Genomic DNA, 54,818 nt, shown 5'->3' with positions numbered 1-54,818 from the left:
CCGGGGGCCAGGCCGATAATGCCCAGCCAGGCATTGGCATCACCAAAGGCGTTGACTGGCGCATTCCACCAATCAGGGAATTCGATCCTGAGCGCCTGGCGAAAATCGGCCAGCCGGGGACAATCCGGGCAATCATGCGGCGGTTCGGTATCGGGAAGTGGGCTTGGCGCAAACATCGTGCCGCGATAGGCCGTGGCCATGAAGATGCCAAGCGATGTGCCACGCTATGTAATCGCGCTGGGATCGAACCGGCCGGGCCGGCATGGGCGTCCGGGTGCTGAACTGGCGGCGGCGCTGGGGGCGATTGGCGGGGCGCGCGCTGCGTCGCGCGTTATGACCTCGGCACCGATTGGGCCGTCGATCCGCCGCTTTGCCAATCAGGTGGCGATTATCGAGAGCGATGAGCGGCCACTTGATCTGCTCGCCCGCTTAAAGGCGATTGAAGCCGCGTTCGGGCGTCGTCCAGGGCAGCGCTGGGGCAGCCGGGTGATCGATCTCGACATCCTCTTGTGGAGCAAGGGGGCTTGGGCGGATCGTCGGTTGACGGTGCCGCATGTCGCGTTCCGGGATCGCCGCTTCGTGCTCGATCCGCTGCGCATGATCGCGCCCGATTGGCGTGATCCGGTGACTGGCCTGACGATCCGCCAGTTACATTATCGGGCCTGCGCGGTTGACCGGATGGCCCGGCCCTCCTAACGGCACGGCACGCGCAAGTCCGGTGACGGTCGGGGCCCGTAGCTCAGTCGGTAGAGCAACGGACTTTTAATCTGTAGGTCTCGGGTTCGAATCCCGACGGGCCCACCAGCCGGATCATGCCATGCCGCCAGCAGAAACCGCCATTGACGAGGTCCGGCACCCGCCCTGGCTTTATTACGCCGCCGGGGCGCTGGCGCTGGCGATGCTGACGATCACGCTGTTCGGCGCGACGATTGCGCGGGGGCATCAGTTTGCGTTTGATCGTGCGATCATGCTGGCGATGCGCGAGCCGGAAAATAGGCGCGTACCCGAAGGGCCGGTCTGGCTGAAGCAGGTGATGGTCGATGTCACCGCGCTGGGCGGCAGCACGGTGTTGACGATGATCGTGATCGTCACCGCAGGTTACCTGGCGTTGCGGCGGCATTGGCTGACCTTCTGGCTGGTGCTGGGGGGGACGATCAGCGGGTCCTGGGCGGTTGGGCTGATCAAGACGATCGTCGCGCGCCCGCGCCCGGTGCTGATCGATCACCTGGTAGAGGTCTGGTCGGCCAGTTTCCCGAGCGGCCATGCCGCCAATAGCGCGATCATCTATCTAACCGTGACGCTGTTGCTGATGCAGATCGTCGAAAGCCGGACGGCGCGCTGGTATATGATCGCGGTCGCCGCTTTGCTGGTGACGATAATCGGGGTCAGCCGCGTCTATCTGGGCGTGCATTGGCCAAGCGATGTGCTGGCCGGGTGGAGTTTTGGGACGTTATGGGCGCTGGCCTGGTGGTCGCTGGGCGGGTGGTTGCGGCTAAGAAGGCTTGAGATGGGAAGGCTGGCAATCAGGCCCGCGTAATCAGCGCCTGGGCAGCCTTAAGGTGCGGCGCGTCGATCATCTTGCCATCAAGGCTGAGCGCGCCTGCCCCGGGGTTTGCGGCGAATAAATCGATAATCGCGCGGGCATGGGCGATTTCCGTGTCGCTGGGGGAAAAGGCAGCGTTGATCACCGCGACCTGGGCAGGGTGGATCGCCATCATGCCGGTAAAGCCATCGCGGCGACCGCGCGCTGCATAAGCGGCCAGCCCGTCGAGATCGCGAAAATCGGGATAGACCGTCTCGATTGCGGGCACGCCCGCAGCATGGGCACCGAACAGGGTGAGCGAGCGGGCGAGCTGATAAGGCGCGGTATAGCTGCCATCGGCCTCGCGCGAGGTGGATGCGCCGATCGCGGCGGGGAGGTCCTCAGCGCCCCAGGTCAGCCCGCAGAGCCGCTCGCTGACACCCCCATAGCTGCCCATGCCGAAAATCGCCGCCGGGGTTTCGGTGGCGATCGGCAGGATCAGCGTGTCGCCGGTCAGCCGCGCCGCCAGCGTGGCAAGCGACGCGCCGCCCTCTGCCTTGGGCAGCATGATGCCATCGGGGGCGGCGGGCAGGATTGCGGCGAGATCATCGTCGATCAGCCCCGAATCGAGCGGATTGACGCGCACGAACAACAACTGCCGGCGCGGTTCGGCCAGAAAGCCTGTGATCGCAGCGCGCGCGGCGGGCTTGGCCGACAGCGCGACTGCATCTTCAAGATCTAGGATCAGCGCATCGGCATCAAGCATCGCCGCCTTGGCCATCCGATCGGGCCGGTCGCCCGGCACAAACAGCAGGGAGCGAAGCCGGAGGGGGGCGGTTGGCGGGGTCGGAACAGGCATCATCGCACTCCAGGGCTTTTGTCCGCGGCTAGCATAGCCAAAGCGTTGCGAGAATGCGGCGAAAGCATTTGATACTTTATACCATCACATTATACGCGGCGCCATTGAGTCCAATTCCGGGGTAGAAAATGATTCGTACAACGATGCTGACTGGTGTTGCGCTAATGGCGCTGGTCCCCGTTCACGCCGTGGCGGCCCCAGCCGCTCGCGCCGGAGCGGCACCCGCGCCTGTCGCACCGCCCTTGGCCGCGGCGCCCATCGATGCGCAGGAAGCGTCGCGCGAAGATATCATCATCACTGCCCCGGTTCAGCGGCGCGAGGACGAAGTGTTGCAGGGGACATCGGTCCTGAAGGGGGACGCGTTGACGCGCAGTCTGCGCCCGACGATCGGCGAAACACTGGCGCAGTTGCCTGGCGTGTCAGCAACATCGTTCGGCCCCAATTCGTCCCGCCCGGTGCTGCGCGGTCTGCAGGGGGAGCGCATTCGCGTGCTGACCGATGGGATTGGATCGATCGATGTGTCGAACACCTCGGTCGATCATGCGGTAGCGATAAACCCGTTGCTGGCTGACCGAATCGAAGTCTTGCGCGGGCCGAGCGCGCTGCTGTTTGGGTCGTCGGCCCTTGGCGGTGTCGTCAACGTCATCGATTCGCGCATCCCGCGCGCCATTCCGGAAAATGGCTTCCGCCTGAGCGGCATCGGCACCTATGGCAGTGCTGCCGATGAGCGGACGGGCCAGCTCGCCGGTGATGTCGCGCTTGGCCGGTTGGTGTTGCATGCCGATGGGTCCTACACCGCCACCAGCGATCTGCGGATCGGCGGCTTTGCGCTGACCCCGGCTCGCCGCGCCGAGGCACTGGCATCGAGCCTTGTTCCACCCGATCCGGCCGATCCCGAACCGATCAATTTCGCCGCCAATGCCGCGATCCGCAACCGGTTGCCCAATACAGCGAGCGAAACATGGACGGCTGGCTTTGGTGCCTCTTATATCGGCGATACCGGCATGATCGGCATCTCCTATGGCCATTATGACAGCCTCTACGGCGTGCCTGTCCGCTATGCGACGCAGCTTGGCGAAGGGCAGGAAGCACCCCGGATCGATATCGTCCAGAACCGTGTCGATCTGCGGGCCGAGGTCGAGACGGGCGGCGAGATTCTGGAGCGGATCAAATTCCGCGCTGGCCACGCCACCTATCGCCATTTCGAACTGGAGCCCGATGGCGAGATTGCCACGCGCTTCTTCAATAACGGCCTCGAAGGAAGGCTTGAAATCATCCAGGCCAAGCGCGGGGTCTGGTCCGGTGCGTCGGGGGTTCAATTTTTCAACCGCCAGTTCAACGTTGACGGCGAAGAGGCCTTCCTGCCCCGCAGCGAGACCAATCAGACCGGCCTGTTCACGCTTCAGCAGCTCGATTTCGGTCGCTTCAAGGCCGAAGCGGGTGCGCGTTATGAGTTCACTGATCTCTCGGCACGTACCCCCGACGGCGATCTGCGTTTTTTCGACGGCAGGCGTGATTTTGGGGCGTTCTCGGGGTCAATTGGCGGGTCCTATGGCCTTACGGATAATGTCCGTGCCGGCCTGAACTTCTCTTACACCGAACGCGCGCCATCAGCCGAGGAATTGTTCGCCAATGGCGGGCACCCCGCCACCCAGGCCTATGAACTGGGCAATCCCACTTTCCGGCTCGAACGGTCAGTCGGCATCGAAGCCACGCTTCACGCGCATGGTGACGGATATAGTTTCGACCTTGCCGCCTATTACAATGATTTCAGTAACTTCATCTCCGAAAACCAGGTTGATCAGGCAGTATGCGAAGCTGCCGCATCCCCCAGTGGGCGCGACGTCGATTTGCCATGCTTCCAGTTCCTGCAGGGCGATGCGCGCTATTACGGTGTCGAGGCCAAGGGGTCGCTCACGCTCGGCCAGATCGCCGATTTCAAGATCAATGCCGATCTGCTCGGCGATTATGTGCGGGCTGATCTCGACAATCTGGGCCCTGCCCCGCGCATCCCGCCCGCACGCGTCCTGGGCGGGTTGGAGGCGCAATCCGATCGCATCAATGGCCGGGTTGAGGTTGAGCATGTCTTTGTGCAAAATCGCCTGGCAGGCTTCGAAACGCGGACCGTCGACTACACAATGGTCAATGCTTCGATCGCATTCAGCCCGTTCGGGCGTGACAGCGGCACGACGTTGCTGGTCAGCGCGAACAACCTGTTCGATGTCGATGCCCGCCGCCATGCGAGCTTCCTCAAGGATTTCGCGCCGCTCGCCGGGCGCGACATCCGGGTAACCGCGCGGTTTGGGTTTTAGGGTCACGCAGAGGCTGCATCTGTCAAACCCCCGTTCGGGCTGAGCGAAGTCGAAGCCCAGGGACTGCGCATGCCCTTCGACTTCGCTCAGGGCGAACGGCTGTGGTGATTTAGGATTGGCGCTGTGGTTCGGCCTGCTCCGCCAGCTTGCGCTCCCACGCCAGCGCGTGGCCGACGATCGTGTCGAGATCGTCGAGCTGCGGCCGCCAGGGCAGGGTGGCCAGGATCGCGCTGTTATCCGCCACCAGCGCATCGGGATCGCCCGCGCGCCTGCCCTGATAGCGGCGATCGATCGTCCGGTTGGTCACCCGATCAACCGCGTCGAGCACATCGTTGACTGAATAGCCCCGGCCATAGCCCGCGTTCATGATGTGGCTGTCGCCTGGCCGGGCGATTAAGAGATCGAGCGCATGGACATGGGCAGCGGCAAGATCGCTGACATGGATGTAATCACGCACGCCGGTGCCGTCGGGCGTCGCGAAGTCCGTCCCGAAAATGCCGACATGGTCACGCTTGCCGGTCGCTGCCTCGACCGCGACCTTGATGAGATGCGTCGCCCCCGCCGTCGATTGGCCCGACCGCCCGAGCGGATCGGCACCCGCCACGTTGAAGTACCGCAGCGCACAGAAGTTCATCGGATGGGCGGCGGCGACGTCCTTCAGCATCGCCTCGGTCATCAGCTTGGACATACCATAGGGGTTGATCGGCCGGGTCGGGCTGTCTTCGCTGACCGGCACCTGATCAGGAATGCCATAGGTCGCCGCCGTCGACGAGAAGATGAAATGCGAGACACCGCACGCAACCGCGCTTTCGATCAGCGCGCGGCTGGCGACGGTGTTGTTGCGATAATATTTGAGCGGATCGCTGACCGATTCAGGCACAACTACCGATCCAGCGAAATGCATCACCGCACAAACATCGTGCGCGCGCATCGCCGCGCGGACGGCGGCATCATCCTCGATATTGGCCTGGATCAGCGTCGCGCGCGGATCAACCGCCCAGGCGAAACCCGTGACGAGATTGTCGACCACGACGACCGGCCAGCCGGCATCAAGCAGCGCGAGCACCGCATGGCTGCCGATATAGCCAGCCCCACCGGTGACCAGAACCGAACCCTTTTGCATCGCCACCGCTCCCGATTTGTAACCTTTGCCCTAGCAACAGCGATTGTCTGAGGCGAGCCCGTGCCTATCTAGGCGGGATGTTATTGAGGAGCGCATAATGACGACCGAAGTCGCAACCTTTGCCGGTGGATGTTTCTGGTGCACCGAAGCGGTGTTCAACGATGTGATCGGCGTGGAAAAGGTTGAAAGCGGTTATATCGGCGGTTCGGTGCCCGACCCGACCTATCGCCAGGTGTGCGGTGGCGATACCGGCCATGCCGAAGCGATCCGGATCACCTTTGATGCCGATCAGCTCACCTATGGCGACTTGCTCGACATGTTTTTTGCAACGCATGATCCAACGACGCTCAATCGCCAGGGCAATGATGTCGGCACGCAATATCGCTCCGCCATCTTCCCGCATTCTGACGACCAGCGCGACGAAGCGATTGCCGCGATCAAGCGCGCGTCGGCTGATTGGCCCGCACCGATCGTCACCACGATCGAGCCGCTCAGCACCTGGTATATCGCTGAAGATTATCACCAGGAATATTGGGGCGGCGACGGCCAGCGTAACCCCTATTGCCTGGCCGTGATCCCGCCCAAGCTCAACAAGCTGCGCAAGAGCTTTGCCGCACGATCCAAGACCGCGCAGGCGGTTGCCTGATCTTTAGCGCGTTGCTGCCCGCGTCAACCGGTCGTTGATCGCCACGCCCAGTCCTTCATTCGGCACGGGCGCAATCGCGATGCGCGATTTGGCCGACGCATCGGCGCGGTGCAGCGCGGCGAACAATTGCGTGGCGGCTTCGATCAGGTCGCCGGCGGGGGACAGGCTGTCATCGCCGCCGACCGCATCGAAGCCGATCAGCCATTCGTCCTTGGCAGCGGAGACCGCATTGAGCCTGAGCGGCTTGGCGGGCGCGTAATGGCTGGCCAGCTGGCCGGGGGCGATGATGGTGTCACCCGCGCTGGCGAGCGGCTGGCCAAGCAGCGCCTCAATCGCAGCGGCCTCGATCGGTCCGGGCCGCAGCAGGCGCGGCGGATCGCTGACGAAGCGGCTGGGCAAAATAATCGTCGATTCCAGCCCCGCCGGAGTCGCGCCGTCATTGATGATCAACGCAATCCGTCCGCCCAGGCTGGCCAGCACATGCGCGGCGCGGGTCGGGCTGATCGCGCCGCTGGCATTGGCGGATGGCGCGGCGAGCGGCTTGCCGGTCGCGGTGAGCAACGCCTGCATCGCGCGGTGGGCCGGTACGCGGATCGCGACGGTGGTGAGCCCGGCGGTGACAAGCCCGGCAATCGGGCTATCGGGGCGTAGCGGCAGCACCAAGGTTAGCGGGCCGGGCCAGAAGGCAGCAGCCAGTGCGCGGGCGTCATCGCTCAGAATCGCCAGACCCTCAGCCGCAGCAAGATCAGACACATGGACAATCAGCGGGTTGAAACTTGGCCGTCCCTTGGCGGCATAAATGCGCGCAACGGCGGCCGAGTCGGTCGCATCAGCGGCGAGCCCATAGACCGTCTCGGTTGGCACGGCGACGGGCTCGCCCGCCAAAATCAGCCTTGCCGCCTCGGCAATCGTAGCACTGCCGTAAGGTAAGGTACGGGTCTCAATGGGGGTATTTGGCGCGTCCACCCAGTGGCGCTATAGCGCCGGAGACTTGAGAACAAGAGAGGTTGCCCTGTGTTTACCCCCGCCGTTACCGAACAACGTTTCGTGCTCGATCATATCGTCAAGTTCGACGAGCTTGCCGCCAGCGACCGCTTCGCTTCCGCATCGAGCGATGTGGTCGATGCCGTGCTGGAGGGCGTCGGGGCGCTGGCCGAGGGGGAATGGGCGCCGTTGAGCCGGGTCGGGGACACCAATGGCCCAAAATGGACGCCCGATGGGGTGAAGATGCCCGCCGGGTTTGCTGATGCCTATCAGGCCTATGTTGAGGGCGGCTGGGGCACGATTGGCGTCGCCGAAGCCTTTGGTGGGCAGGGCATGCCGTTCGTTATTCAGACGGCGGTGCTGGATACATTGGGCGGTGCCAATCTGGGCTTTGCGCTCGCGCCGACGCTCACCGTTGGCGCGATTGAGGCGCTGTCGCATCATGGCAGCCCTGAACAGCAGGCGCTGTATCTTCCCCATCTCGCGACGGGTGCCTGGACGGGCACGATGAATCTGACCGAGCCGCAGGCGGGTTCCGATGTCGGCGCGGTCCGTGCCAAGGCGGAGCCGCTGGGCGGTGGCAAATGGTCGATTAGCGGCACCAAAATCTATATTTCGTTCGGGGATCACGATATGGCCGAAAACATCGTCCATCTCGTTCTGGCGCGCACCCCTGATGCGCCGCCGGGGACCAAGGGGCTGTCGCTGTTTCTGGTGCCCAAATATCGACTCGATGCCGATGGCAAGCCGGGTGACTTCAACGATGTCCGCGTTGTGTCGATCGAGCACAAGCTGGGCCTGCATGCCTCGCCGACCTGCGTGCTCAGCTTTGGCGACAATGGCGATTGCGTGGGCGAGCTGATTGGCGCGGAACTGGGCGGGATGCGCGGGATGTTCACGATGATGAACAATGCGCGGTTGAATGTGGGGTTGCAGGGTGTGCAGGTGTCTGAACGTGCGACCCAGACGGCGGTCGCCTATGCCCGTGATCGCGTGCAATCGGCGCGCGCCGTGGCGGGGCGTGATCCGGTGGCGATCATCGAGCATCCTGATGTTCGCCGCATGTTGATGCGGATGAAGGCACAAACTCAGGCGGCTCGCGCCCTGGTTTATCTGGCCGCGAGCCAGGTTGATCGCGCGACGCTGGGGGAGGCGGGCGCGCAGGCGCGGCTTGATCTGCTCACCCCGCTGGCCAAGGCGCATGGCACCGATATTGGCTGTGAAGTCAGCTCGCTCGCCATCCAGGTGCATGGCGGGATGGGCTATATCGAAGAGACGGGCGTGGCGCAGGGGTTTCGCGATGCCCGCATCACGCCGATTTATGAAGGCACGAACGGGATTCAGGCGGCCGATCTGGTCGGGCGCAAGCTCAGTATGGACAATGGCGGTGTGCTGAATGCGCTGATCGCTGACATGCGCGCCGAGGCCGAGGATGCCGGGCTGCGCGGGTTGATCGACGCGTGCGAGGAAGTCGCGCGGCGTTTGCTGGGCGTTGATGTCGATGATCGGCTGGCGGCGAGCTATCCGTTTTTGACGATGCTTTCCACGGCTGTGTGCGGCTGGCTGATGGAGCGGCAGGGGCGCATTGCGCGAACCGCTGAAGGCGATCCAGCGTTTCTGAAGATGAAACGCGCTGTCGCCGATTTCTATGTGGCGCAGATCGTGCCCGAGGCGATGGGCCTGAAGGCAGCGGCGATGGCGCCGGCCGCGATCCTGTATGCGCTTGAACCGGCCGCCTTTGCGGCCTGACCATTGGCGCTGAAATGAAGAAAAACCCCGGTGACTTTCGCCACCGGGGTCATCTGCACTCCTTTGGAAGCAAGGAGGGCCGGGCGGCTCCGACACCCTTGAAGGGGGGCGGTGCCGGAGCCGATCCTTTGCTTAGCGGAGCAGCTGGAGCACGCCCTGCTGCGACTGGTTCGCCTGGCTGATCAGCGCAGTCGATGCCTGGCTGAGGATCTGTGCACGGGCCAGTTCGGTCGTTTCGGTCGAGAAATCGACGTCTTCGATGCGGCTGCGTGCGTCCGTCAGGTTAGCAACGCTGTTGGTCAGGTTGTTGATCACCGAGTTCAGGCGGCTTTGGCCTGCACCCAGCGTTGCCCGCGTCGTATTGGTTGCGGTCAATGCGGCGTCGATCGCGGTCAGCGCGGTGTTTGCGCCAGCAACGGTCGAAACGTCAGCCGCAATCGCGCCGGTCAGCGTGAGGCCACCAACGTTCAGCGTCACCGTGTCACCATTTGCCGAGCCGGTCTGGATGGCGACGGTTGCAGCGGCCGTCCCAATCAGGGCGACGCCGTTGAAGTTGGTGTCTGCCTGAAGGTCGGTCAGCTGGGCGGTAAGCTGCGTCACTTCGGCCTGCAGGTTGGTGCGATCGCCTGCCGAGTAGGTGCCCGAAGCCGACTGAACGGCAACTTCACGCAGACGCTGCAGAATGTTGGTCACTTCGCCGAGCGCGCCGTCAGCGGTCTGCGACAGTGCGATACCGTCGTTTGCGTTGCGGATTGCCTGGTTGGTGCCGCGGATCTGCGACGTGAACGAGGATGCAATGGCGAGGCCGGCGGCGTCGTCCTTTGCCGAGTTGATGCGCTTGCCGGTCGACAGGCGTTCAATGCTGTTGGTCAGCGCCGTGCTGGCGCGGTTGTTTGCGTTGCTGGCTTTCAGCGCGGCGACATTGGTTCCGATAACAGTCATGGTCGTATCTCCATTTGCCTGACGCTCTTTGTCGCCCCCCATCGGAAGAGCCGAGCCGTCAGCAAGGTAAACGACCGCTCGGCGTGGACATTAAGGGATTTCGAGAACCAATTCTGCACCCGCGCCAAATTATAGGCGCGCCCTTGCCGCTCTGCTGCCGATTCCGGCGGTCTTACGCCCCACCAAGGCGGAAAATAATTGCCGGGCGGCGGCCATGGTTAACTGTTGATTTACCAGAATTGCCGCATGTCATGTGCATCCAAGGGGGAATTTAATGCGTTCCATCTATCCATCGGCAGCAGTGCTTCGGCAGAAATATGCGCTGATCTCCTCGCTCCGCAGCCAGGGCTTTGCGATCGGCACTGACGATAGCAAGCCGCAGCCGGGCGATTTGTTCGTGATCGCAGAAGGTGAAGCGCCGCCCGCGCCCGCGCGGACGGTGATCATCGGCGATGCCGGCCGTTATGTGGTGCCGTCGCGCGACGGCCATCCGGCCCGCATCGCCTATCCGCCTGAAGATGCCGCCGTTGGCGACGGATTTGCCCGCGCGCTTGTCGCTGGCACTGACATGCCAACGGCCGCCGATCCTGAAAGCCTGGCACTCTATGCGCTGGCAGAACGCGTTGCGGCGGCGGACATTACGGTCCTGATCAATGGCCCGACCGGCACGGGCAAGGAAGTGCTCGCCCGCGCGATCCACAATGGATCGCAGCGCAAAGATGGCCCGTTTGTCGCCATCAACTGCGCGGCATTGCCCGAAACGATGTTGGAGGCATTGTTGTTCGGCCATCAGAAGGGCTCGTTTACCGGCGCGTCATCGGGTGGCGAGGGATTTTTCCGCGCGGCCAATGGCGGCACCTTGCTGCTTGACGAAATTGCCGAAATGCCGATCCAGCTACAGGCGAAGTTGCTCCGTGCCTTGCAGGAGCGCGAGGTGGTGCCGCTCGGCGCGTCAGTGCCAGAGCCGATTGACGTGCGCGTCATTGCTTGCGCCAACCGCGATTTGCAGATCGAGGTCGCCGAAGGGCGGTTCCGCGCCGATCTTTATTACCGGCTGAGCGTTTTTCCGCTTTCCACCAAGCCATTGGCCGAGCGCCGCCTTGATATTGCGGCGCTTACCGCGACGATGGTGCTGCGCCATGCGGTTGGCCGCGCAACGATTCCCTGGCCCGACGCCTCGGCAATCGATGTGCTCGTCCAGCATGACTGGCCGGGCAATGTCCGCGAGCTTGAAAATGTGATCCAGCGCGCCCTGCTCTTTGCGGCCGGCGATACGATCAGCGCTGCCCATATCCTGTTCGATCGCCCGGCTCAGGCGGCAATGCCCGCACCCGTGCGGGATGCGACGCCAGCGACCTTGGGCAACATCGTCCAGATGTCGGAATTTCAGGCCATTCGCGAAACGTTGATGGCGTGCGGCGGCAGCCGGATCGAAACCGCGCGGCGGCTGGGCATTTCGGAACGCACCTTGCGCTACCGGTTGGCCAAGGCCCGCGAACAAGGTGAGGACATCGCCCCAGCCTATGGCAACGGGTATAGCAAGGTGGCATCGGCATGAGCAGTATCGGTGGTGTCGGCGGCCCAATGGGGGTCGATCGGGTGCTCGCGTTGCGGGCGCAGATCCTTGAGAAAAATCAGGCGCTGCAACGCGCCACCGCCGGTGCGGCGACTCCGGTCGGCCAGCCAGCCAGTGAAACGACCAGCTTTGGGGCGACGCTCCAGGGGGTCCTGGATGGCGTCAACGGCGCGCAGAGCAAAGCGAGCACGCTCAGCAGTGCTTATGAGCGCGGTGAGAATGTCGACATCGCCAAGGTGATGTTGGCGCGCCAGGAAGCCTCGATCGGCTTTGAAGCGACGCTGCAGGTCAGGAACAAGCTTCTGTCCGCTTACAAGGACATCATGAGCATGCCGGTTTAATCGATGAGCAACCAACTCACCCCCGCCACGCCCGTTATGCCGGAGCGTTTTGCCAACCCGATCCGCCAGATCGGATCGATTTTGCAGCAGCCAGCCGTGCGGCGCAGCTTGCCGATGATCATGCTGGTTAGCCTGGTCGCGGCCGCAGCGCTTGCCTGGATGACGCTGGCGACACCGCAGCAGAAAACCTTGTTTTCTGGGCTGCCTGACAGCGACAAGGCGGCGGTGACAGCGGCGCTGCAACAGGCCAATATCACGGCCCGCATTGATGAAGGCAGTGGCGCGCTCACCGTTAACGAGGATGATTATTCGCGGGCCCGTATCTTGCTCGCCGGCCAGGGCCTGCCCAAGGCGGCGCCGGGCGGCTACCAGATTTTGGACAGTCTGCCGATGGGCGTGTCGCGCGCGGTTGAAGGCGAGCGGTTGCGCCAGGCGCGCGAGACCGAACTTGCTCGATCGATCCAGGAAATTGATTCGGTGGCGGAAGCGCGCGTGCATCTGGCCATGCCGGAGACAAGCGTGTTCGTGCGCGATAATGCCGCACCCTCCGCCTCGGTGATCCTGAAGCTCCAGCCCGGTCGCAGCCTTTCAGAAGCGCAGGTCAGCTCGATCATCAATCTGGTTGCCTCGTCCGTGCCCGGCATGAAGACCGATGCGGTTACCGTCGTCGATCAGATGGGCGCGCTGCTCACGCACGTGAAGGGTCAGGATTCAACCACGCTGGCCGGTGATGCGCGGATCGATTTTCAACGCCGGATTGAGGACAAATATCGCGCCCAATTGCTGCAATTGCTGACGCCGCTTTTTGGTCCGGGCAATTTCTCGGCCGAAATCCAGGCTGAAGTTGATCTCGACGAAACCCAGGCGACGCGCGAAAGCTATGACAAGCAGGGTGCGCTCCGCGCTGAACAGGGCAATTGGACTGGCGTCGGCGCTGCTGGCGCAGACCAGGCGCCAGGCGGCATTCCCGGTGCGCTGTCCAATTCCGCGACCCCGGCATCGACCGTCACCAACGCCAGCAAAACGCCTGCCGCAGCGGCAACCCCGGCGGCTGGTGCGACGCCAACGCCCCCACCCGCAACCGATAGCCCGGCGAAACAGGCGGAAAACTACGCCCGCGCTTATGATCTGGGCAAGGAAATCTCGGTCACCCGCGCCATGCCCGGCACGGTCAAGCGGCTGTCGGTCGCTGTGTTGCTGCGCGATCCCGAAGGGAGCAAGCCGCGCAGCCCGGTGGAGATTCAGCAGATAACGTCACTAGTTCGGGCGGCGGTGGGCTATGATGCCGCGCGCAATGATCAGGTCACCGTGATCGCTCGCAAATTTGCGCCATCAGTGACGCTTGATGAAAAGCCCGCCTGGTATGATGCCGCCTGGCTGCCCATCGTTGCCCGCAATGTAACGGCAATCCTGATCGCGGTGATGGTGCTGTTCCTGGGGATCCGCCCGCTTGCCAAGGCCGTATTGAAAAAGCGCGATGAGGCGCCAGCGCCGTCGCGCAACGCGGTTGGGGTGGCGCTATCGGGCGGGCACATGGCCGGCACGGCGGCACCGCAGATGCAGGATGGCGTTCCCATTCCGGTGAGCATCGAGATGATCGATAATGCGCGGAATTTTGACGATCGCATCGGCATTGTCCGCGGCTTTACCCGGGACAATCCCTCCCGCGCGGCGCTTGCCGTGCGCGACATGATCAAGGCGGATGCAAGCTGATGGAACAGCCGATCAAGAGCTACACCGGCGTCGAACGGGCAGCCGTGCTGATGATGCTGGTCGGCGACGACGAAGCCGCAGCGATCCTGCAAAAGCTGGATCCAGAAGAGGTGCGCCAGCTTGGCAAGGCGATGTTTGCGGTCGCCGATGTCAGCGAGATTGAGGTTGAAACCGTGCTCGACGATTTCGTCGGCAAGGCGCGTGCCCGCACCGGGGTTGGCTTTGATCCACGCCCGCGCATCGAATCGATGATGAACCGCGCGCTTGGCCAGGAAAAGGCAGACAGCGTGCTGGCCCGGATCACCCCGCCCGCCGATGCGTGCCAGATTGACCTGCTCGACTGGCTCGATGCGAGCGAGATCGCCGGGTTGATCGAAAAGGAACATCCGCAAATTGCAGCGGTGCTGATCGCCAATCTCGATCCCGCGGTCGGCGCGCAAGTGCTCGAATTGCTGCCCGATGGGGTGCAGCCCGATGTGCTTCACCGCATTGCCAGGCTGGGCCCGATCACGCCCGAGGCGGTCGAGACGCTGAAAACTATGCTGACGGGCCGGATCACCGCGAGCCAGCAATCAAATGGTGTGTTGCTTGGCGGCACCCGCGAGGCGGCGAAGATCATGTCGAGCGCGCGCAAGACGACCGAAGCGCGCGTGATGCCGAAGTTGTTCAAGATCGATCGCGAAACCGCCAAGGCGATCGAAGAGGCAATGTTCGTCTTCGACAATCTGCTCGAACTGGACGACAAGAATCTCGGCACTCTTATCCGCAATATCGATGGCGATATTCTGGTGCGCGCGCTCAAGGGGGTCGACGAATCGATGCGCGGCCGTTTCCTGGCCTGCATGTCGAGCCGTGCCGCAGACGGTATTCGCGACGAGCTGGAATCGCGCGGGCCGATGCGTCTGTCCGAAGTGCTCGAGGCGCAGAAATCGATGATTCAGATCGCGCGGACCCTGGCCAAGGAAGGCACGATCATGATGGGCGGAGGCGACGACGATTATGTCTAATTTTGCCGCCGGATTTTCGGCGCGTCACGATGCCGCTGCCCAGGCGTTGCACCGTGCCATTGATGATGAACCGCAGGGATTTGCCCCTGCGGATCTGAAGGCGCGGGCGGTTGGCCGGGGGCGCCCCAAATCCTTTGCACCGCAAGAATCGAGCCCCAAGAGCTTCAGTCCCGCCGATCCCGCGAATGACCCAACCCAGGGCTGGGACCCGCTTAATCCGCAGACCGAGCCGACCGGCTTTGTCGATCCGATTGAGACGGCCCGCGCGAACGGCTTTGCCGAGGGCGTGGCGCATGGTCGCGATCTGGAACGTCAAACCTATGAACGTGATGTGGCCTTGCTGCAGGCGCTGGCGCATGCGCTGAAGACCAGCGATCGGTTCGATCGCGACCAGCTTGCCCGTCAGTTGCGTGAATCGGTCTTGGTGCTGCTGACCAAATTGGTGGGCGAAGTGGGCATTTCCGCCGATCTGCTTGCCAGCCGCGTGGCCGCTGCCGCCGACATGCTCGCCGATAGTGCTGAATCAGCAACGCTGCGGGTTCATCCTGACGATAGCGCGTTGCTTGCCGACAAACTGCCCGCGACGATCACGCTGGTGGGCGATGCGGCCATTGATCGCGGCAGCTTCCTGCTCGAATCGGCATCGACCATTGTTGAGGATGGGCCGGAATTATGGCTCGAACAGCTTGCCCAAGCGATTGATCGCGTCGCTGTGCCTTCATGCTGAACCGTTTTACCGCCGATTATCTCGATGGTATCGCTGCCGCTGACTTCGCGCCGCGACCGCGCGTTTCGGGGCGGCTTGCTTCGTTTGACGGGTTGCTGATGGAGGCGACGGGCTTGTCGCTACCGGTCGGCACAATTTGTTCGATTGGCACGGGCAAGGGCCGGGTTGAAGGCGAAGTGATCGGTTTTCGCGGTGGCCGCACCTTGCTGATGAATCTCGGCGGGCCAGCACCATTGTTGCCGCAAGCCCCGGTTCGCCCGCTTGGTGCGCCGGGCGAAGCGGAGGTGGGGGCCGCTTTGCTTGGCCGCGTGGTCGATGGGGCGGGCAAGCCAATCGATGGGCTAGGCCCGATCCGAGGCGCGGGCCATTGGCCGATTGCCGGCAAACTGCAAAACCCGCTCGATCGCGGGCGCGTGCTGACGCCGATGGATGTCGGCGTCCGCGCGATCAATGGCTTGCTCACGATTGGGCAGGGCCAGCGGATCGGCATCATGGCGGGGTCGGGCGTCGGGAAATCAGTGCTGCTCGGCATGATCGTGCGCGCCGCTGCCGCTGATGTGATCGTGATCGGCCTGATCGGTGAACGCAGCCGTGAGGTCGCTGATTTTCTGGAGACCAAGGTGGCGGGCGAGGCGCGGCAACGCGCGGTGATTGTCGCGGTGCCGGCCAATCATTCGCCGGTGCTGCGCATTCGCGGTGCGCTGCGGGCGACGGCGATTGCCGAAGCGTTTCGCGCCGAGGGCAAGAATGTGCTGCTGATCATGGATTCGCTGACGCGTGTCGCGCATGCCGGGCGCGAGATTGGCCTGGCGCTTGGCGAACCCGCCAGCGCCCGCGGCTATCCGCCTTCTGCCATCGCGATGCTGCCCAATTTGATCGAGCGGGCCGGTACCTGCGTTTCGTCGGGCGGGTCGATCACGGCAATCTACACCGTGCTTGCCGACGGCGATGACGGCAATGATCCGGTCGTCGACAGTGCGCGGTCGATCCTGGACGGGCATATCGTGCTGTCGCGTCAGCTCGCCGAACGCGGCATCTATCCCGCGATCGATATTGGCCCCTCGGTCAGCCGGGTGATGACCGATATCACCACCAAACCGCACCAGCGCGCCGCCCGCGTGCTGCGCGGGCATCTGGCCACCTATGAGGAAAACCGCGACCTTGTGCTGATGGGCGCCTATCGCGCCGGCGCCGATCCTGCGATTGATCAGGCCATCGCCAGCCATGGCGCGATCACGGAATATATCCGCCAGGGTTCAGATGACGTCGTCTCGCTGGATGATGCCGTGGCCGAGCTGACCGGCGTCTTTGGTGATGGCTAAGCGCGGGGTTTCGCTCGATCGGATCCTGCGGGTGCGGACGCTGCAATTGGGGCTGGTCCGCGCGGCGGAGGAGCAGGCGCGGGAAAAGGTCGCCAGCGAGGATGCGTTGCGCCACCGCATCGCTCAGCTCGCCCAGAACGTGGCGCCTGAACAAAGCGCAGCCGAAGCCTTTTCGTTCATCGCCGCTGCCCATTTTCGGGACCGCCTTCATCAGTCCGCTGTTGCCGCCGAATCGCGACTCCAGGCCGCAACGCGCAGCCTGGAACGCGCCAATGAGGCGACTCGGGAAGCCCGACGCGATCAATCAGCGATCGAAAAGCTGATCGCGCGTGATGATCAGGCCGCCGTGATCAAGGCGATGCGCGCGCTCGAAGAAGCGCCAGCGATCCGCAAAAATCGGCACGATCCTTGCTAATCACCTGATGGGCGATTGCGCCCATTGGGTTTTTGCATGTTCGAACTGTCACCATCGCCTGCCATTGCCAGCCCGTTCTTGCCGATAGCGGCCCCGTCTTCGGGCGCATCGGGCGATTTCGCGCAGGCGCTGGCGGCATTGGTCACTCAGCACGATACCGATCCGCCTGTCATCCCGGTATCTGGATCGACGCCGGTTGCGCCCCCGCTGCCGACGGTGTTGCAGACGGGGTTGCCGATTGGGCGGCAAACACTTGCCGACATCGGCAAGACGCTGCCTGCGTCGCCGCTGGTTGCCGGTCCGCCATCGCCGGGCGTCCTTACGCCGCTGGTCGCGACTGCCGACCTGGCATTGACCGTTGCCGGTGATGATGCAGTGCCGCTGGCGGATGGCGATCTCCCGGCGCCACCAGCGCGCTCCGCCTCCCAGCCCAAAGCGGCCCGCTTCACCGCCCGTTCGGAGACGCTGCCGATCGATCAGCAGATCGTAAAACCGGCATCTGCATTGGGCGAAACTTCCCGCGCCAAGCGCAGCGCTGGCGATTCGGCGACCGATGCTCAAGACAATCGGGGCGAGCCCGCGTCCTCGCCGGTGGTTTCATCGATCACGCCTGATCGCGAAGCGACGATCGCGACTGTGGCGCTTCGTGGCTCGCCAGGCCGGTCGCTAGTTCTCGGCGGCATTCCGAGTGCTAAGCGCGATGAAGCCGATCAGGCTAATGATGCGCCGGTCAGTGAGCGCGCGGCCGCGTCGTTATTGGTGTTTTCCCTGCCGTCGCCAAACCCGCTCCCCGTGACTGCTGCTTCGGCGATCACGCCCGAACGCGAATCGACGATCCTGCCTGCAGCGTCCAGCGCCACGCCTGCCCGGTCGTCAGTCGCCGGCGGCATTCCAGTCGCTCGGCGCAATGCAGCCGATCCGGTGACCGATGCACAAGCCGACCAGAGCATAGCCACCCCATTGCCATTCTTCGCCGCGCCCTCGCCAACGCCACTGCCGGTGCCCGTTGCTTCGGCGCCCACGCCTGATTCCGAATCGACGATCCTGGCCACTGCGCCTGGTGCTTCGCTCGCCCGGCCGCCTGTGACGGTTGCGCGGCTGAACATTTCGGCTGAACCGTTGCCATTCGTGTCGCAAGGGGCAGGGAGCAGCCAAGCGCCATCGTTTGAGCTCCTCACCGCCCCGGCGCTGCCTTCCAGCGTGACCTCCAATGGTCAGCGCGCGTCGGCCTTGATCCCGGTCAGCCAGCCAATTTCACTCCAGCCCGATATTAAGCCGGAGCCAACAGCGCGGCTGATCCCACATTCGCCGCTGCCGACCCCCTTGATTGGATCGATAGTGCCAGCGGCGCGCGCTTTTGCGGCGGGAATCGCGGCAAGCGCAGTCCGCCCGTTGCGCGTAAAAAGCGATGATGGTGCTCCGGCCTCGTTGGGTGCACCGGCCCCTACTGCCGTGTTTCCGTCAGCGCCGGCAGAACAGACCGATACGCAAAGCGCGCCGATCGATATGCGCCGCGAGGATTGGGCGCGGGCGCTGATCGATCGTATTGATGCCAGCCAGGATGTCGCCAATGCCCGCGATACGCGGATCCGGCTGGTGCCCGATGCGCTCGGCAAGATTGATGTCGCGCTGCACCGGCAGGGCGATACGCTGCATGTCCATTTCACCGCCGATGTCCCGGCAACCCGCGCTTTGCTGGTTGAAGCGCAGCCTAGCCTGGCCGCGCTTGCCGATGCGCGCGGGCTGCGGCTGGGCGATGCCAGCGTCGATGGCAGCGCGCTGGCAACCAGCCAGGGCCAGAATCAGGGCCAGTCATTGGGCCAGGGCGCGGATCAGCGCCGCGCTCAGCCCGCGCCCGCAGCGCCGCCAAGCGCCACCCGAAACAATAGCGCCGATGCGTTGGCGGCTTCCGATCACCGTATTGCTTAGACCGAAGGGGAAACATCATGGCCAAATCTGAAGACAAGGACGTCGACGCTGCACCCAAGAAAAAGGGTGGCGCAAAAAAGTGGATCATCATCCTGGTGCTGCTGCTGGTTGTCATCGGTGGTGGGGTAGGCGGCGGCCTTTATGCGATGCAAGCCGGGTTGATCGGCGGTGGCGGCGAATCGCATGCGGCAGAACACGTCAACATGCCGCGCCTCGTCCCCAAAAGTGAACAAGTCCGTGGCGGCAATAAGGAAGATGGTCATGGCGGCGGCGGCGACAGCGGCGGCCATGAACCGATGGGCAAGGGCGGCGATAAATATGCCTCAACCTATTATGCGATGGAAAAGGAGTTCACCTCGAACCTGCGCGAAAGCGTCCATTTCATGCAAGTCGGCATCGCGGTTTCGACGCCTTATGACGAGCGGATCATCGAAAATCTGAAGACGCACGAGATCGCTGTCCGCTCGGCCATCCTGCTCGCGTTGGGCGATGCGACCGAGGAACAGGTGTTCGCCGTTGAAGGCAAACGTCAGCTCCAAATCCATCTCGTCCACGCCATTAACAAAGTTTTGAAGCAAAAAGAGGGATTCGGCGGCGTTGGTAACGTCTACTTTACCAATTTCGTTGTTCAGTGAGGCATGGTTAACGAGCCTTCAGAAACGGTGGCAGGCGAGCGGCGCGAGCAGGGGCGGTCGCGCCCCGCTGCGTCGCATGCTGCCGTGCTGGGGGTGGCCAACCTCAATCCCTTTGGCGATCTGCACACGCTGCAGCATTTGTCTGCGCTGTTTGCCCGGTCGCTGCGGGGGGTGTTTGAACCCTTGTTGCGCCGCGAAGCGCGCATCTGGGCAGAGCCGCTGGTCGTCCAGCGCTTTGCCGATTACCGCGCCGAGCGTCCTGATGGCCTGACCGCCTGGTTGCCAATGGCGATGAGCCCATCGCCGGGCACCGCATTGATCCTGTTCGATGGCAAGTTCGTGCTTGAATTGCTCGATCAGTTTTTCGGCGGTTCGGGCGAAGCGCCGCATGCGTTGCCAGCGGAATTTTCGCCCGCTGCCGAAGCGATGGTCGGTCGCCTCGGCACAATCCTGGCCGGGCCGCTCAAAAATGCCTGGGAACCCCTGGCGCGGATTGAATTTCGCCCGGGCCATATGGAAACCAGCCCGGCGCTGCTTGCCGATTTCGATTCTGACGATGCCGTGGTTATCACGCGTTTCGGCATCGCTGCGGGCACCGCCAAACCGACCTTTATCGACATTGTCTATCCGGTCACCGCGCTGAAGCCCCATGCACCGTCGTTGACCGGCAAGGTGCATGCCCGGGCCGCCGCGCCCGATCCGGCCTGGCGCAACGGCCTGACGCGTGCGGTCATGGGGGTAAAATTCCCCGTCCGCTCCGTGTTGGCCGAACCGATGATTTCGCTCGTCAAGTTGATGGAGCTGAAAGCCGGCGACGTCATTCCAATCAGCTTTGGCAACGATGTGCCGGTGATGGTCGGCGGCGACCGGCTCGGCACGGGCACGGTTGGCACGTCTAACGGCAAGGCGGCGATCCGCCTGACGATGATCGAACGCATAGATGAAGAGGATTATCGATGAACGACATGACTGGGGGATTCCCCGTCGATGGGGCAGTGGCGGCCAATTTCAGGCTGCTTCAGGACGTCGATGTCAAGCTGACCGTCGAGATTGGATCAACCTCGCTCACCTTGCGCGAATTGCTGGCGCTGGGGGAGGCGAGCGTGATCGAACTGGATCGCGCAGCGAATGAATTGCTCGACGTGTTCGTCAACGGCACGCTGATCGGGCGTGGCGAAGTCGTTACCGTCGGGGATCGCTTCGGCGTGCGGATGACCGAACTGGTTTCCCCCGAAAAGCGGGCCAGCCGGTAATGATGTGGGAATATATCCTCAAGATCGCGGTGCTGCTGCCCCTGGTCTGCGGCCTGATGATTGGCTGCCTCTATCTGTGGCGCAGGCTTGAACAACGGCTGCCCGGCCAACAGGCCGATCGGATGCTGAGCGTCAAGGAAACGATGATGATCTCGCCCGGGCTGAAGCTCGCCGTGCTGGAATTTGAGGGTCGCAAATTGCTCGTCTCGGTTGGCCGGGGTGGCGTCAACCTGATCGATCGGGGCGGACAAGATCGGATTGGGCAATGAGCGCGCCGGTTGTGCGCCGCCTTGGCGCAGGTCGCCAGAGCTTGTTCAAGACCGCGCCTGCGCCAGCCGCACGCGGCTGGGCAGGCCGGATTGCGCTCATCCTGCTGGCGCTGGTGTTTTGCCTGATCATTGCTGTGCCCGCCTTTGCGCAAGCGGCGCCGGCTGCCCCGGTCGCACCATCGGTGCCCGGTGCAGGCGACGCGATCGATCGCGCGCTGGGCGACCTTGGCGGGGGCAATGCGCCATTGTCGCTGTCGCTCCAGGTCCTCATCATCATGGGCCTGTTGTCGGTTTTGCCCGGCATTTTGCTGATGATGACCAGCTTCACACGGATCATCATCGTCCTGTCGATCCTGCGCCAGTCGCTTGGCCTGCAACAGACACCGCCCAATCAGGTGCTGGTTGGCCTGTCGCTGTTCCTGAGCTTTTTCATCATGGCGCCAGTGCTGAACGACATGAATGCCAATGCGATCCAGCCCTATGCTGCGGGCAAGATCGGCGCGACGGAGATGATCTCCACCGCTGGCAAGCCGCTCCACGCCTTCATGCTGAAGCAAACGCGGATGAAGGACATCACGATGTTCGCGCAGATCGCCAAGAGCGGTCCTTATGCCAAGCCGGCCGATGTGCCCTATTCGGTGCTGCTGCCGTCCTATGTCACCAGTGAGCTGAAAACCGCCTTCCAGATCGGGTTTCTGATCTTCCTGCCCTTCATTGTGATCGATCTGATCGTCGCCTCGGTGCTGATGTCACTGGGGATGATGATGGTCTCACCGACGATTATTTCTTTACCCTTCAAGCTGTTGTTGTTCGTGCTGGTCGATGGCTGGGCGCTGACAATGGGGTCGCTTGCCAATAGTTTTGTGAGGTAGCGCGGCTGTGGACACGCAATATTTCCTGACCGTTGCCAACCAGGCGCTGTGGGTACTGGCGCTCGCTTCCGCCCCGATCCTGATCCCGGCGTTGTTGTCGGGCCTGATCCTTGGCATGGTCCAAGCGGCCACCTCGATCAACGAACAGACGTTGACCTTTGTGCCAAAGCTAGTCGTGGTCGCGGTGTCGCTGGTGATCTTCGGCAGCCTGATCCTGGGCTTGCTCAGCGATTTCACGATTTCGATCTTCGAGCGCATTCCCGATCTGGTGAAATAATCATGGGCACGCGCAAGCACGCCGTCACGACAAAGCCGCGACGTCGGTCGGGGCTATGGCCCCGCCGACCGGGCTTGCCCATGTGGCGCGCGACACGCGCGCGCTCATCGGTCGCGCCATGCTAGGCTTTGGCCTCTCGATTGAGCCTCAGCTCTGGACGCTGCTGTTCGTGATGATCCGCGTCAGCGCCACCTTTATCGCAGCGCCGGTGTTCGGGGCGGTTGGCGTGCCGTTGCAGGTGCGGATCGCCCTGGCCGGGGCGATCGGGGTACTGGTGCTCGCCGCACATCCGATTGCCGCACCGGCGCAAGTCTTTGCCGCTGCCACATTTCTAGCGGTGGCAGCAGAGGCGCTGGTCGGGTTGGCAATCGGCTTTGTCCTTCAAATCGCCTTTGCCGCGCCGCTGGTGGCGGGCGAATTGATCGGCACGTCGATGGGGATCGGCTTTGCGTCGGCGATCGATCCGCAAAATGGCCGGTCGAGCACTGCGCTTGGCCAGTTCATGATGACGTTGCTCACCTTGCTGTTCCTGTCGGTCAACGGCCATCTGATGCTGGTGGAGATGGTGGTGCGCAGTTATGCCGTGTTGCCGCCCGGTGCGCCGTGGATTGCGGTCGAACGGCTGCGCGATATCGCGATTTTCGGTGGCTATGCCTTTTCGGCTGGCTTTCTGCTGGCGCTGCCGGTCGGCTTTTTGTTGCTGTGCCTCAACCTCGTGGTCGGCATGCTCTCGCGCTCGGCCCCGGCGCTCAACTTGTTTGCCGTTGGCCTGCCGATGAGCCTTGCGGTCGGCGTTGTTGCGCTCGCCATCGCCTTTCCGGCGATGGGCGATTACATGATCGTCATCATCCAGGAAGGCCTTGCCGCCGCTGAGCATCTGGTGCTTGGCTGATGGCAGACGAATTTGGCGAAAAGACAGAAGGCCCAACACCCAAGCGCAAGCAAAAGGCGTTTGATGACGGCCAAGTCCTGCGATCGCGCGAATTTGCGACCGCACTGGTGGTGTTGGCCGGTTGTGGCTGGTTGGCACTGTTCGGTCCGGCGCTGATGGCGGCGTGCAAGGGGCTGATGATCGCCAGCTTCTCGTTCGGGTCGGGCGACATTGATGATTTTCAACCGATGCGGTCGCTGGCGATTGCCGGCTGGCAGATTGCGCCGCCGATGATCGCGATGTTTGCGATTGCCGTTCTCGCCGCGATCTTCAGCCAGGTCGGGCTCGGCGCGCTGACCTTTAACGGCAAGCTGATGGCGCCCAAGGCCAGCCGGATCAATCCTGCCTCTGGCCTGAAGCGGATTTTTGGGCCGCAGGGCTGGGTGGAGCTTGGCAAGTCGTTGCTTAAGGTGATCCTGCTCGGATCGATCGGCTATTATATGCTGATTCATGTCGCCACCCAGTCGATCGGGCTGGCGACCTCAGACTTGCAGAACAGCGTTGCGTCGCTGGGATCGATGCTGATCGGCACCTTGTTTGCGATGGCTGCCGGGTTAGTTGTGATCGCGGGCATCGATGTGCCGATCCAGATTATCCAGCTGTTGCGCAAATTGCGGATGAGCAAGCAGGAGATCAAGGACGAGCACAAGGAAAGCGAAGGCAATCCTGAAAACAAACAGGCACAGCGCCAGCGCCGCCATGATCTCGCCAAGCGCAATATGCGCAAAGCGGTCAGCGAAGCGCATGTCATCCTCACCAACCCGACCCATTTCGCGGTGGCGCTGCGTTATGACCGCGGGCGGGATCAGGTGCCGGTGGTGGTTGCCAAGGGGCGTGGCGTCACCGCGCAGGCGATCCGCGAACTGGCGCAGGAATCGCGGATCACGACGCTTGAATATCCAATGCTTGCCCGCGCCATTTATTACACCAGCCGCGAAGGGCAGGAGGTTCGCGACGATCTCTATTTGGCCATCGCAACGGTGCTCGCCTTTGTCTTTGGCCTCAACGCGAAAGCCGGTGGCACCCCGCCGCCAATCACCGTGCCGGAAACCGCGCGGTTCGACGAAAACGGCGTGAAAATCACGGGCAGCCCCTAAAGATTTGCACGAACCGGTCGCTTTATGGGGTGGGGCAATAGGAACGCATCATGGTCGATTCGGTCGTCAATACGCTGGGCGCAGGCTCCGGAATCGACATCACCTCGCTGGTCAATCAGCTGGTTGATGCGCAATTCTCAGCCAAAACCAGAGCGATCAATACCCAGAACCAGAAAGTTTCGGCCCAGATTTCTGGTGTGTCGCAGCTCAAAAGCAGCATCACCGATTTCGCTGCCGGCCTGAAATCGCTCGCGACAGGCGGCTTGCTGACCACAGCGCCGACCACCTCAAACCCCGCAATCGTCAAGGCGACCGCGTTGCCCGCCGCCAAGCTGACGGGCCTTGCCACCACGATTGAAGTGCAACAGCTCGCCCAGGCGCAATCCGTCGCTAGCGCCGCCGCTGCCAGCCGCAGCGCCGCCAATGGCACGGGCACCTTGACGTTGACCTTTGGCAGCGGATCAGTTGGCGGCGGCAGCTTCGTCGCCGGCAGTGCGACGCCGATCGATATCGCCATCACCGCTGGCAATGACAGCCTTGATCAGATTGCCGCGACAATCAACGCCGCCAATGCCGGGGTTACCGCCAGCGTCATTACCGATTCATCGGGGGCACGGCTTGCGCTCAAGAGCAAAACCGGCGCTGATCAGGCCTTTACGCTGACGGCAACCGAGGATGTCGGTAATCCTGGCCTTGCCGCGCTTGAAATTGTTCAGGGCAAGGCGGGCGCCATATTCGGGACGGTGGCGCAGGATGCGATCGTGGCGGTCGATGGGATTCCCGTTACCCGCAACAGCAATTCAATCAGCGATCTGGTCGATGGCGTGAAGCTTGATCTGGTCGCCGCTGCCCCCGGCACCCGGGTGGCGCTGGGCAGCACGGCACCGACCGATCAACTGCGGACATCGGTCAATGATCTGGTGGCCGCGTTCAACAGCTTGCAGAATGTCGTTAAGTCGCAGACCAATGCCACCACCGGCCCCCTCGCCAATGATCCGACCGCGCGCGCTTTGCAGCAGTCGCTGCGTCGCTTCACGCTCACCGAGCTTGCCACGCCGACCGCGGTGGGTGCCCCCAGTTCGCTCGCTGAAATCGGCGTGTCGACCAATCGGGACGGCACGCTCAGCGTCAATGCCGATCAGCTCACCGCCGCACTCACCAATTTTCCCGACGCAGTCGAGGCCTTGTTTTTCAACGGTTCGGGCGCGACCGGTGGCGGGATCGCCGCAGCGTTTCAGGCCATCGCCGATGCAGCGACCAACACCAGCTTTGGGTTGGGCGCGAACGAAAGCCGCTACAGCAAACAGCAAACCACGTTGAGCGACGCGCTGGACAAGGCCAATAGCGATAAGGAAGTGGTGCGCGCCCGGCTGACCAAGCAGTTTTCAGGATCTGATGCGCGGGTGACGGCCTATAAATCGACGCAATCCTTGCTCACCAGCTTCTTCGCACCGAAAACGAGCAATTAATGGCGCATTATGCCACCACGCTCGGGCGCAACCCCGATGCGACTTATCGCCAGATCGATATTGTCGGCCGCACCGGCGAAGCCAACCCGCATCAATTGGTGGCATTGCTCTATGAGGAGCTTGGTCGCGCGCTGAGGGGCGTGGTCGCCGCCATCACCAGCGGCAACCGGGCGGTGAAAAGCGAAAAGGCGACCCGCGCGGTGTCGATCCTGTTCGCCCTGGAAGCCGGGCTGGATTTTGAACGCGGGGGCAGCTTGTCGAAGACGCTGGCCGGGCTGTATCGGGGTGCCCGCGCCAAGCTGATCGACGCCAGCCTGGGCGATGATCCGGCACCCTTTACCGATGTTGCAACCAGCATGGCGCAGATCGCCGACGCGTGGGCGAGTGTCGGCAAACGCTGAATCTTACGCCGCCGTGTAATGATGTCGCGCGCGTTAACCATTTGCTGACTAGCCCGGCCCTAGGGTGAAGCCCGGAATTGGGGGCTGACATCATGGAATTATTCACGCGCGACGATCTTCCGGCTGGTGCCGCCCGGCGCGGGTCGACCCGCACGATCCTTGCCGTGGACGACAGCCGCACCAATTTGAACGTGCTCGGTCGGCGGCTGGCGCATCTCGGCTATCTCGTGGTGCTGAGTGACAATGGCCATGAAGCGCTGGATCTGATCGCAGCGCGCGGTTTTGATATGGTGCTACTCGATATGGTGATGCCGGGCATGTCGGGCCTGCATGTGCTGAACGAAATTCGCGGCAATCGAGAGACCGCAGATCTCCCGGTGATCATGGTCACTGGCCGGAGTGACGCCGGCGCGGCGATTGAGGCGTTGGCCGCTGGTGCTGATGATCATGTCGCCAAGCCGTTTGATTTTCAGGTGCTCGCCGCGCGGATTGATCGCGTGATAGATCGCGCCCGCCGCTTTGCTGAGCTGAAACGATCCAATGCGACGCTTGATGCCCGCATCGCGTCGCGCGCGATGGAACTGGGCGAGACCCGAGTCGAACTTGCTGAAACCCGCGCCGATCGGCTGCGGTTGATCGCGTCGTTGCAGATGCTCAACGATCGCTTCGAACGGCTTAGCGGAACCAGCGACGCCGGATGAAATAGAGCGAGATCGCAAAGCCGATCACCACGCAGACCCAGACCACGCCATCAAATGCCCAGGGCTGTTCGGCGTAAGGGATACCCTTCACATTCATGCCGAGCAGGCCAGTCAGGAAGGTCAGCGGCAGGAAAATCATCGCGACTACGGAAATGATCAGCGATCGTTGGTCAATCTGTTCGGCGCGCAGATCGGTAAGCGCTTCGTGCATCAGCGCTGATCGCTCCCGGATCGATTCAAGCTCTTCAGCCATGCGGGCAGCGCGGTCAGCGGCGGCGTTCAGATGGACGCGGTCATCCTCCTGCAACCACCCAATCGGCAATGCCGCCAGTTTTTCGATCGCCGCGCGCTGCGGAAACAGGAAACGGCGATAGCCAATCGCCTTGACGCGCACCTTGGTGACTTCGCGACGGAGCTGGAAAATGCGATCGGCATCAAGATCAGCCTCGCAATCGTCCAGCGCATCGCCGAGATCGGCGACTTCGGGATCAAGATCGGCGGTGATGGCGGCGGCGAATTCAGCGATCAGATCGCCTGGATCGCGGATCAAGCCAGTCTCGACGCTGGCGACCACGATATCCAGCGCGGTGAGTGGTCGCCGCGTCACCGAAAAGACTCGCCCGGCCACTGCCCAGATCCGCACCGAAGCGAGCGGATCGGACATCGACATTTCCTCGCTCGATCGACCGCGCAGATTGAGGAAAGCGCCGTCGGTAATCTGGTCGCAGCGCGGGCGGGTTTCAGTCGCGGTCAGTGATTCGACGATATAGTCGGGGAGCTTGGCCGCTTCGGTCAGCCATTGTTTGGCCTCGTCGTCATTGCTGTGCAGGTGCACCCAGACGAGCTGATCGCTGCCTGTCAACGCGTCTTCGGGAGTGGTTCGAGTGATCATGTCCCCGGTCAGGCGATAGGCAAAGCCGCTCATCGGGGCATCTCCAGTTGGACGGAAAGGCCCGACGGCAGATCCGCCGGGGCGGTGCCGATGATCCGGTCAGCATCGGCGCGGGCGCGATCCAGGATCGCTGGCGGTGCATCGGCGGGGTGATAGAGACGGTCGGCCTGCGCCAGTGCGCGCGCGTCGCGCAACGTTAGATCGTCGGGATCAGCCGAGCGCAGCCGGACCATCAACAGTTCATGGGTCGGCGCATCGGCCCCGTCATCGAGCCAGAACCCGATATCGGGATCGACGCCAAACGGGTCGATCGGCCCGCCTGCTGCCAATCCGGCCGCCAGCGCCCGTCGGCGTTCAGCGCCATCGGGCCAGCGTGCGCGCATCGCGCCGCGCGCCGCAAATAGCGCGGTCGCCAGCTGGCCAAGCTGGCTGGGGAACATCGCCTCCAGTCGTTGTCGCAGCGCCGCCGCCAGCCCCGCTGATGCACCGCCCGTGCCGATCGCGACCAGCACCGGATCACGGTCAATGATCGCTGGCAGGGTAAAGTCGCACAAGGCCGGGCGATCGACTGCGTTGACCAGCAGCCCGCGCGCCTTCAGTCGAGCCACCGCTGCCAGGGCGTCTGGCCCGTCTTCGATGGCGACGATGGCGAGCGATGCCGTCGCCTCCTCGCCGACGATCATCGCCCCGGCCCGTTCCAGCAAGCGCCGCTTGGCGTCCGCCGCTTCGCCTGTGCCCAGCAGGATCACCGCGCGCCCCGCCAGCCGAACGAAGATCGGCAGGCTGTGCAGGGTCATGGGGTCAGCCAATCGGGCAGACGTTCCGCCGCCAGGATCGTTTCGGCGGCGATCCGGTCGGCCACCACGGCATATTTGTCGCCATGCACCAGCACTTCAGGCACCAGCGCGCGGCTGTTATAGGTGCTCGCCATCGTTGCGCCATACGCCCCCGCCGTGCGGAAGACCGCCAGATCGCCCGAGACGACCCGGTCGATATCGCGGCCCATCGCAAAGGTATCGCCGCTTTCACAGACCGGGCCGGCGATATTGGCGATCATCCGTTCACCCGTTGGCCGTACCGCGACAAAATCATGGTAAGCGTCATAGAGTGCGGGCCGAGCAAGGTCGTTCATTGCGGCATCGACGATGACATAGGGGTGAGTCACCCCCGGCTTCACCCAGATTACCCTGGTGAGCAACACGCCAGCATTGCCGGCAATGACGCGGCCCGGTTCAAACATCAGTTCAACATCCCAGCCCCTGGTGACGCGAGCGACCATGGCGCCGAATTCGGCCGGGCTCGGCGTTACCTCGCCGGGGCGATAGGGCACGCCAAGCCCGCCGCCGAGATCGACCCGGTCGATCGGGTGGCCGGCGGCGCGCAGATCGGCGACGAGCTGGCCGATCCGCGTAAACGCTGCTTCAAGCGGCGCGAGCGTGCTGAGCTGGCTGCCGATATGGATCGCCACGCCGCGCAAATTGATGCCGGGCCGGGCGGCCAGCCGGGCGAAGATCGCCGGGGCCTGATCAATCGGCACGCCGAACTTGTTCTCCGCCTTGCCCGTGGAGATTTTGGCGTGGGTGCCGGCGTCGACATCGGGATTCACCCGCAGGGTCGCTTGCGCGGTCAAGCCCTGGGCATGGGCAATGGCGGCGAGCACTTCGCCCTCTTCCTCAAGCTCCAGGTTGAACTGGCCAATGCCGACCGACAGCGCCTGGGTCAGCTCGCCGCGCGTCTTGCCGACCCCCGAAAACACGATATCGGCCGGTGCCATCCCCGCAGACAGCGCGCGCGACAATTCGCCGCCCGAAACCACATCGGCACCATAGCCCTGATTGGCAAGCAGGCGCAGCACCGCGCGGTTGGGATTGGCCTTGATCGCATAGGCCAGATGAATGCGGCCGCAGTCCTTCAGCCCGTCGCGAAACACCTGGGCATGGCGTTCAAACGTCGCACTGGAATAGACATAGACCGGGGAGCCAACCTCAGCGGCGATGGTTTCGAGCGACACGCCTTCGCAAAAAAGCGCGCCGTCCCTTAGGGCGAAATGATCCATGACTCAGTCCGTTGGTGGCAGGTCGAACTGGTCGCCGCGGCGCTGATCGGACGATCGCAGCAATTCATCGCTGCGCTCGGGCCGCGCCTGGCTGTTCGGGGTGATTAGCTGGACAGGCGTCGGCGTTTCAGTCGCGCCATAGGCTTTGGGCGGCAGTGTCGCTGTGCCGATGGGTTTCAATCCATTGGCCGATCCACAGCTTGCCAGCGCCAGTGCCGCCATGATGATCAACCTTCTCACGCGCCTTCTCCTTCACGCCGCCGTCTTGCTTCGGCAATAGCCGCGCGCACCTGCAACGGAGCGGTGCCGCCCAGGCTGGTGCGGCTCGCCACCGATGCATCGACGCTGAGCACCTTATACACGCTGTCGTCGATCCGCGAGTCGATCGCGCGCAGCGCGTCGATCGGCACTTGATCAAGCGCTGTGCCGCGTTCTTCGGCCAGCTTCACGACTCGCCCGGTCACATGATGCGCCTCGCGAAACGGCAACCCGGCTTCGCGGACCAGCCAATCGGCAAGGTCGGTGGCGGTGGAAAAGCCTGCCTCGGCGGCGGCGCGCATCCGTTCGGTGCGGAAGGTTGCGCTGGCGACCATCCCGGTCATCGCCGCGATGGACAGGGCGAGCAGATCGTGCGCCTCGAACACCGGCGGCTTGTCGTCCTGCATGTCCTTTGAATAAGCGAGCGGCAGGCCCTTCATCGTCATGACCAGCGCCGTCATGCACCCGGCGATCCGGCCCGAATGGCCACGTACCAGCTCAGCGGCATCGGGGTTGCGCTTTTGCGGCATGATCGAACTGCCGGTTGACCATTGATCGCTCAGCGAGACAAAGCCAAAGGGTTGCGACGCCCAAAGGATGAATTCCTCGGCCAGCCGCGACAGATGCAGCGCACACTGGGTTGCCGCCATCAGATAATCGAGAGCGAAATCGCGGTCTGACACGGCATCGAGCGAATTGCGCGTCGGCGCGTCAAAGCCCAGCGCGGCGGCGGTCATTGCCCGGTCGATCGGGAAACCCGTACCGGCCAGGGCGGCGCTGCCCAGCGGGCACTGATTGCCGCGCGCGCGGGCGCTCGCAAAACGGTCACGATCGCGCGCGATCATTTCGTGATAGGCCATCAGATGGTGGCCGAGCGTGACGGGCTGCGCGCTTTGCAAATGCGTGAAGCCGGGCATGACACTGTCGGCATGGTCTTCGGCGCGCGCAATCAGCGCGTCCTGAAACCCGCCCAGGGCGGTATCGACCTGATCGATCGCATCGCGCACCCACAGCCGGAAATCAGTCGCGACCTGATCATTGCGGGATCGCGCGGTGTGGAGCCGACCGGCGACCGGGCCGATCTTCTCGGCCAGCCGCGCCTCGGTCTGCATATGAATGTCTTCCAGCGCCATATCCTCAGCGACGCCGTTCGCTTCATAATCGGCAGCGACGGCTGCCAGCCCGGCGCTGATCGCGGCGGCATCCTCGGTGGTGACGATGCCCTGCTGGCCCAGCATCGCGACATGCGCGAGCGAAGCGGCCACATCCTGCCGCCACAGCCGCTTGTCGAACGGTATCGACGCGTTTATCTCGCGCATCACCGCCGCAGGCCCTTCAGCGAAGCGCCCGCCCCACATGGCATTGGAGCTTTCCCCCGTTATGGTGCTGCGCCCGCTGATCTTATGTCTCCTGATGGTCCTGCTCGTCGCCGGCGGTTGCGATAGGCAATCGAGCGCCCCGGAGCAAGCAAACGCCCCTAAGCAAGTAAAAACCGGCGCAGCGATGCCCGATGAAGTCAGCGCGCCAAGCGGTGCAGCGACGGGCGGGGCGAAGGCAATGGGGGTGCTTGATCGCCAGCATCAGGGGGAGGCGGCATCGACGCTGCAATTCATTGATCCGGCCGGGAAGCCGGTTAGGCTTGCCGACTTTGCTGGCAAGCCGGTGTTGCTCAACCTCTGGGCGACCTGGTGCGCGCCGTGTGTCGCTGAAATGCCGACGCTTGATGCGCTTGCCGCGCGGCTGGATGGCAAGGTCACCGTGCTCGCGGTCAGCCAGGATCTGGAGGGCGCGGCCAAGGTCGATCCCTTCTTCAAAAACGCGCAGTTCCGGGCGCTAAAGCCTTACCGCGATCCGCAAGCGGCGCTCAGCATCGCTTATCAGGCCAATCTGCCGACCACGATCCTCTATGATGCATCGGGGCATGAAGTGTGGCGGATGCTGGGCGGCATGGATTGGGCCGGGCCGCAGGCGGCGGTTTTGGTTGCCGAGGCGAAATAGGCACGCCACTTGCCAAAAGCTTGGCATTGCCATTAGCGTAAAGCCGTTGGTGCCGGTTGTGGCACCATGCGGAGATTTTCATGCCCAAGCTGTCCGTCAATGGTGTCGATCTGCATTATGAGGAAAGCGGTGATCGTACCGCGCCTGCCATCTTGCTGATCATGGGCCTGGGCACTCAGCATATCGCCTGGCCCGAACCCTTTGTCGCCGGGCTTGTCGATGCGGGTTACCGCGTTATCCAATATGATAATCGCGACATCGGCGAATCGACCTATCTTCATGGCGCATCGGCCATCAGCCCAGTGATGGCCGTCATCGCCACACGGCTGGGTTTGCGTTTTCCGCTTGCCTATTCGATCGCCGATATGGCGGCGGACGCGGTTGGGCTGCTCGATGCGCTTGATATTCAGGCGGCGCATATTGTTGGCGTGTCGATGGGCGGCATGATCGCGCAGCGGGTCGCGATCGCCGCGCCGAACCGTGTCCTCAGTCTGACATCGATCATGTCGTCGAGCGGCGCGCACGGCTTGCCCGGCCCCTCGGCGGAGATACGCAAGCGACTGATGGCTAAGCGGCCCGCTAATCCTGACCGCAATTGGGCGATTGAGGCAGGTGCCGAGTTGCTGGCGTTGATCGGTCACCCCGATCCCACCCGCCCGGCGGATGCCTATCGCGGGCTTGCAGCGGCGGCGTTTGATCGCGGATATAACCCGCTTGGCGTGCGGCGGCAGATGCTGGCGATTATCGCTGACCGAACCCGAGCAGTGGCCTTGCCGCGCGTGACTGCGCCGACTTTGGTGATCCACGGTGCCGCTGATCCGCTCGTGCCGATGGCGTGTAGTGAGGATATTGCGCGCCGCATTCCCAATGCCCGGCTCGTGATCATCCCGGAAATGGCGCATGATCTGCCGCCGTCAAAGGTCGATCAGATGGTCGCGCTGATTGCTGATCATGCCGGGGGCGCCACCGAACAGCCCGCTGAAACGATCGCCGCCTGATCGCTCGCTTGGCCGGTTGCGCTGCAGCAATCCCCGGCTATTCTGGCGGATGCGGCGATTGATCGGTACCGCGCTGCCACAGGGGATAGATGAAAATCGACAGTAGCCGCACGCCGGAACCGTCGCCTGCCCGCGCGTGGTGGCAGCATCTCTATGTCCAGGTGTTGGCTGCCATCGTCCTGGGCGCGCTGATTGGGCATGTGTGGCCGACGACCGGCGAAGCGCTCAAGCCGCTTGGCGATGCGTTCATCAAGCTCGTCAAAATGGTGATTGCCCCGGTGATCTTCCTGTCGGTGGTCAGCGGGATTGCTGGCATGCGCGATATCGCCGGTGTCGGCCAGGTCGCGGCCAAGGCGCTTGGCTATTTTCTGGTGGTGTCGAGCGGCGCGTTGTTTTTCGGTATGGCCATCGCCAATCTGGTCCAGCCGGGCCGGGGACTGAACATCGATCCGGCAACGCTCGATCCCGGCGCGGTCGCTGATTATGTCCATAAGGCGCATGACACCTCCGTGATCGGTTTCCTGACCGACATCATCCCGACAACGCTCGCCTCTGCGCTCACGGATGGATCGATCCTGCAGACGCTGTTTGTCGCGATATTGTTCGGGATCGCGCTGTCGCTGGTCGGTAAACCTGCCGCCCCGGTGCTGGATCTGGTCGAGCGGCTGGGGCTGGTTATCTTTCGGCTGGTGGCGATGCTGATGCGGCTCGCCCCGATCGGCGCGTTCGGTGCGATTGCCTTCACGATCGGCAAGTTCGGGATCGGGACGCTTGCCACTCTGGGCGGGCTGGTCGCGACCTTCTATCTGACCTCGCTCTTCTTTGTGCTGGTGGTGCTGGGCGGCATCGCCTGGGCGCATGGCTTTTCGGTGATCCGACTGATCGTCTATCTGCGCGCCGAGCTGCTGCTGGTGCTCGGTACGTCGTCGTCCGAAGCTGCCTTGCCCAGCTTGATCGGCAAGCTGGAGGCGGCGGGCTGCGACCGCAGCATTGTCGGGCTGGTCGTGCCGACCGGCTATTCGTTCAATCTTGATGGCACCAATATCTATATGACGCTGGCGGCATTGTTCATCGCCCAGGCGACCAATGTCTCGCTCAGCTTTGATCAGCAGCTCGCGCTGCTCGGTGTTGCGATGCTGAGTTCAAAAGGGGCGGCGGGGGTGACAGGGGCGGGGTTCATCACGCTGGCGGCCACGCTGTCGATTGTGCCGACGGTGCCGGTCGCGGGCATGGCGCTGATCCTGGGCATTGATCGCTTCATGTCCGAATGCCGCAGCCTGACGAACTTCATGGGCAATGCCGTGGCAACGATCGTCGTCGCGCGCTGGGAAGGCGGGCTCGATCGTGATCGGCTGGCGGCGGTGCTGGCGTCGGGACAAGCGATACCGCTGGAGTCGATCGGCAACGTGATAGGGGAGGTGAAGCAATGACGGCACGGGTCCTGATGATCGTATTGGCGCTTGCGCTTGTGGCGACACCGGCAGCGGCGCAAAAGACCGCCGCCAGTCCGCCCGCCGCCCCGCCCGTCGCCCCCTTAAAGGCTGGGCCAACAGCTGGGCCAGCAACTGGGCCCGGCCCGGCACGATCGATCCTGTTCGTCGGCAACAGCTTCACTTTCGGGGCCTTGTCGCCGGTTCGTCGGTATCGCGCCGATACGGTCACCGATCTCAACAAAAACGGCATTGGCGGCGTGCCCGCGCTGTTCAAGCGCTTCGCCGATCAAGCGGGGCTTTCCTATGCCGTCAGCCTGGAAGCGGTCAGCGGCATGGGGCTGGATTATCATTTTACCCAGAAACGGCCGCTGATCGACAAAGCCTGGGATGTCGTGATCCTTCAGGATTTCAGTACGCTTGACCGCGCCAAACCCGGCGATCCGGGCCTCCACCGTCGCTATGCGGCGCAGCTGGCAAAGATGTTCGCCGCGCGTAACTCAGGTGCCGATATCGAGCTGAGCGCGACCTGGTCGCGCGCCGATCTAACCTACAAACCCGGCAGTCCCTGGTCGGGCCAGACGATCGATCGGATGGCGATCGACCTGCGCCGGGCGGCCGATCAGGCGCGCGCTGGAGCGCCACAAATACGCGGCGTTATTCCGATCGGCGAGGCCTGGAACCGCGCCATTGCCGCCGGTTTGGCCGATCCCAATCCCTATGACGGCACCAGCTTTGGCCAGATCGACCTGTGGACCTATGATCAATATCACGCCAGCGCCTATGGCTATTATCTAGAGGCGCTATTGATCTTTGGCCGTGTGACCGGGCTCGATCCGCGCAGTCTGGGCGTAGGGGAACTTGCGGCCGACGATCTTGGGCTGGCGCCGGGAGTGACGCTCGCGCTGCAGCGGCTTGCCTATGAACAGCTCGCCAGCGAAGCCGCCCGCCCGCGCCGATAAGCGGCGGGCGCGCGGCTGCTTACATCAGGCGAACCAGCGCCTTTTTCAGCCGATCATGCGCGGATTTCTTGATCTGGCAGATTCGCGCCGGGCCCACCCCCAGCACCTGGCCGATTTCTTCGAGATTAAGTTCCTCGACATAATAAAGCTGGATCACCTGCGCTTCGCGTTCCGGCAAGGCGGCAATGGCAGCGACCAATGTGTCGCGCGTGCCTGCTTCCGCAAGCTGATCAAAGGCATTGGGCTCGTCGCTGGCGAACCAGGGCAAGTCGTCGGCATAGACATCGTCGATCGTCTCGAACCGTACCGGTTCGGCGGCGGCATAATCGATCCGCAGCTTGTCGGGGCTCACACCCAGCCGATCGGCGACGGCTGCTTCGTCGGGGCGTTTACCTGTCTCGTTGGTCAATGCAGTAACCGCATCCTGATAGGCGCGCCTGCGCCGCATTGCGCCACGGGTCAGCGTGGCCTGGCGGCGCAGCTCGTCGATCATCGCGCCGCGCACCCGCGTCATCAGATATTGTTCAAAGCTCACCTGGCCGCGATCCTCAAAGGCATTGGCAGCCTCTAGCAGGGCGACCAGCCCGATCTGGATCAGATCCTCGACATCGACCGCGCTGCTCATGCTGCCATGAATGTGCCAGGCGACCCGGCGGACCAGCGGCAGATGTTTGCGCGCAAGCGTGGCGGTATCCGGGGCGGCGCGGCCATAGACCAGCGGCGGCGCGGCAATGGCGGCTGCAAAGGCGGCGGGGTTGGGCTGCGCGCTCATGCTGGCAGCGCGCCCGCTGCGCCGATCACGGCGACCACCTCGACCGATTTGTCTTCGGGTACTTCGAAGAAGCTCATCACAGGCGTATCGGGCATACAGGTCTTCACCAATTTGCGGATCGCAAGGCGGATCGCGGGTTGAACGACGAGCGCAAAGGGCTTGGCCTCGGCGACGAGCGGTTGGGCGGCGCGTTGCAGCGCCTCGACAATGCGGCGGCCAAGATCGGGTTCGATCGTGTGGCGCCGCGACGGATCGGAACGGACGGCCTGGCCAAGCAGCCCTTCGAGCTGACCCTCGAGCGTCATCACGCGCAGCGGTTCACGCACGCCGCACAGCTTCTGGATGATCAGCGGCCCAAGATCGGGGCGGATCAGTTCGATGATCTCTTCGGCATCGAGCGTCTTTTGTGCGGCAACCGCGATGGCGGCGGCGATGCGGCGGAATTCCTTGAGCGCAATCCCTTCGGCCAGCAGCCCGCGCAGCACCTGAGTCAGCGTGGTGAGCGGCACTGGTGTCGGGCTGAGCGCAGCGACCAGATTGGCGGCGCGTTCCTTGAGCTGGTCGAGCAGGCTCTGTACTTCGTCCGGCCCCAGCAGTTCGGCGGCATTGGTGCCGAGCAAATGGTTGAGATGGGTGGCGACCACGGTACCCGGATCGACCACCAGATAACCGGCACCGGTTGCCGAATCGGCATCGCCAGGCGCGATCCAGGTGGCGTCTAGCCCAAAGGTCGGGTCCTTTACCGGCTTGCCGTGCAGCCCGCCAACCGCCTGGCCGGTATCGAGCGCCAGCATTTCGTCAGGCGAAACCGTGTCTTCACCGATCACGACGCCGCCCACGACGATGCGGTAGGTATAAGGCGACAAGTTGATATCGTCGCGTACCCGCACCTGCGGCACGACAAAGCCCAGTTCCTTGGACAATTGCCGCCGCACGCCGGTGATCCGCCCCATTAGCGGGCTGCCGCGCCGTTCATCGACCAGCGGCACCAGGCCATAACCGATATCCAGATTGATCTGGATCGCATCGGCGACCTCTTCCCAGCTGATCCGGGATAGGTCGACAGGTTCGGCAGCAATGGGCTCGGCAACCACCGGACGAAGCGCTGCCTGGCGCATTTTCCAAGCGGCAAAACCAGCGGCAGCAGCGGCTGGCAGGATGATGAGATGCGGCATGCCGGGCATCACGCCCAGCAACGCCAAAATGGCCGCAACCGGCGTCCAGGTCTTGGACGAGCCAAATTGGCTGCCAATCTGGCCGGCAAGATCCATGCTGGAGGTAACGCGCGTCACGATCGTTGCCGCGGCGATCGACAGCATCAGCGACGGGATTTGTGCAACCAGCGCATCGCCGATCGCCAGCAGCACATAGGTGTGCGCGGCATCGCCGATCGTCATGCCATGGCTCACCGGCCCCAGGATCAAGCCGCCGATGATATTGGCGGCAAGAATTAGCAGGCCGGCAACCGCGTCGCCCTTCACGAACTTGGACGAACCGTCCATCGATCCATAAAAATCGGCCTCGGTGGCCACTTCCACGCGCCGGGCCTTGGCTTCTTCGGGGGTCAGCAGACCGGCATTGAGATCGGCATCGATTGCCATTTGCTTGCCGGGCAGGGCGTCCAACGTGAAGCGCGCTGACACTTCGGACACGCGGCCAGCACCCTTGGTGACCACAATCATGTTGATGATCACCAGAATCGCAAAGACGAACAGGCCGACGACATAATCGCCGCCGATCAAGAAGGTGCCGAACGCTTCAATCACCTTGCCGGCCGCAGCTTCGCCCTCATGCCCATGCACCAGCACCACGCGGGTCGACGCGACGTTCAGGCTCAGGCGAAACAGCGTTGCAAACAGCAGCACGCTTGGGAAAGCGGAGAAATCGAGCGGCTTTTGCGCATTGAGCGCCACCATCAGCACGGCAAGGCTGATCGTGATGTTCATGATGAAAAAGATGTCGAGCAACGATGACGGGATCGGCACGACCATCAGCAGCACAAGCAGCAGAATGGCAACCGGCAGCGCGGCGCCGCGAATAAGACCGCCGAGATCGCGGCGGGGCGAGGTCAGTGTGGCCATCGGTTAACCGCCCAGCCGCGCGAGCAGCAGATAGGCCAAGCGGGCGGTGTCAGGCGTTGGCCGCAGCAGCGATTCCGCGCGGTTGACGCCCCCCTGCAACTGATCGAGCGTCGCCTGTGCCCAGCGGGTTGCGCCGCTTTTGCTTTCGCCATTGCCGGGAATAATTTCTGCGCCGCCGCCGTCACTGGGGCTCAGACCACCAGAGGCAAGCCCGGTCGCCCCGACGGCAGCGGCACCGCGATCAAGCTTGGCGGAGAAGCGGTCGTAAATGTCGCTGAGCGAGCGTGGCTGGCCACCCTCGCTGTAGAAAATGTTGCGATTGGCGCGTGCGGCGGCGGGAAACAGCGCCGCCCCGGCCTGATCGGGATTGGCCTGCAGGTTCTTCAGGAAGCTCCGCGCGCCGCCCAGGCCCAGGAAGTGCGCCATATAGAGATCGGTGCCCGTTGCGGTTCGGCCAAGGCTGTCTTCGATCGAAACCTTATTGTCCGCGGCATGTTCCGCGGCCATCAATGACGCGGCATTAGGGTCATTGCGCAACGCCAGGATCGCGCGGCGGGTGCCGGGATCATTCACGGTCAGCCGACCATTAGCCCCCTGGGTGATGTTTTCGGCGGCCCAACCCAGGCCATGTTCGGCGCCATGTTTCTTGACGACCGACAGCCAGCTTTGTTCGATGAATTGATAGAGCCCGGAGGCGCTTGAGGTGCCGGCCTTGGCGTCGGGCCGCAGGCCGCTTTCAACTTGCGCCTGGCCGAGCAGATAATTGAAATCCACGCCCGTTCTGGCCGATGCCAGCGCGATCGCTGACTGGATCGTGCCGCGGACCGCGCCGTTCGCCTTGTCGATTGGAATAACGCTCATCGACTGTCCATGTCCCCTGTTGCAAGGGACTACACAGCAAGGAGCGTGCCAGTTCTCTGGGTGTTACGGGCAAAAATGCCCGAAGTCAGGCAAAGCTGCCGGCAAGCGCCGCGCCGCGATAGCCCGTCGCGCCGTCGCCGGTCAGCTGCTGAAGTCGGCGGCGGACATTGGCGCTCATCAAATTCACATAGATGCGGCAGGTTTCGTTCAGTCGGTGCGCTTCTTCGGCAAGGGCCCGGATATCCGGGGTTGGCGCGCCGTCTCTAGCCGCAGCGATTGTGTCGATCGCCACCAATTTGGTGCGGGTGGCGCGTTCCAGCCCGGCGACATCATTTGCTTTCAGCGCGGCGATCTCGGCATGCAGCGCGTCGATCACACGGACCAGGGCATCGCGGCGGGTCATTCCGGTTTCCAGTTCAGTCGGATCGCGATCAGCCGATCGGCGACAGTTTCGGGCAGGATGGGATAGCTGTTATTGGCGATTGCATGCCGGATTCGCGCGACCCGTTCGGCATCGACGGGCGGTTTTGCTGCAAATTCGGCGACCAAACCAGCAAGCCGACCGCTTGGTGCCGCCTCTGCCTCATTCTGTACGACCGACCGCGAACGGTCGATCGGCGCCGTTTTCGCCACTGCGGCGAGTGACCTATCTTGTGCTACCGGCTTTGCACCGATCGGATCCACCATGATTCCAGCCCCGTGTTTTTGCCAACTGCGTTCTTGCCTCTATGCAGAAAAACGACCGGGGGCGGCAAAGCTTTAGAGAAAATTACAGATTGAAGCCGGGCACGGCGGCATGGCCTGGTTCGAGAGCAATCGCCTGGATTGGTTTCTTGACCCCGTCGACATCGACCAGCAGTCGACCGCCTGCCACAGCATCGGTCATCGCAACGCCGTCGCGCGTGATCGAAAAGCCTGGCGCGCCGGCTTCGACCATGACTGGGTCACCCCGTTTGATCACGACCTGCGGCTTTGCCGGGGCTGGCGCCGCTGCCGCCGCGGGGGCGGAAATCGGCGTTGGGGCAAGGATTACCGGTACATAGACGCGCCATTCAGGGTCGGTGCAGCTGACCACCACTGAATCGTGATTGGCTGCCCGCCATGACATCGACACCATCGCGCAGGACGCCAGTTTCAACCGCGCATCAACCGGCGCACGTGCGCCGCCTTCGCTGCCAATCGGCTTGCCGGTGAAATTTGCCACCCCGCGATCGATCACGCTGGTATCCTGGAACCCCGTCTGCGCCGCGGCTGGGCTAGCGATCAGGGCGGTGCAAAGCAGTAAGCGGTACATGATTTTCTCCTTGGAAAATTGCCGCAGGCGGCAAAGCGGCATTGCCGGGCGGCAGATCATGGCCGCTTCCCGTCAAAGCCAATCGTTAGCGTGACGGCACGGCGGCCAGGCACTGGATCAGTGGTGATTGTCAGGCGATCAGCCGAAACCGCGCCGGCAGCGACCAGCGCGACAGCAACGGCGCGGGCGCGATCAGCGGCGAGGATGGTCCCGCTGCCCGTTTCGGGATCGACATCGGCGGCAGTGCCATCGGCTGCGCCCGACAGGCGCAAGCGCACGCGCGGATCGCTGGCCGCACTGCGCGCCCATTGGCTGATTGCTGCTGCTGATTGGGGCAAAATGCTAGACCCAGGGGCAAAGTCGCCCATCGCGGCCACCGCCACCGGCATTGGATCAGCAACCCGCTCTGTAATCCCGAACCCTTCGCGCAAGCCAGTGGCCAACGCCTCTTTGTCGAGCCGCTGATTGGCCTGGAGCAGCACGAAAAAGCCGACCAGCAACAAGGCGAGATCGGCAAGCGTGACCAGCCAGATCGGTCGTCCGGGCGGAACGACAGGGAAGAAATCGTCGCTCATGCAGCACTCCGCTCGCGCAGCGGCGGCTGGTCGCGGTGGCGGGGCAGCTCGCGCAGGGCGATCGCCGCTAATGGTGTCTCGATCCTTAGCCGCTCAAAGGCTTCGATCCGCGCCTGGCGGCGGAGCCGGGCGGCAATCGGCATGGCGATCAGACTGGCGATCAGCGCGCCATAGAGCGTCGCGAGCAGCGCTACCGCCATCGCCGCGCCAATCGCGCTGGGGTCATTCATCGATACGAACATCTTGACCAGACCGATCAGCGTGCCGACCATCCCCATTGCGGGAGCAACTTCGGCGGCCGACGCCCATACTTCGGCGGCGGCAAGATGGCGTTCGATCCGTGCCTGGCGTGCCTGACGAACGATCGCGTGGACCGCCTCGGCATCGGCGCCATCGACAATGGCGGCAATCGCCACCGACACATCGGCATCGGCAATTACAGATCGATCAAGCGTCATCACGCCGTGGCGCGCGGCGATCCGCCCCAGGGCGGCAATTTGGTCAAGCAGGGGATCGGCCCGAAACGGGCGGCGAAGCAACACCGGTAACGCGCTCACCGCGCGGCCCAGATCACCCAGCTGCGTGCGCAGCACGGTGGCGATCAGCGTACCGCCACCGACGATGCCAATCGCGGCAGGATCAAGATAGGGCGCGAGTGCGTGGGCAAAGGTCATGCTCATCATCTCCCCCGCGTAGCAAGGGCCGCGCCAGTTTGGCCTGTATGCGGGCCGTGCCGGTGCTGACGGCAAGTGGCGGCAGACCGGCGACAGTCGCTTGCCGCCGACCGGCAACATCTTGCCGCCGTGCCCCGTCCACCGTTCGCCGCTGCGTTTTTTCCGGCCACTCCCCAAAACTGGCACGGTGATTGCTTGGTGGCTCTCGCAAGATTTTATGCGGAGTCCATGAACGTGGCAGACGACCTTCTTTTCGGTGTGCATGCAGCAGCGCTAGAGCTGCGCTCGCGGCGCATGGGGATGATTGCGTCGAACATCGCCAACGCCTCGACGCCTGGCTTCAAAGCCAAGGACATTGATTTCAGGGCGGCGCTTGCCCAGGCCAATGGTCCGCAGGGGCTCACCGATGCATCGGTTGCCAGCGCCACGAAGTTTCGCGTGCCGCTCCAGGCCTCGCTCGACGGCAATACGGTTGAGTTGGCGAGTGAGCAGACCGCCTTTGCTGAAAATGCCGTCGCCTATCAGACGACCTTGTCTTTCCTGAATGGCCGGATTGGCCAGATCACCCGCGCATTGAGAGGCGAATAATCATGGCCGATCAGCCGCTCACTATTTTCCAGGTCGCCGGTCGCGCCATGTCGGCGCAGCTCGTGCGGCTGAACACCACGGCATCGAACCTTGCCAATGCGGGTGTCGTCTCAAGCTCAGCCGACGCTGCGTACAAGACGATGAAGCCGGTGTTTCGCACCCAGTTCGACAAGGCGTCGGGGCTGTCGACCGTCAATGTCGAACGCATCGTTGAAGCCGGTAACGCCCCAACGCGTCGCTATGACCCAAGCAATCCGCTGGCCGACAAAGACGGCAATGTCTTTGAAGCAGCGGTCGATGAAACCCGCGAGCTCGTCGACATGATGGAGACCGCGCGAAATTATCAAAACAATGTCGAAGTGATGCAGACTGCCAAGTCGCTGATCATCGATACCCTCAAATTGGGACGCTGATTATGGCAACTTCTTTCGATAGCACGCTTTCAAGCCTTGGCATTGGCCGCACCACCACAAGTGCGCAGGTCAAGACGGCGGCGCAGGCCGATCAGCTGACGCAGAATGACTTTCTGAAATTGCTGACCGCGCAGCTCAAAAATCAGGATCCGACCGATCCGGTCGATGCCACCCAGCAGCTTTCGCAGCTGGCGCAATTCTCAAGCGTCGCCGGGATCAGCGAGATCAACACCACGTTGAAAGCCATTCAGGACAAATTGAGCGGCGGCAGCACCAGCGATGCGCTTAGCTATGTCGGGCACAATGTCTTGACGCCCGGCACCACTGCTTATCCGCGCACCGATGGCGGCTTGTCCGGCGCGGTCGAGCTTGCCGGGGATGCCAGCGACGTCAAGGTTTCGATCACGGGTCCGAACGGCGCGGTACTCAAAACGCTGTCGCTCGGCGCGCAGGCAAAGGGCAGCGTGACCTTTGATTGGGACGGCAGCACCAACAATGGCGAACCCGCCGGTGCCGGTCCGTTCAAAGTCAGCGCCGTCGCCAATAATAATGGCGCCAGCGTCGGCACCACCCCGCTCGTCTGGGCACCCGTTAGCTCGGTGTCGATCCCGGCGAAGGGCGCACCGATCCTTACCCTGCCCGGTATTGGCCAAGTTCCCACCACCCAGGTCCGCCAGATCGGCTGATCCGCTTCAATTATATGGTTTTGCTAAGGAGATAAACGCATGTCCTTCTACACTTCGCTCAGCGGCCTCAAGGCAGCCCAGACTGATCTCGCAACGATTTCACACAACCTTGCCAATGTCGGCACCAACGGATTCAAGAAGAGCCGTTCGGAATTCGCCGACGTGATCGCATCGAGCGTTGGCGTGAACCCTACCCAGGTCATCGGATCGGGTACCGTCGTGAAGGCGAACCGCCAGCAGTTCAGCCAGGGTAATCTGGTGCAAACATCGTCGGCGCTCGATATCGCGATTTCGGGCGACGGTTTTTTTGCGGTCAAGCCGCAGCTTGATGGCGGCCCGGTTAACTTCACCCGGAACGGATCGTTTCTGGTGAATGCCGATCGCTATGTTGTCGATGGCCAGGGCGCGCATCTGCAGGCCTATCCGGTTGATGGCAGCGGCGCCGTCGTTGCATCGGGCCTGGCGTCGGCAGTCAATGTTCGCCTGCCCGCGACCAGCGGCACGCCGGTGCCAACCGCCAATGTCGCCTTGTCCGTCAATCTGCCTGCTGGTGGTGCCATTCCGGCGACGGCCACCTTCGATCGGTTTGACCCAACCAGCTATAATGAATCGACCCAGGCCACGATCTTCGATGCCGAGGGCAATGCCCAGGTGTTGACGACCTATTTCAAGCGCGAAACCGTGCCGACCGGCGGCACCCCGACCAGCACTTGGTCTGCCTTCAGCTTTGTTGGTGATCAGGCGTTGACGGTGGCCGGCACTGCCCCAATCACGCTGACCTTCGATGCCGCCGGCACGCTCACGTCGCCGACCACAGCGAACACCTTTGACGCCTTCACCCCGGCGAGCAGCCCGAACCCGCAAGTGCTGGCGCTCAACTTCGGCACCGCGACGACGCAACTCGGCTCGCCCTTTGATGTCGCATCGAGCAGCCAGGACGGTGTTGCCGTCGGCCAATTGCAGGGCGTCACGGTCGATTCCGAAGGCATGATCAAGGCAAGCTTTTCGAACGGCGAAGCCCGGACGCTCGGCAAGGTATTGCTGGCCAATTTCGCCAATCCATCGGGCCTTCGCCAGCTTGGCAGCAGCAGCTGGGCACCAACGGGTCTGTCGGGCACGCCGATCGTCGGTGAACCGGGCAGCAATGGCTTTGGTGGTCTTCTGTCGGGCACGATCGAACGGTCCAACGTCGATCAGACCGAGGAACTTGTCGGCTTGATCGCCGCGCAGCGGAACTTCCAGGCCAATGCCAAAGCGCTCGAGACCGATAACCAGATCTCGCAGACCATCTTCAACATCCAATAACATGCGTGATCGGGGTCAAGTGAATGGATAAGCTGATCTACACTGCTGCGTCGGGCCTGAAGGGGCATCTGGCGGCGCAGGCGGCGATCGCCAATAACATGGCGAACGCCTCCACGATCGGCTTTCGTGCTGATCGGGTGGTGTTCGATCAGCTCAACGTTAGCGGCCCCGGCCTGCTCGCGCGCCAGCCGGCATCGGAGGAAGTTACCGATGCCGATCGGCGCCCGGGCGCCATCATGTCAACCGGCAAGCCGCTCGATGTGGCGGTGGGTGGTGATGCCTGGATTGCAGTCCAGGCCAGCGATGGCAGCGAAGCCTATACCCGGCGCGGCGATCTTTCGGTCGCTGCATCGGGCGTGCTGGAAACCGGTGACGGTTTCCCGGTGATCGGATCGGGGGGTCCGATCACCGTGCCGCCCGCGCAAAAGGTAACCATCGGCCCCGATGGCAGTGTCAACATCATCCCCTTTGGCGCCGAACCCGGCGCCGCGCCGGTGGTGGTCGATCGCATCAAGCTGGCGAGCCTGAAGGGATCGGACACGGTCAAGGGCCTCGACAATCTGCTGCACGTCCGCGGTGGCGGTGCGCTGCCCGGTGATCCGACCGCGACGCTGGTGTCGGGATCGCTTGAGGGATCCAATGTCAATCTAACCGAGGCGCTGGTCGACATGATCGAAAACCAGCGCAGCTACGAAGTACAGGCTAATTTGATCAAATCGGCCAAGGAACTCGATGAAAGCAGCGCATCCCTGATGCGGCTGCCGACTTAAGGGGAATAGGGTATGGGCAGCGCAGCAATGCATATCGCGCGGACTGGGCTTGATGCTCAGGACATGCGCATGCGGGTCATTTCGAACAACCTCGCAAACGTTAATACGACGGGTTACAAGCGCGATCGCGCGGCCTTTGAGACGCTTGCCTATCAGACGGTGACGGCGCCAGGCGCGCCGAGCACGTCGGAAACCAAATATGCGACCGGGCTCAATCTCGGTACCGGCGTACGCATTCAGGGCACTTCGCGGATCGATACGCAGGGAACGCTGGCGACGACGGGCAATTCGCTTGATCTCGCGCTTGATGGCGATGGCTATTTTCAGGTGACGCTGCCTGGCGGTACGCTTGGCTATACCCGTGCCGGCAATTTCTCGCGATCGGCCGAGGGCCAGCTGGTCACAGCGGAGGGCTATGCGGTGCAGCCCGGCATCACCGTGCCCACGGGCGCGACATCAATCACGATTGGCACCGATGGCACCGTATCGGCGACGATCGCCGGCCAGACCGAGCCGAGCGAGATCGGTCAGGTCCAGATCGCGACCTTCCCCAACGCTGCCGGCCTGCAGGCCAAGGGCGACAATTATCTGACTGAATCGGCCGCCAGTGGTGCCGCCAATCTGGGCATCGCCGGCCAGGAAGGTCGCGGCAATATCCGCCAGGGCATGCTGGAGGGGTCCAACGTCAATGTCGTCGAAGAACTGGTTAACATGATCGAAACCCAGCGGGCTTACGAAGTGAATTCGAAGATGATCACCGCCAGTGACGAGATGCTGAAATATGTCAATCAGAACATCTGATCCCAGCGCGACCCGCCATGACGCGCTGGTGAAATTTGCCGCCGGCATCGTCTGTGGGGCGATGCTGGTGGCTGCGTTTGCCCCAGCGCCAGCCTCAGCCAGCTTGTTCGGCAAGAAACAACCCAAGACCGATTTCTCGATGACCCTGCCGCCGCCGCCGCCGCCGCCTCCACCAGCGGATGGCGCGATCTTCAAGGCGTCCGCCGGTTATGCGCCGCTCTACGAAGGGTGGCGCGCGCGTCGCGTTGGCGATCCGCTGACGATCGTGCTGGTCGAACGCACCCTGGCGAGCAAATCGGCGAGTTCAAAGCTCGACAGCAAGGGCAATGTCGGAATCAACCCGCCGGCCGTGGGGCCGTTGTCGTTTGTACCGCCCAATGCGCTGCAGGCCGATGGCGGGCGCGGTTTTAACGGCACGGGTTCGGCTGATCAGTCAAACTCGCTGTCGGGCGAAGTTAGCGTGACGGTGTCTGAGGTTTTCCCCAATGGCACGATGATGGTGCAGGGCGGCAAGCGCGTGACGCTCAACCGCGGCGACGAATATGTCCAGATCAAGGGTCTGGTGCGCTGGGCCGATGTCGATGCCGATAACCGGGTGCTCAGCACGCGCGTTGCCGATGCGCAGATCGCTTATACCGGCAAGGGTGATGTCGCCCGCGCCAGCCGCCAGGGGTGGTTCAACCGCTTCTTCGCCGCCATCAGCCCGTTTTGATCGGATGACGACCATGGTCCGTTTTTTCCTCGCCTGTCTGATGGCCCTGCTGGCGGCAACGCCGGCCTGGGCTGATCGCGTCAAGGATCTGGGCACCTTTCAGGGCATCCGCAGCAACCAGCTGACGGGATATGGGATTGTTGTCGGCCTGCCCGGCACCGGCGACGATAATCTGGAATATACCGTGCAGTCGCTGAAGAGCGTTGCCTCGCGCTTTGGCTTGCAATTACCAGCGGGGGTCAATCCTGGCCTAAAGAATTCTGCGGCCGTGCTGATCACGGCGGAACTTCCCGCTTTTGCAAAGCCCGGCCAGCGTATCGACATCACTGTCGCTGCACTTGGTAAGGCCAAATCGCTGCGCGGCGGCAGCCTGATCCTTACTCCGCTGATCGGTGCCGATGGCCAGGTCTATGCGATGGCGCAGGGCAATCTTGCAGTTGGCGGGCTCGGCGCGGAAGGCGCGGATGGGTCCAAGATCGTCGTCAATGTGCCGTCCACCGGGCGCATCCCTGATGGGGCCACGGTTGAACGGGCGGTCGATACCGGTTTTGCCAGCTCCCCGGTCGTGACGTTCAATCTGTCGCGGGCCGATTTCACGACGGCGCAGAGCATCGCCGCTGCCATCAACGCCCGGCTGGGACCAGGGCGCGCCAATGCGATCGACAGCGTGTCGATCGCGATCGCGGCGCCTGAGGGCGCTGATTCCCGCGCGACGCTGATGAGCCAGGTCGAAAATCTCGTGGTGACGGTGGCAGAGCCTGCCGCGCGCGTGATCGTCAATGCGCGTACGGGCACGGTCGTGATCAATTCCGCCGTTCGGGTGAGTGCGGCGGCCGTTACCCAGGGCAAGTTGACGGTGCGGGTCGATGAATCGCAGCGCGTCGTCCAGCCCGCGCCATTCAGCAACGGCGAAACAACGGTCGAACAGAAAAGCGGCGTCGGTATTGCCGAAGAGGTCAAGCCGATTTTCCTGCTCGAACCCGGCCCGCGGCTGGCTGATATCGTCAAGGCGATGAACGCGATCGGCGCATCGCCGGCCGATCTTGTCGCGATCCTGGAAGCCCTGAAAGAAGCCGGCGCCCTGAAGGCCGACTTGATCATCCTATGAGCGATATCACCGGCCTGCCCGCCCTGCCGACCACCGGCATCGATGCCCCCAACGTCTCGAGCGATACGAGCCGGCTGGCGTCGCGTGCCAATTTGGAAAAGGCGGGCAAGCAGTTCGAAGCGGTGTTCACGCAGATGATGCTGAAATCGATGCGGGCGACGCACCTGGCCCAGGACATTTTCGGCAGCAAGGCGCAGGACACCTTCCGCGACATGCAGGATCAGAAACTGTCAGTGGTGATGGCGGATGCCAAGCCGCTCGGCATTGGCAAGGCGATGGTCGATTTCCTGGCCAAGAACCAGGCCGCGCTTCAGGCCGAAGCCGCCCCGGCAGCAGCTGATGGGAGCGCGACGCCATGAGCGATCTCCTCTCGGTCGGTGCCAGCGGGGTGCGCGCCTATCAATCGGCGTTGACGACCACATCCGACAATATCGCCAATGCCGCAACACCGGGCTATGCGCGCCGCACCACGACACTGCGCGAGGTATCGGCGGCGAGCGGCCGTGTAAGCCAGAGCGTATCGGCGACGGGCAATGGCGTTACGGTGTTTGGCATCAACCGCGCCGCCGATGCGCAGCGTGACGGTGCCGTGCGGAGCGCCGGTGCCGATCTGTCGCGCACCGAAACCAGCATCACCTGGCTGCAGGGCATCGAAACCGCGCTGACCGGCGCGCAGTTGGGCGATCGCCTGACGAGCTTTTTCAACGCCGCCAAATCGGTAGCGGCTGATCCCACCGCAAGCACGCCCCGCGCCGCCCTGCTCGAATCGAGCGCCAGCGTAGCGAGCGCCTTTGGCAGCACGGCGCGCGCGCTTGACCAGATTGCAGCGGATCTTGATACCACGGCCGAAAGTGCTGCCACCTCGCTTGAAACGCTTGGGGCTTCGCTTGCCCGGATAAACAAGGGGCTCGGCAGCGCGCAGCCCAATTCAAGCGCCCAGGCCCAGTTGCTTGATCAGCGCGACCAGATCCTCGACCAGTTGAGCGCGCTCAGCGATATTGCCGTCACTACCGATGCATCGGGCCGCACCAGCGTCAATCTTGGTGGGGCAGCCGGGCCTGCTTTTGTCACCGCTGGCGGTGACGTCGGCTATGTCACCTATGTCCGCACGCCAAGTGGCACGGTTTCGTTCGCTGTTCACCTCAACGGCAACGCCTCCAGCCTAAATCCGGGGGGCGGGGCGCTGGCCGGCATCGCCGATGGCGCTCAGCGGATTGGCGCCGCGCGCACCGAACTGAACCGCATCGCCACTGACTTTGTTGACGGCGTCAATGCCGTGCAGGCAACGGGCCGCGATCTGGATGGCAATCCTGGCGCGCCGTTATTTGCCGTCGGTGCTGTGGCGACGGATATCTCAGTCGCGCTCGCCAGCGGACGCGGCATTGCGGCGGCGGTTGTCGGTGGCGGTGCGCGCAACAATGGCAACCTCGCCAATCTGGAAGCGTTGCGGACGAGTGGCGGGTTTGAAGCGGATACCAGCACTCTGGTGGCGACCAATGCCACCGCGCTCGATCAGCGCAAGACCGTCGCCGACGCGCAAAACGCCATCCATGACGGCGCGATTAGCGCGCGCGATCAGCTGGTGGGGGTCAATCTCGATAGCGAAGCTGTTGATCTGCTGCGCTTTCAACAGGCCTATCAGGCATCGAGCCGAGTGATCCAGGTCGCCCGCGAAACATTCCAGACCATCCTCGATATCCGCTGAGACAAACCATGACGATCACCAGCACCAGCTTGTTCTTCGATCGCGCGGCCAGCCGGCTGAATACGCTGTCGGGCCGGACGCAGACGATTCAGGATCAGATCTCATCGGGCAAGAAGCTGACTGCGCCATCGGACGATGCGGTTGGCTATCAGCGGCTGCAAAGCATTGCGCGCGGCACCGCCGATGATGTCGCCTGGGGCAAGAACATCACGCTCGCGCGCACGGTGCTCGATCAGGCCGATACCACGCTCGATTCGGTCACGAACCAGCTGCAAAAAGCGCAGGAGCTCGTGATTCAGGCGAGCAGCGGTACGCTTTCTGACGGCAACCGGGCAGTGATCGCCACGCAGTTGCGCGGGATCGTCGATGACCTGGTGTCGCTTGCCAACAGCAAGGATTCGCGCGGCGGCCCGCTGTTCGGCGCGGCCAGTGGCGATACGGCGGTCACGCGCGATGCGTTGGGTGTCGTCAGCTTTACCGGCACCGGCGATCCGGTCAGCATCCCGGTGGGCGAGGGCATTGCCATCCAGCCCAGCGAATCGGCGGAACGGCTTTTTGGCGGCTTGGCGAGCGGCGGCGGCACCACGGATGTCTTTGCCCTGCTGAGCACGCTTGCCACCGCGCTGGCGGCTGGCGGCAGCCCAGGAGCGGCAGCTGGCGACGCGTTGAACGGCGTGAAGGCGTCGCTTGATCAGGTCAGCAATGCGCGCGGGTCGATTGGTGCGCGCGGGGCACGGCTCGATCTGGAATCGGCGCGGCTCGATGCAACCGCGCTCACGCGTGAAAGTGAGCGCTCGTCGATTGAGGATACCAATTTGGCGACGGCAATCGTCGAGCTGCAGAAAACCTCGACGATCTTGCAAGCTACCCAATCGAGCCTCGCCAAGCTCAGTTCGCTCTCGCTGTTCGATTATCTTCGCTGAAAGTCGCTTTGGTTAACCGATTGGCGACGAAATTAGGTGAATAAGGGGTTTCATGGCCGCGAACCCGATACCGGGGCGGCCCAAGCGTCGGGAGGCGGCTGAGTAAATGTTTCCGATTATCGGCTTTGTCATCCTGATCGTCATGGTGTTTGGCGGCTTCGCCATCACCGGCGGCGCGCTTGAACCCGTGATGGAAGCCATTCCGCACGAAATGCTCATCATCGGCGGCGCCGCGGTCGGCGCGCTTGTGATCGGCAATTCGATGAAGGAGTTGAAGGCGGTTGGCGGTGGCTTGATGAAGGTGTTCAAGGGCCCGCGCTACAAGAAGCAGGATTATCTCGACACGATCTTCCTGGTGTCCAAGCTGATGAAAATGCTGCGTACCGAAGGGCCAATCGCGCTTGAGCCGCATGTCGAGGACCCGACATCCAGCGCCATTTTCAGCGAGTATCCACGGTTGCTCGCTGATCATACATTGATCGCGCTGATTGCCGATACGCTCCGCCTGGTCGTCGTTTCTTCGGGTACGCTTGATGTCCACGCCGTCGAAGAGGTGATGGATAACACGATTAAAACCCACCACCATGAAGTGCAGGGCCCGCAGACCACGCTGCAGACGCTGGCGGATGCGCTGCCCGCGCTGGGCATTGTCGCGGCCGTGCTCGGCGTGGTCAAAACCATGGGATCGATCGATAAACCGCCCGCCGTCCTGGGCGCCATGATCGGTTCGGCGCTGGTCGGCACCTTCATGGGCGTGTTGCTGGCGTACGGGCTGGTCGCGCCGCTGGCGGGCCGGTTGCAGCAGATCATCGATGCCGACGCCGCGATCTACCATACGGTCAAGCAGATCATCATCGCCTCGCTCCACGGCCATCCGCAGCCGCTGGTCATCGAGGCGGCTCGCTCGGGCATTGCCCATAGCAACCAGCCCGGTTTTGCCGAGGTATTTGACGGCTTGCGCGGGCGCTAAGCTATGGCCGCCCGCGCACCCCACGGCACCAACCAGCCCCCCAAGGTCATCGTCAAGAAGATCTATATTGAAGGGCATGGCGGCCATCATGGTGGCGCCTGGAAGGTGGCCTATGCCGATTTCGTGACCGCCATGATGGCCTTCTTCCTGCTGATGTGGCTGCTCGGCGCGACGACGGAAAAGCAGCGCAAGGGCATCGCCGATTATTTCGCGCCGACGATCATCGATTCGCGATCCGAAGGCATCGGCGGCAGCGGCCTGTTTGGCGGCGATGTCATCAGCAGTTCATCACGCGTCGGCAAGGACGCCGGCACGTCCAGCACGCTCAGCCTCGTTCAGCCGCAAATGTCCGACGCGGGCGGGCCAAGGATCGGCACCGGTGACCGCGGATCGCTGCGCAACCGCGAGTTCGAAATTCAGGATCGCAAGAACTTCGATCGCATCAAAGCAAGCGTATCGAAGCAGATGACCGCCAGCCCCAAATTGCAAAAGCTGGCCACGCACGTGAAGTTTGTACGGACAATTGAGGGCATGCGAATCGATTTGGTCGATAATGCCGATTATTCGATGTTCGGCTTGGGGACGACGCTGCTCGAACCTGAAGCCGACAAACTGATCGGGCTGATCGCTGAATCGGTCAAGACACTTGATAACGCGATCATGATTCGCGGCCATACCGATAGCCTTGGCTTCAAGAATGCGGCCGGGATCAACAACTGGTTGCTTTCCAGCAGCCGTGCGGAGGCGACCCGGCGTCGCCTTGCCCAGGATGGCTTGCCCGATAGCCGGTTCGAACGGATCGAAGGCGTTGCTGACCGCGAGCCGATGATCAAGTCTAACCCAGCCGATCCGCGCAATCGCCGGGTGTCGATCACGATGCTGTACCGCAAGAGCATATTCGGCCGATAAGCCAGTGGCGCGCCGGGCGTTCGAGCGCTACCGCTGGCGGATGACCCCCTGCAGCCGGAGCATGCCCGATGACCCCCCGAACAATGCGCCAGCTTCGCCAGTTTCATTTGTGGTTCGGGATGATCTTTGCGCCGGCCATTTTGTTTTTTGCGTTTAGCGGGGCCCTGCAAACCTTTGATTTTCAGGAAACGGTGGATGGCGTCGCCCCGCCGAAATGGATTGCCGTCATCGCCGCGATTCACAAGAAGCAGGACTTCCCAAAACCGCGCAAACCCAGGCCTGCAGCGGCGGCGCTCGTCACCGCTGCCGCCGCGGCTGAAAAATCCGCGCCCGCCCGCCCGGCACCGGCGCATTCACCCTGGCCGCTCAAGGTGTTTGTCGGCCTGATGTCGATTGGGCTGATGGCGTCTACGCTGCTGGGCATCACCATCGCCTTGAGCAATCGCACCAGCCGTCGACGCTCCTTGCTCCTCCTGACTTTGGGGACCGTGCTGCCCATCTCGATGCTGTTCGTCTGACAGTTCATCCGGACAGACGCGCGTGACGGGTTATTTTGACAGCCCCTGGCCAGGCGAAGATGGCACGCCCGATCGTCGCCAGGCCCCGCGTCGTCCTGGCGACGGTCTTGGCCTGCCGCTGCGCCACACATCGCGCGCCACATTGATGTCGACGATGACGGCGCTTGGTGGTCCGGGTGAGGTCTATCTGCTGACTCATTCGGTGTTGCGCGCCAATCTTGGCCTGCCAACGACTGCCCAGGTCGAACGGATTGATCCCCTGACACTGGCGACGATTGATCGCTCGCCGCGCCTGCCGGGTGGGCCAATGTGGCCGGGCGGGATGGCGGTGCATGCCAATGGCGATCTCTATACCGTCTATGGTCGCTGGGCGCACCGGCTTGACCGCGCGTGTCGGGTCAAGGCGGCGCTGCAGCTGCCGATCAACCAGCCCTATAACTCCTTCGTGATCCTTGATTGCGGGCTGATCGTCACCAAGAACCTGTCGGACACGATGCCCGCCCAGCTGACGGTGATTGATCCGGAAACGATGCGCATCATCGCCACGCTCGACTGTCCGGAAGCCTCGATCGCCCGGCTGAGTGCGGTGGGTAACACCGTCTATATCGTCGGGGTGCAGTCGATCTTTCGCTGTGATTGGACTGGGGACGCGCTGCACCGTGATCCCGACTGGCGGCATGATTATGTCGGCGCGACCCGCCAAAGCTATGGTTGGGATGTGGTGCTGGCGCTCGGCCACGCCTGGTTCATGGATAATGGCCGCCACCGCTATCGCACCAGCATGATCGGGCGCGGCGTCTCCCCAACCGCCAATCGTCTGATCCGGGTGGCGCTGGACGATGCCCGCGACCATGCCGCAATCGAGATCAGCGGTCGGGCGGGGGGCAGCATCACCAATCCGCCATTGGTTGATGCCGCGCGGGGGATCGTCATCGGCTTTGATTCCGCCAATCGCTTCATGCGGGCATGGCGGTTCGATGCCGACACCCGCGCGCTTTCGCCTTTGTGGCACCGTGCCGATTTTGGCTGCGCCAGCCATATGGTGCTGCTGCCGACCAGCGGGCAGATCGTCACCAATGATTATCGCCGCGGCGGGGAAGAGGTGGTGCTGCTCGATATCGAAACGGGTGCCGAGCAAGGCCGCACGCGGATTGGCGGGATGACTCAGGGCGTAGTGTTTCCGAGCATCGGCTGGTCGAACGATGTCTATTGGTGTTCGATGCGGCGCGTCGCGCGGGTGTTTGGCTAGAGAGCGTGATGACGTTAGGTCGCTTCAACCTCACACCCGTTCGGGCTGAGCGAAGTCGAAGCCCAGGCGCTCCGCATGCCCTTCGACTTCGCTCAGGGCGAACGGGCTATGGGTTGGTCCAATCCAAAGTCATCACATTCTAGAGCGATTTTCGATCATGCTGCATCGTATCCGCATGGGGCGAAATAATTGGCGCATTCCTGTGGTGAGTAGAGGTTGAGGATGCGACCGATGGCTT

General features: G+C 63.1%; 61 protein-coding genes and 1 tRNA gene (1 of these 62 running past the window's edge). 44 read left to right on the top strand and 18 right to left on the bottom strand.

Translation table 11 applies throughout. From position 1 onward, the window contains the following. Window positions 1–176, bottom strand: partial view of a uracil-DNA glycosylase gene (locus tag B7Y43_RS04360; RefSeq protein ID WP_374130496.1) — the 5' portion only. 484 nt of this gene lie to the left of the window's left edge; 176 of the gene's 660 nt are visible here — the first part of the coding sequence; the start codon lies at window positions 174–176; the stop codon falls past the left edge of the window. Between the two features lie 22 nt (window positions 177–198). Between B7Y43_RS04360 and folK the strand changes: the two genes are divergently transcribed. From folK to B7Y43_RS04345, 3 genes are all read left to right on the top strand, one after another. Beyond that, on the top strand, window positions 199–696 hold the full coding sequence (folK, locus tag B7Y43_RS04355; RefSeq protein ID WP_374130397.1) for a 2-amino-4-hydroxy-6-hydroxymethyldihydropteridine diphosphokinase: 498 nt from the start codon (window positions 199–201) through the stop codon (window positions 694–696). Window positions 697–728: 32 nt separating this feature from the next. Beyond that, window positions 729–804: transfer RNA gene (locus tag B7Y43_RS04350), tRNA-Lys, on the top strand. A gap of 13 nt (window positions 805–817) precedes the next feature. After that, window positions 818–1,537, top strand: coding sequence for a phosphatase PAP2 family protein (locus B7Y43_RS04345; RefSeq protein WP_374130396.1), 720 nt, complete (start codon window positions 818–820; stop codon window positions 1,535–1,537). Here B7Y43_RS04345 and B7Y43_RS04340 read toward each other — a convergent pair. After that, the gene (locus B7Y43_RS04340; protein ID WP_374130395.1) at window positions 1,524–2,384 is read right to left on the bottom strand and encodes a CoA ester lyase; all 861 of its coding nucleotides are present in this window, start codon (window positions 2,382–2,384) and stop codon (window positions 1,524–1,526) included. The genes B7Y43_RS04345 and B7Y43_RS04340 overlap by 14 nt on opposite strands. Window positions 2,385–2,509: 125 nt before the next feature. Here B7Y43_RS04340 and B7Y43_RS04335 point away from each other — a divergent pair, with 125 nt between their 5' ends. Further along, window positions 2,510–4,693 (top strand): TonB-dependent receptor, encoded by a 2,184-nt coding sequence (locus B7Y43_RS04335; RefSeq protein WP_374130394.1) that lies wholly within the window; start codon window positions 2,510–2,512, stop codon window positions 4,691–4,693. Between the two features lie 109 nt (window positions 4,694–4,802). Here the strand turns inward: B7Y43_RS04335 and galE are convergent, their stop codons facing one another. Continuing rightward, entirely contained in the window at window positions 4,803–5,816 is a 1,014-nt protein-coding gene (gene galE, locus B7Y43_RS04330) for a UDP-glucose 4-epimerase (RefSeq protein WP_374130393.1), read from the bottom strand. 97 nt (window positions 5,817–5,913) lie between these two features. Between galE and msrA the strand changes: the two genes are divergently transcribed. Beyond that, window positions 5,914–6,462, top strand: coding sequence for a peptide-methionine (S)-S-oxide reductase MsrA (msrA, locus tag B7Y43_RS04325; protein WP_374130392.1), 549 nt, complete (start codon window positions 5,914–5,916; stop codon window positions 6,460–6,462). A 3-nt stretch (window positions 6,463–6,465) separates the two neighbouring features. Here msrA and B7Y43_RS04320 read toward each other — a convergent pair whose 3' ends face one another. Beyond that, entirely contained in the window at window positions 6,466–7,428 is a 963-nt protein-coding gene (locus B7Y43_RS04320; protein ID WP_374130391.1) for an L-threonylcarbamoyladenylate synthase, read from the bottom strand. 48 nt (window positions 7,429–7,476) lie between these two features. Here B7Y43_RS04320 and B7Y43_RS04315 point away from each other — a divergent pair, with 48 nt between their 5' ends. Continuing rightward, complete coding sequence (locus B7Y43_RS04315) at window positions 7,477–9,195, top strand: acyl-CoA dehydrogenase (RefSeq protein WP_374130390.1); 1,719 nt, start codon at window positions 7,477–7,479, stop codon at window positions 9,193–9,195. 132 nt (window positions 9,196–9,327) lie between these two features. Here the strand turns inward: B7Y43_RS04315 and B7Y43_RS04310 are convergent, their stop codons facing one another. Then, window positions 9,328–10,137: a flagellin gene (locus tag B7Y43_RS04310; protein WP_374130389.1), complete on the bottom strand. Its 810-nt coding sequence runs from the start codon at window positions 10,135–10,137 to the stop codon at window positions 9,328–9,330. A gap of 274 nt (window positions 10,138–10,411) precedes the next feature. On the opposite strand from B7Y43_RS04310, the gene B7Y43_RS04305 reads away from it, so the two are divergent. The 19 genes from B7Y43_RS04305 (at window position 10,412) to B7Y43_RS04215 (ending at window position 27,072) form a co-directional block, all read left to right on the top strand. After that, complete coding sequence (locus B7Y43_RS04305) at window positions 10,412–11,695, top strand: sigma-54-dependent Fis family transcriptional regulator (protein ID WP_374130388.1); 1,284 nt, start codon at window positions 10,412–10,414, stop codon at window positions 11,693–11,695. Beyond that, window positions 11,692–12,054, top strand: coding sequence for a flagellar hook-basal body complex protein FliE (fliE, locus tag B7Y43_RS04300; protein ID WP_374130387.1), 363 nt, complete (start codon window positions 11,692–11,694; stop codon window positions 12,052–12,054). The genes B7Y43_RS04305 and fliE overlap by 4 nt, the downstream gene beginning before the upstream one ends. A 3-nt stretch (window positions 12,055–12,057) precedes the next feature. Beyond that, complete coding sequence (fliF, locus tag B7Y43_RS04295) at window positions 12,058–13,767, top strand: flagellar M-ring protein FliF (RefSeq protein ID WP_374130386.1); 1,710 nt, start codon at window positions 12,058–12,060, stop codon at window positions 13,765–13,767. Beyond that, window positions 13,767–14,774 carry a flagellar motor switch protein FliG gene (fliG, locus tag B7Y43_RS04290; RefSeq protein ID WP_374130385.1) on the top strand — a complete coding sequence of 336 codons (1,008 nt, stop codon included), beginning with the start codon at window positions 13,767–13,769 and terminating at the stop codon, window positions 14,772–14,774. Before fliF ends, fliG begins: the two co-directional genes overlap by 1 nt. Continuing rightward, window positions 14,767–15,501, top strand: a complete 735-nt coding sequence (locus tag B7Y43_RS04285) for a FliH/SctL family protein (protein WP_374130384.1) — start codon at window positions 14,767–14,769, stop codon at window positions 15,499–15,501. The genes fliG and B7Y43_RS04285 overlap by 8 nt, the downstream gene beginning before the upstream one ends. Next, window positions 15,495–16,823, top strand: coding sequence for a FliI/YscN family ATPase (locus B7Y43_RS04280; protein ID WP_374130383.1), 1,329 nt, complete (start codon window positions 15,495–15,497; stop codon window positions 16,821–16,823). Before B7Y43_RS04285 ends, B7Y43_RS04280 begins: the two co-directional genes overlap by 7 nt. Continuing rightward, window positions 16,816–17,238, top strand: a complete 423-nt coding sequence (locus tag B7Y43_RS04275; RefSeq protein ID WP_374130382.1) for a hypothetical protein — start codon at window positions 16,816–16,818, stop codon at window positions 17,236–17,238. Before B7Y43_RS04280 ends, B7Y43_RS04275 begins: the two co-directional genes overlap by 8 nt. Before the next feature lie 36 nt (window positions 17,239–17,274). After that, complete coding sequence (locus B7Y43_RS04270) at window positions 17,275–19,167, top strand: flagellar hook-length control protein FliK (protein ID WP_374130381.1); 1,893 nt, start codon at window positions 17,275–17,277, stop codon at window positions 19,165–19,167. Between the two features lie 17 nt (window positions 19,168–19,184). After that, window positions 19,185–19,802, top strand: a complete 618-nt coding sequence (gene fliL, locus B7Y43_RS04265; protein ID WP_374130380.1) for a flagellar basal body-associated protein FliL — start codon at window positions 19,185–19,187, stop codon at window positions 19,800–19,802. Between the two features lie 3 nt (window positions 19,803–19,805). Then, window positions 19,806–20,762, top strand: a complete 957-nt coding sequence (locus tag B7Y43_RS04260) for a flagellar motor switch protein FliM (protein ID WP_374130379.1) — start codon at window positions 19,806–19,808, stop codon at window positions 20,760–20,762. After that, the gene (fliN, locus tag B7Y43_RS04255; RefSeq protein ID WP_374130378.1) at window positions 20,759–21,055 is read left to right on the top strand and encodes a flagellar motor switch protein FliN; all 297 of its coding nucleotides are present in this window, start codon (window positions 20,759–20,761) and stop codon (window positions 21,053–21,055) included. The genes B7Y43_RS04260 and fliN overlap by 4 nt, the downstream gene beginning before the upstream one ends. Further along, complete coding sequence (locus tag B7Y43_RS04250; RefSeq protein ID WP_374130377.1) at window positions 21,055–21,324, top strand: flagellar biosynthetic protein FliO; 270 nt, start codon at window positions 21,055–21,057, stop codon at window positions 21,322–21,324. The genes fliN and B7Y43_RS04250 overlap by 1 nt, the downstream gene beginning before the upstream one ends. After that, entirely contained in the window at window positions 21,321–22,196 is an 876-nt protein-coding gene (gene fliP / locus B7Y43_RS04245) for a flagellar type III secretion system pore protein FliP (RefSeq protein WP_374130376.1), read from the top strand. The genes B7Y43_RS04250 and fliP overlap by 4 nt, the downstream gene beginning before the upstream one ends. Window positions 22,197–22,203: 7 nt before the next feature. Next, window positions 22,204–22,473, top strand: a complete 270-nt coding sequence (gene fliQ / locus B7Y43_RS04240) for a flagellar biosynthetic protein FliQ (protein ID WP_374130375.1) — start codon at window positions 22,204–22,206, stop codon at window positions 22,471–22,473. A 118-nt stretch (window positions 22,474–22,591) separates the two neighbouring features. Then, the gene (fliR, locus tag B7Y43_RS04235; RefSeq protein WP_374130495.1) at window positions 22,592–23,365 is read left to right on the top strand and encodes a flagellar biosynthetic protein FliR; all 774 of its coding nucleotides are present in this window, start codon (window positions 22,592–22,594) and stop codon (window positions 23,363–23,365) included. Beyond that, window positions 23,365–24,501 carry a flagellar biosynthesis protein FlhB gene (locus tag B7Y43_RS04230; RefSeq protein ID WP_374130374.1) on the top strand — a complete coding sequence of 379 codons (1,137 nt, stop codon included), beginning with the start codon at window positions 23,365–23,367 and terminating at the stop codon, window positions 24,499–24,501. The genes fliR and B7Y43_RS04230 overlap by 1 nt, the downstream gene beginning before the upstream one ends. 50 nt (window positions 24,502–24,551) lie before the next feature. Beyond that, window positions 24,552–25,970 carry a flagellar filament capping protein FliD gene (fliD, locus tag B7Y43_RS04225; RefSeq protein ID WP_374130373.1) on the top strand — a complete coding sequence of 473 codons (1,419 nt, stop codon included), beginning with the start codon at window positions 24,552–24,554 and terminating at the stop codon, window positions 25,968–25,970. Further along, entirely contained in the window at window positions 25,970–26,371 is a 402-nt protein-coding gene (locus B7Y43_RS04220) for a flagellar protein FliS (RefSeq protein ID WP_374130372.1), read from the top strand. Before fliD ends, B7Y43_RS04220 begins: the two co-directional genes overlap by 1 nt. 92 nt (window positions 26,372–26,463) lie before the next feature. Further along, a complete protein-coding gene (locus B7Y43_RS04215; protein WP_374130371.1) occupies window positions 26,464–27,072 on the top strand; it encodes a response regulator in 609 nt (202 codons plus the stop codon). Here the strand turns inward: B7Y43_RS04215 and B7Y43_RS04210 are convergent. The 5 genes from B7Y43_RS04210 to argH are packed head-to-tail and all read right to left on the bottom strand — an operon-like array spanning window position 27,047 to window position 31,636. Beyond that, a complete protein-coding gene (locus B7Y43_RS04210) occupies window positions 27,047–27,997 on the bottom strand; it encodes a zinc transporter ZntB (RefSeq protein ID WP_374130370.1) in 951 nt (316 codons plus the stop codon). The two genes, B7Y43_RS04215 and B7Y43_RS04210, sit on opposite strands and share 26 nt — an antisense overlap. Further along, a complete protein-coding gene (locus tag B7Y43_RS04205; protein ID WP_374130369.1) occupies window positions 27,994–28,761 on the bottom strand; it encodes an NAD(P)-dependent oxidoreductase in 768 nt (255 codons plus the stop codon). Before B7Y43_RS04205 ends, B7Y43_RS04210 begins: the two co-directional genes overlap by 4 nt. Then, window positions 28,758–30,020 (bottom strand): diaminopimelate decarboxylase, encoded by a 1,263-nt coding sequence (lysA, locus tag B7Y43_RS04200; protein WP_374130368.1) that lies wholly within the window; start codon window positions 30,018–30,020, stop codon window positions 28,758–28,760. Before lysA ends, B7Y43_RS04205 begins: the two co-directional genes overlap by 4 nt. 3 nt (window positions 30,021–30,023) lie before the next feature. Further along, window positions 30,024–30,260 carry a hypothetical protein gene (locus B7Y43_RS04195; RefSeq protein ID WP_374130367.1) on the bottom strand — a complete coding sequence of 79 codons (237 nt, stop codon included), beginning with the start codon at window positions 30,258–30,260 and terminating at the stop codon, window positions 30,024–30,026. Further along, window positions 30,257–31,636: an argininosuccinate lyase gene (argH, locus tag B7Y43_RS04190; protein WP_374130366.1), complete on the bottom strand. Its 1,380-nt coding sequence runs from the start codon at window positions 31,634–31,636 to the stop codon at window positions 30,257–30,259. Before argH ends, B7Y43_RS04195 begins: the two co-directional genes overlap by 4 nt. Window positions 31,637–31,781: 145 nt before the next feature. Here argH and B7Y43_RS04185 point away from each other — a divergent pair, with 145 nt between their 5' ends. From B7Y43_RS04185 to B7Y43_RS04170, 4 genes are all read left to right on the top strand, one after another. Next, a complete protein-coding gene (locus B7Y43_RS04185; protein ID WP_374130365.1) occupies window positions 31,782–32,276 on the top strand; it encodes a TlpA family protein disulfide reductase in 495 nt (164 codons plus the stop codon). 80 nt (window positions 32,277–32,356) lie between these two features. Beyond that, the gene (locus B7Y43_RS04180; RefSeq protein ID WP_374130364.1) at window positions 32,357–33,274 is read left to right on the top strand and encodes an alpha/beta fold hydrolase; all 918 of its coding nucleotides are present in this window, start codon (window positions 32,357–32,359) and stop codon (window positions 33,272–33,274) included. Window positions 33,275–33,363: 89 nt separating this feature from the next. Next, the gene (locus tag B7Y43_RS04175; RefSeq protein WP_374130363.1) at window positions 33,364–34,704 is read left to right on the top strand and encodes a dicarboxylate/amino acid:cation symporter; all 1,341 of its coding nucleotides are present in this window, start codon (window positions 33,364–33,366) and stop codon (window positions 34,702–34,704) included. After that, complete coding sequence (locus B7Y43_RS04170; protein WP_374130362.1) at window positions 34,701–35,666, top strand: PEP-CTERM sorting domain-containing protein; 966 nt, start codon at window positions 34,701–34,703, stop codon at window positions 35,664–35,666. Before B7Y43_RS04175 ends, B7Y43_RS04170 begins: the two co-directional genes overlap by 4 nt. 19 nt (window positions 35,667–35,685) lie before the next feature. Here B7Y43_RS04170 and fliA read toward each other — a convergent pair whose 3' ends face one another. The 8 genes from fliA to B7Y43_RS04130 form a co-directional block, all read right to left on the bottom strand. Further along, window positions 35,686–36,438: an RNA polymerase sigma factor FliA gene (gene fliA, locus B7Y43_RS04165; RefSeq protein WP_374130361.1), complete on the bottom strand. Its 753-nt coding sequence runs from the start codon at window positions 36,436–36,438 to the stop codon at window positions 35,686–35,688. Continuing rightward, on the bottom strand, window positions 36,435–38,519 hold the full coding sequence (gene flhA, locus B7Y43_RS04160) for a flagellar biosynthesis protein FlhA (RefSeq protein ID WP_374130360.1): 2,085 nt from the start codon (window positions 38,517–38,519) through the stop codon (window positions 36,435–36,437). Before flhA ends, fliA begins: the two co-directional genes overlap by 4 nt. Window positions 38,520–38,522: 3 nt before the next feature. Further along, window positions 38,523–39,380: a lytic transglycosylase domain-containing protein gene (locus B7Y43_RS04155; RefSeq protein ID WP_374130359.1), complete on the bottom strand. Its 858-nt coding sequence runs from the start codon at window positions 39,378–39,380 to the stop codon at window positions 38,523–38,525. 85 nt (window positions 39,381–39,465) lie between these two features. Next, on the bottom strand, window positions 39,466–39,783 hold the full coding sequence (locus B7Y43_RS04150; RefSeq protein WP_374130358.1) for a flagellar protein FlgN: 318 nt from the start codon (window positions 39,781–39,783) through the stop codon (window positions 39,466–39,468). After that, the gene (locus tag B7Y43_RS04145) at window positions 39,780–40,067 is read right to left on the bottom strand and encodes a flagellar biosynthesis anti-sigma factor FlgM (RefSeq protein ID WP_374130357.1); all 288 of its coding nucleotides are present in this window, start codon (window positions 40,065–40,067) and stop codon (window positions 39,780–39,782) included. Before B7Y43_RS04145 ends, B7Y43_RS04150 begins: the two co-directional genes overlap by 4 nt. Before the next feature lie 82 nt (window positions 40,068–40,149). Continuing rightward, complete coding sequence (locus tag B7Y43_RS04140) at window positions 40,150–40,674, bottom strand: flagella basal body P-ring formation protein FlgA (RefSeq protein WP_374130356.1); 525 nt, start codon at window positions 40,672–40,674, stop codon at window positions 40,150–40,152. Between the two features lie 56 nt (window positions 40,675–40,730). After that, window positions 40,731–41,249, bottom strand: a complete 519-nt coding sequence (locus tag B7Y43_RS04135; protein WP_374130355.1) for a flagellar motor protein MotB — start codon at window positions 41,247–41,249, stop codon at window positions 40,731–40,733. Further along, window positions 41,246–41,923, bottom strand: a complete 678-nt coding sequence (locus B7Y43_RS04130) for a motility protein A (RefSeq protein ID WP_374130354.1) — start codon at window positions 41,921–41,923, stop codon at window positions 41,246–41,248. Before B7Y43_RS04130 ends, B7Y43_RS04135 begins: the two co-directional genes overlap by 4 nt. A 228-nt stretch (window positions 41,924–42,151) precedes the next feature. Between B7Y43_RS04130 and flgB the strand changes: the two genes are divergently transcribed. The 15 genes from flgB to B7Y43_RS04055 all read left to right on the top strand — a co-directional run bounded on the left by flgB (window position 42,152) and on the right by B7Y43_RS04055 (window position 54,580). Next, window positions 42,152–42,511 (top strand): flagellar basal body rod protein FlgB, encoded by a 360-nt coding sequence (gene flgB, locus B7Y43_RS04125; RefSeq protein ID WP_374130353.1) that lies wholly within the window; start codon window positions 42,152–42,154, stop codon window positions 42,509–42,511. Window positions 42,512–42,513: 2 nt separating this feature from the next. Further along, the gene (gene flgC / locus B7Y43_RS04120) at window positions 42,514–42,924 is read left to right on the top strand and encodes a flagellar basal body rod protein FlgC (RefSeq protein ID WP_374130352.1); all 411 of its coding nucleotides are present in this window, start codon (window positions 42,514–42,516) and stop codon (window positions 42,922–42,924) included. 2 nt (window positions 42,925–42,926) lie between these two features. Then, a complete protein-coding gene (locus B7Y43_RS04115; protein ID WP_374130351.1) occupies window positions 42,927–43,610 on the top strand; it encodes a flagellar hook assembly protein FlgD in 684 nt (227 codons plus the stop codon). Window positions 43,611–43,649: 39 nt separating this feature from the next. Then, window positions 43,650–44,915, top strand: coding sequence for a flagellar hook protein FlgE (locus B7Y43_RS04110; RefSeq protein ID WP_374130350.1), 1,266 nt, complete (start codon window positions 43,650–43,652; stop codon window positions 44,913–44,915). A 23-nt stretch (window positions 44,916–44,938) separates the two neighbouring features. Continuing rightward, window positions 44,939–45,685 (top strand): flagellar basal body rod protein FlgF, encoded by a 747-nt coding sequence (locus tag B7Y43_RS04105; RefSeq protein WP_374130349.1) that lies wholly within the window; start codon window positions 44,939–44,941, stop codon window positions 45,683–45,685. A gap of 12 nt (window positions 45,686–45,697) precedes the next feature. Then, window positions 45,698–46,486, top strand: coding sequence for a flagellar basal-body rod protein FlgG (gene flgG / locus B7Y43_RS04100; protein ID WP_374130348.1), 789 nt, complete (start codon window positions 45,698–45,700; stop codon window positions 46,484–46,486). Window positions 46,487–46,547: 61 nt separating this feature from the next. Next, window positions 46,548–47,198: a flagellar basal body L-ring protein FlgH gene (locus B7Y43_RS04095; RefSeq protein WP_374130494.1), complete on the top strand. Its 651-nt coding sequence runs from the start codon at window positions 46,548–46,550 to the stop codon at window positions 47,196–47,198. 13 nt (window positions 47,199–47,211) lie between these two features. Continuing rightward, window positions 47,212–48,306 carry a flagellar basal body P-ring protein FlgI gene (locus B7Y43_RS04090; RefSeq protein WP_374130347.1) on the top strand — a complete coding sequence of 365 codons (1,095 nt, stop codon included), beginning with the start codon at window positions 47,212–47,214 and terminating at the stop codon, window positions 48,304–48,306. Beyond that, the gene (locus B7Y43_RS04085; protein WP_374130346.1) at window positions 48,303–48,665 is read left to right on the top strand and encodes a rod-binding protein; all 363 of its coding nucleotides are present in this window, start codon (window positions 48,303–48,305) and stop codon (window positions 48,663–48,665) included. The genes B7Y43_RS04090 and B7Y43_RS04085 overlap by 4 nt, the downstream gene beginning before the upstream one ends. Then, on the top strand, window positions 48,662–50,011 hold the full coding sequence (flgK, locus tag B7Y43_RS04080; RefSeq protein ID WP_374130345.1) for a flagellar hook-associated protein FlgK: 1,350 nt from the start codon (window positions 48,662–48,664) through the stop codon (window positions 50,009–50,011). The genes B7Y43_RS04085 and flgK overlap by 4 nt, the downstream gene beginning before the upstream one ends. Window positions 50,012–50,019: 8 nt before the next feature. Next, a complete protein-coding gene (flgL, locus tag B7Y43_RS04075; RefSeq protein ID WP_374130344.1) occupies window positions 50,020–50,934 on the top strand; it encodes a flagellar hook-associated protein FlgL in 915 nt (304 codons plus the stop codon). Window positions 50,935–51,040: 106 nt separating this feature from the next. Next, the gene (gene motA, locus B7Y43_RS04070) at window positions 51,041–51,904 is read left to right on the top strand and encodes a flagellar motor stator protein MotA (protein WP_374130343.1); all 864 of its coding nucleotides are present in this window, start codon (window positions 51,041–51,043) and stop codon (window positions 51,902–51,904) included. A gap of 3 nt (window positions 51,905–51,907) precedes the next feature. After that, complete coding sequence (locus B7Y43_RS04065; RefSeq protein ID WP_374130342.1) at window positions 51,908–52,813, top strand: flagellar motor protein MotB; 906 nt, start codon at window positions 51,908–51,910, stop codon at window positions 52,811–52,813. Window positions 52,814–52,881: 68 nt separating this feature from the next. Then, on the top strand, window positions 52,882–53,331 hold the full coding sequence (locus B7Y43_RS04060; protein WP_374130341.1) for a hypothetical protein: 450 nt from the start codon (window positions 52,882–52,884) through the stop codon (window positions 53,329–53,331). 22 nt (window positions 53,332–53,353) lie between these two features. Then, window positions 53,354–54,580: a hypothetical protein gene (locus B7Y43_RS04055; RefSeq protein WP_374130340.1), complete on the top strand. Its 1,227-nt coding sequence runs from the start codon at window positions 53,354–53,356 to the stop codon at window positions 54,578–54,580. The last annotated feature ends 238 nt before the right edge of the window (window positions 54,581–54,818 follow it).

It is taken from the genome of Sphingomonas sp. 28-62-20 (assembly GCF_002281505.1).
The sequence above is the reverse complement of the archived record's forward strand: the minus strand, read 5'-3'. Positions and strand labels throughout refer to the sequence as shown.

Coding starts and splice junctions, on each gene's coding strand:
- B7Y43_RS04285 (WP_374130384.1), top strand. CDS start 14,767: ATGTCTAATTTTGCCGCCGGATTTTCGGCGCGTCACGATGCCGCTGCC.
- B7Y43_RS04145 (WP_374130357.1), bottom strand. CDS start 40,067: ATGGTGGATCCGATCGGTGCAAAGCCGGTAGCACAAGATAGGTCACTC.
- B7Y43_RS04060 (WP_374130341.1), top strand. CDS start 52,882: ATGACCCCCCGAACAATGCGCCAGCTTCGCCAGTTTCATTTGTGGTTC.
- B7Y43_RS04345 (WP_374130396.1), top strand. CDS start 818: ATGCCGCCAGCAGAAACCGCCATTGACGAGGTCCGGCACCCGCCCTGG.
- fliD (WP_374130373.1), top strand. CDS start 24,552: ATGGTCGATTCGGTCGTCAATACGCTGGGCGCAGGCTCCGGAATCGAC.
- argH (WP_374130366.1), bottom strand. CDS start 31,636: ATGTGGGGCGGGCGCTTCGCTGAAGGGCCTGCGGCGGTGATGCGCGAG.
- B7Y43_RS04185 (WP_374130365.1), top strand. CDS start 31,782: ATGCCCGATGAAGTCAGCGCGCCAAGCGGTGCAGCGACGGGCGGGGCG.
- folK (WP_374130397.1), top strand. CDS start 199: ATGAAGATGCCAAGCGATGTGCCACGCTATGTAATCGCGCTGGGATCG.
- B7Y43_RS04215 (WP_374130371.1), top strand. CDS start 26,464: ATGGAATTATTCACGCGCGACGATCTTCCGGCTGGTGCCGCCCGGCGC.
- fliE (WP_374130387.1), top strand. CDS start 11,692: ATGAGCAGTATCGGTGGTGTCGGCGGCCCAATGGGGGTCGATCGGGTG.
- B7Y43_RS04275 (WP_374130382.1), top strand. CDS start 16,816: ATGGCTAAGCGCGGGGTTTCGCTCGATCGGATCCTGCGGGTGCGGACG.
- fliN (WP_374130378.1), top strand. CDS start 20,759: ATGAACGACATGACTGGGGGATTCCCCGTCGATGGGGCAGTGGCGGCC.
- fliR (WP_374130495.1), top strand. CDS start 22,592: ATGCTAGGCTTTGGCCTCTCGATTGAGCCTCAGCTCTGGACGCTGCTG.
- fliG (WP_374130385.1), top strand. CDS start 13,767: ATGGAACAGCCGATCAAGAGCTACACCGGCGTCGAACGGGCAGCCGTG.
- galE (WP_374130393.1), bottom strand. CDS start 5,816: ATGCAAAAGGGTTCGGTTCTGGTCACCGGTGGGGCTGGCTATATCGGC.
- B7Y43_RS04130 (WP_374130354.1), bottom strand. CDS start 41,923: ATGACCTTTGCCCACGCACTCGCGCCCTATCTTGATCCTGCCGCGATT.
- flhA (WP_374130360.1), bottom strand. CDS start 38,519: ATGGCCACACTGACCTCGCCCCGCCGCGATCTCGGCGGTCTTATTCGC.
- B7Y43_RS04180 (WP_374130364.1), top strand. CDS start 32,357: ATGCCCAAGCTGTCCGTCAATGGTGTCGATCTGCATTATGAGGAAAGC.
- B7Y43_RS04280 (WP_374130383.1), top strand. CDS start 15,495: ATGCTGAACCGTTTTACCGCCGATTATCTCGATGGTATCGCTGCCGCT.
- fliF (WP_374130386.1), top strand. CDS start 12,058: ATGAGCAACCAACTCACCCCCGCCACGCCCGTTATGCCGGAGCGTTTT.
- B7Y43_RS04305 (WP_374130388.1), top strand. CDS start 10,412: ATGCGTTCCATCTATCCATCGGCAGCAGTGCTTCGGCAGAAATATGCG.
- msrA (WP_374130392.1), top strand. CDS start 5,914: ATGACGACCGAAGTCGCAACCTTTGCCGGTGGATGTTTCTGGTGCACC.
- motA (WP_374130343.1), top strand. CDS start 51,041: ATGTTTCCGATTATCGGCTTTGTCATCCTGATCGTCATGGTGTTTGGC.
- B7Y43_RS04155 (WP_374130359.1), bottom strand. CDS start 39,380: ATGAGCGTTATTCCAATCGACAAGGCGAACGGCGCGGTCCGCGGCACG.
- B7Y43_RS04220 (WP_374130372.1), top strand. CDS start 25,970: ATGGCGCATTATGCCACCACGCTCGGGCGCAACCCCGATGCGACTTAT.
- B7Y43_RS04230 (WP_374130374.1), top strand. CDS start 23,365: ATGGCAGACGAATTTGGCGAAAAGACAGAAGGCCCAACACCCAAGCGC.
- B7Y43_RS04335 (WP_374130394.1), top strand. CDS start 2,510: ATGATTCGTACAACGATGCTGACTGGTGTTGCGCTAATGGCGCTGGTC.
- lysA (WP_374130368.1), bottom strand. CDS start 30,020: ATGGATCATTTCGCCCTAAGGGACGGCGCGCTTTTTTGCGAAGGCGTG.
- B7Y43_RS04270 (WP_374130381.1), top strand. CDS start 17,275: ATGTTCGAACTGTCACCATCGCCTGCCATTGCCAGCCCGTTCTTGCCG.
- B7Y43_RS04135 (WP_374130355.1), bottom strand. CDS start 41,249: ATGAGCGACGATTTCTTCCCTGTCGTTCCGCCCGGACGACCGATCTGG.
- B7Y43_RS04250 (WP_374130377.1), top strand. CDS start 21,055: ATGATGTGGGAATATATCCTCAAGATCGCGGTGCTGCTGCCCCTGGTC.
- fliP (WP_374130376.1), top strand. CDS start 21,321: ATGAGCGCGCCGGTTGTGCGCCGCCTTGGCGCAGGTCGCCAGAGCTTG.
- fliL (WP_374130380.1), top strand. CDS start 19,185: ATGGCCAAATCTGAAGACAAGGACGTCGACGCTGCACCCAAGAAAAAG.
- B7Y43_RS04090 (WP_374130347.1), top strand. CDS start 47,212: ATGGTCCGTTTTTTCCTCGCCTGTCTGATGGCCCTGCTGGCGGCAACG.
- B7Y43_RS04115 (WP_374130351.1), top strand. CDS start 42,927: ATGGCAACTTCTTTCGATAGCACGCTTTCAAGCCTTGGCATTGGCCGC.
- B7Y43_RS04150 (WP_374130358.1), bottom strand. CDS start 39,783: ATGACCCGCCGCGATGCCCTGGTCCGTGTGATCGACGCGCTGCATGCC.
- flgL (WP_374130344.1), top strand. CDS start 50,020: ATGACGATCACCAGCACCAGCTTGTTCTTCGATCGCGCGGCCAGCCGG.
- B7Y43_RS04175 (WP_374130363.1), top strand. CDS start 33,364: ATGAAAATCGACAGTAGCCGCACGCCGGAACCGTCGCCTGCCCGCGCG.
- flgB (WP_374130353.1), top strand. CDS start 42,152: ATGAACGTGGCAGACGACCTTCTTTTCGGTGTGCATGCAGCAGCGCTA.
- B7Y43_RS04310 (WP_374130389.1), bottom strand. CDS start 10,137: ATGACTGTTATCGGAACCAATGTCGCCGCGCTGAAAGCCAGCAACGCA.
- B7Y43_RS04085 (WP_374130346.1), top strand. CDS start 48,303: ATGAGCGATATCACCGGCCTGCCCGCCCTGCCGACCACCGGCATCGAT.
- B7Y43_RS04205 (WP_374130369.1), bottom strand. CDS start 28,761: ATGACCCTGCACAGCCTGCCGATCTTCGTTCGGCTGGCGGGGCGCGCG.
- B7Y43_RS04170 (WP_374130362.1), top strand. CDS start 34,701: ATGACGGCACGGGTCCTGATGATCGTATTGGCGCTTGCGCTTGTGGCG.
- B7Y43_RS04105 (WP_374130349.1), top strand. CDS start 44,939: ATGGATAAGCTGATCTACACTGCTGCGTCGGGCCTGAAGGGGCATCTG.
- flgG (WP_374130348.1), top strand. CDS start 45,698: ATGGGCAGCGCAGCAATGCATATCGCGCGGACTGGGCTTGATGCTCAG.
- B7Y43_RS04110 (WP_374130350.1), top strand. CDS start 43,650: ATGTCCTTCTACACTTCGCTCAGCGGCCTCAAGGCAGCCCAGACTGAT.
- B7Y43_RS04065 (WP_374130342.1), top strand. CDS start 51,908: ATGGCCGCCCGCGCACCCCACGGCACCAACCAGCCCCCCAAGGTCATC.
- flgC (WP_374130352.1), top strand. CDS start 42,514: ATGGCCGATCAGCCGCTCACTATTTTCCAGGTCGCCGGTCGCGCCATG.
- B7Y43_RS04260 (WP_374130379.1), top strand. CDS start 19,806: ATGGTTAACGAGCCTTCAGAAACGGTGGCAGGCGAGCGGCGCGAGCAG.
- B7Y43_RS04210 (WP_374130370.1), bottom strand. CDS start 27,997: ATGAGCGGCTTTGCCTATCGCCTGACCGGGGACATGATCACTCGAACC.
- flgK (WP_374130345.1), top strand. CDS start 48,662: ATGAGCGATCTCCTCTCGGTCGGTGCCAGCGGGGTGCGCGCCTATCAA.
- B7Y43_RS04340 (WP_374130395.1), bottom strand. CDS start 2,384: ATGATGCCTGTTCCGACCCCGCCAACCGCCCCCCTCCGGCTTCGCTCC.
- B7Y43_RS04095 (WP_374130494.1), top strand. CDS start 46,548: ATGCTGGTGGCTGCGTTTGCCCCAGCGCCAGCCTCAGCCAGCTTGTTC.
- fliA (WP_374130361.1), bottom strand. CDS start 36,438: ATGAGCGCGCAGCCCAACCCCGCCGCCTTTGCAGCCGCCATTGCCGCG.
- B7Y43_RS04140 (WP_374130356.1), bottom strand. CDS start 40,674: ATGTACCGCTTACTGCTTTGCACCGCCCTGATCGCTAGCCCAGCCGCG.